This is a genomic window from Brachyspira sp. SAP_772 (assembly GCF_009755885.1).
Taxonomy (GTDB): Bacteria; Spirochaetota; Brachyspiria; order Brachyspirales; family Brachyspiraceae; genus Brachyspira.
The window spans coordinates 749,729-807,399 of record NZ_VYIX01000001.1 but is presented as its reverse complement, the minus strand read 5'-3'; the positions used below and the strand labels follow the sequence as shown (position 1 = coordinate 807,399).

The 57,671-nt window shown below is 26.5% G+C and carries 53 protein-coding genes (1 of these 53 cut by a window edge); 35 read left to right on the top strand and 18 right to left on the bottom strand.

Features of this window, described 5'->3' with window-relative positions; all coding sequences use genetic code 11:
• Both GQX97_RS03495 and GQX97_RS03490 read left to right on the top strand, forming a co-directional pair.
• Window positions 1-531 carry the 3' portion of a TIM-barrel domain-containing protein gene (locus GQX97_RS03495; RefSeq protein ID WP_157150558.1) on the top strand. Its footprint begins 1,458 nt before the window's first position, so only the last 531 of its 1,989 coding nucleotides appear in the window; its start codon lies beyond the left edge, outside the window; it ends in the stop codon at window positions 529-531.
• A 180-nt stretch (window positions 532-711) separates the two neighbouring features.
• On the top strand, window positions 712-1,815 hold the full coding sequence (locus GQX97_RS03490; RefSeq protein WP_157150557.1) for an ABC transporter ATP-binding protein: 1,104 nt from the start codon (window positions 712-714) through the stop codon (window positions 1,813-1,815).
• Between the two features lie 284 nt (window positions 1,816-2,099).
• Here GQX97_RS03490 and GQX97_RS03485 read toward each other — a convergent pair whose 3' ends face one another.
• Both GQX97_RS03485 and GQX97_RS03480 read right to left on the bottom strand, forming a co-directional pair.
• Window positions 2,100-3,869 carry a CASTOR/POLLUX-related putative ion channel gene (locus tag GQX97_RS03485; RefSeq protein ID WP_157150556.1) on the bottom strand — a complete coding sequence of 590 codons (1,770 nt, stop codon included), beginning with the start codon at window positions 3,867-3,869 and terminating at the stop codon, window positions 2,100-2,102.
• A 26-nt stretch (window positions 3,870-3,895) separates the two neighbouring features.
• Window positions 3,896-5,275, bottom strand: coding sequence for an MATE family efflux transporter (locus tag GQX97_RS03480; RefSeq protein ID WP_157150555.1), 1,380 nt, complete (start codon window positions 5,273-5,275; stop codon window positions 3,896-3,898).
• A gap of 160 nt (window positions 5,276-5,435) precedes the next feature.
• Here GQX97_RS03480 and trpB point away from each other — a divergent pair, with 160 nt between their 5' ends.
• The 3 genes from trpB to GQX97_RS03465 all read left to right on the top strand — a co-directional run bounded on the left by trpB (window position 5,436) and on the right by GQX97_RS03465 (window position 8,441).
• Window positions 5,436-6,692, top strand: coding sequence for a tryptophan synthase subunit beta (trpB, locus tag GQX97_RS03475; protein WP_157150554.1), 1,257 nt, complete (start codon window positions 5,436-5,438; stop codon window positions 6,690-6,692).
• A 166-nt stretch (window positions 6,693-6,858) separates the two neighbouring features.
• Complete coding sequence (locus tag GQX97_RS03470; RefSeq protein ID WP_157150553.1) at window positions 6,859-7,704, top strand: hypothetical protein; 846 nt, start codon at window positions 6,859-6,861, stop codon at window positions 7,702-7,704.
• Window positions 7,705-7,706: 2 nt separating this feature from the next.
• Window positions 7,707-8,441, top strand: a complete 735-nt coding sequence (locus tag GQX97_RS03465; protein WP_157150552.1) for a hypothetical protein — start codon at window positions 7,707-7,709, stop codon at window positions 8,439-8,441.
• 4 nt (window positions 8,442-8,445) lie between these two features.
• Here the strand turns inward: GQX97_RS03465 and GQX97_RS03460 are convergent, their stop codons facing one another.
• Window positions 8,446-9,447 (bottom strand): ABC transporter ATP-binding protein, encoded by a 1,002-nt coding sequence (locus tag GQX97_RS03460; protein WP_157150551.1) that lies wholly within the window; start codon window positions 9,445-9,447, stop codon window positions 8,446-8,448.
• A gap of 212 nt (window positions 9,448-9,659) precedes the next feature.
• On the opposite strand from GQX97_RS03460, the gene GQX97_RS03455 reads away from it, so the two are divergent.
• A complete protein-coding gene (locus GQX97_RS03455) occupies window positions 9,660-11,204 on the top strand; it encodes a hypothetical protein (RefSeq protein WP_232473253.1) in 1,545 nt (514 codons plus the stop codon).
• On the opposite strand, the gene GQX97_RS03450 is transcribed toward GQX97_RS03455, so the two are convergent.
• The 5 genes from GQX97_RS03450 to GQX97_RS03430 form a co-directional block, all read right to left on the bottom strand.
• The gene (locus tag GQX97_RS03450; protein ID WP_157150550.1) at window positions 11,197-12,156 is read right to left on the bottom strand and encodes an ABC transporter ATP-binding protein; all 960 of its coding nucleotides are present in this window, start codon (window positions 12,154-12,156) and stop codon (window positions 11,197-11,199) included. The two genes, GQX97_RS03455 and GQX97_RS03450, sit on opposite strands and share 8 nt — an antisense overlap.
• A 67-nt stretch (window positions 12,157-12,223) precedes the next feature.
• Window positions 12,224-14,053 (bottom strand): ankyrin repeat domain-containing protein, encoded by a 1,830-nt coding sequence (locus GQX97_RS03445; protein ID WP_157150549.1) that lies wholly within the window; start codon window positions 14,051-14,053, stop codon window positions 12,224-12,226.
• A gap of 178 nt (window positions 14,054-14,231) precedes the next feature.
• Window positions 14,232-15,266, bottom strand: coding sequence for an NADH:flavin oxidoreductase/NADH oxidase (locus GQX97_RS03440; protein ID WP_157150548.1), 1,035 nt, complete (start codon window positions 15,264-15,266; stop codon window positions 14,232-14,234).
• A 118-nt stretch (window positions 15,267-15,384) separates the two neighbouring features.
• Complete coding sequence (gene rdgB / locus GQX97_RS03435) at window positions 15,385-15,975, bottom strand: RdgB/HAM1 family non-canonical purine NTP pyrophosphatase (RefSeq protein WP_157150547.1); 591 nt, start codon at window positions 15,973-15,975, stop codon at window positions 15,385-15,387.
• Between the two features lie 5 nt (window positions 15,976-15,980).
• Window positions 15,981-17,933 (bottom strand): ABC transporter ATP-binding protein, encoded by a 1,953-nt coding sequence (locus GQX97_RS03430; protein WP_157150546.1) that lies wholly within the window; start codon window positions 17,931-17,933, stop codon window positions 15,981-15,983.
• 169 nt (window positions 17,934-18,102) lie between these two features.
• Here GQX97_RS03430 and GQX97_RS03425 point away from each other — a divergent pair, with 169 nt between their 5' ends.
• From GQX97_RS03425 to GQX97_RS03390, 10 genes are all read left to right on the top strand, one after another.
• On the top strand, window positions 18,103-18,735 hold the full coding sequence (locus tag GQX97_RS03425; protein WP_157150545.1) for an AAA family ATPase: 633 nt from the start codon (window positions 18,103-18,105) through the stop codon (window positions 18,733-18,735).
• 59 nt (window positions 18,736-18,794) lie between these two features.
• A complete protein-coding gene (locus tag GQX97_RS03420) occupies window positions 18,795-19,298 on the top strand; it encodes a DUF2262 domain-containing protein (RefSeq protein ID WP_157150544.1) in 504 nt (167 codons plus the stop codon).
• A 143-nt stretch (window positions 19,299-19,441) separates the two neighbouring features.
• Window positions 19,442-20,962, top strand: a complete 1,521-nt coding sequence (gene lysS, locus GQX97_RS03415) for a lysine--tRNA ligase (protein WP_157150543.1) — start codon at window positions 19,442-19,444, stop codon at window positions 20,960-20,962.
• 137 nt (window positions 20,963-21,099) lie between these two features.
• Window positions 21,100-23,649: a polysaccharide pyruvyl transferase family protein gene (locus tag GQX97_RS03410; protein WP_232473252.1), complete on the top strand. Its 2,550-nt coding sequence runs from the start codon at window positions 21,100-21,102 to the stop codon at window positions 23,647-23,649.
• A gap of 121 nt (window positions 23,650-23,770) precedes the next feature.
• Window positions 23,771-23,935, top strand: a complete 165-nt coding sequence (locus tag GQX97_RS14915) for a hypothetical protein (RefSeq protein WP_232473251.1) — start codon at window positions 23,771-23,773, stop codon at window positions 23,933-23,935.
• 71 nt (window positions 23,936-24,006) lie between these two features.
• On the top strand, window positions 24,007-24,258 hold the full coding sequence (locus tag GQX97_RS14910; RefSeq protein ID WP_232473250.1) for a hypothetical protein: 252 nt from the start codon (window positions 24,007-24,009) through the stop codon (window positions 24,256-24,258).
• Window positions 24,259-24,311: 53 nt separating this feature from the next.
• Complete coding sequence (locus tag GQX97_RS14905) at window positions 24,312-24,539, top strand: hypothetical protein (RefSeq protein ID WP_232473249.1); 228 nt, start codon at window positions 24,312-24,314, stop codon at window positions 24,537-24,539.
• A 97-nt stretch (window positions 24,540-24,636) separates the two neighbouring features.
• Window positions 24,637-25,035 carry a copper homeostasis protein gene (locus GQX97_RS03400; RefSeq protein WP_157150542.1) on the top strand — a complete coding sequence of 133 codons (399 nt, stop codon included), beginning with the start codon at window positions 24,637-24,639 and terminating at the stop codon, window positions 25,033-25,035.
• Between the two features lie 146 nt (window positions 25,036-25,181).
• Complete coding sequence (gene murD / locus GQX97_RS03395) at window positions 25,182-26,585, top strand: UDP-N-acetylmuramoyl-L-alanine--D-glutamate ligase (RefSeq protein WP_157150541.1); 1,404 nt, start codon at window positions 25,182-25,184, stop codon at window positions 26,583-26,585.
• A 64-nt stretch (window positions 26,586-26,649) separates the two neighbouring features.
• Window positions 26,650-28,905: a methyl-accepting chemotaxis protein gene (locus GQX97_RS03390; RefSeq protein WP_157150540.1), complete on the top strand. Its 2,256-nt coding sequence runs from the start codon at window positions 26,650-26,652 to the stop codon at window positions 28,903-28,905.
• Here the strand turns inward: GQX97_RS03390 and GQX97_RS03385 are convergent.
• Window positions 28,902-29,462 carry a DUF4416 family protein gene (locus tag GQX97_RS03385; protein WP_198391194.1) on the bottom strand — a complete coding sequence of 187 codons (561 nt, stop codon included), beginning with the start codon at window positions 29,460-29,462 and terminating at the stop codon, window positions 28,902-28,904. The genes GQX97_RS03390 and GQX97_RS03385 overlap by 4 nt on opposite strands.
• Before the next feature lie 99 nt (window positions 29,463-29,561).
• On the opposite strand from GQX97_RS03385, the gene GQX97_RS03380 reads away from it, so the two are divergent.
• From GQX97_RS03380 to GQX97_RS03350, 7 genes are all read left to right on the top strand, one after another.
• A complete protein-coding gene (locus GQX97_RS03380) occupies window positions 29,562-29,864 on the top strand; it encodes a hypothetical protein (protein WP_157150539.1) in 303 nt (100 codons plus the stop codon).
• Window positions 29,865-30,010: 146 nt separating this feature from the next.
• Window positions 30,011-30,154, top strand: coding sequence for a 50S ribosomal protein L34 (gene rpmH, locus GQX97_RS03375; protein ID WP_014933193.1), 144 nt, complete (start codon window positions 30,011-30,013; stop codon window positions 30,152-30,154).
• Window positions 30,147-30,563: a ribonuclease P protein component gene (rnpA, locus tag GQX97_RS03370; RefSeq protein ID WP_157150538.1), complete on the top strand. Its 417-nt coding sequence runs from the start codon at window positions 30,147-30,149 to the stop codon at window positions 30,561-30,563. The genes rpmH and rnpA overlap by 8 nt, the downstream gene beginning before the upstream one ends.
• Window positions 30,564-30,578: 15 nt before the next feature.
• A complete protein-coding gene (gene yidD, locus GQX97_RS03365) occupies window positions 30,579-30,791 on the top strand; it encodes a membrane protein insertion efficiency factor YidD (protein ID WP_157150537.1) in 213 nt (70 codons plus the stop codon).
• A 26-nt stretch (window positions 30,792-30,817) separates the two neighbouring features.
• Window positions 30,818-32,668 (top strand): membrane protein insertase YidC, encoded by a 1,851-nt coding sequence (gene yidC / locus GQX97_RS03360; protein ID WP_198391193.1) that lies wholly within the window; start codon window positions 30,818-30,820, stop codon window positions 32,666-32,668.
• Window positions 32,669-32,694: 26 nt separating this feature from the next.
• Window positions 32,695-33,399 carry an RNA-binding cell elongation regulator Jag/EloR gene (jag, locus tag GQX97_RS03355; protein ID WP_157150536.1) on the top strand — a complete coding sequence of 235 codons (705 nt, stop codon included), beginning with the start codon at window positions 32,695-32,697 and terminating at the stop codon, window positions 33,397-33,399.
• A gap of 128 nt (window positions 33,400-33,527) precedes the next feature.
• Window positions 33,528-33,974 (top strand): hypothetical protein, encoded by a 447-nt coding sequence (locus GQX97_RS03350; protein WP_157150535.1) that lies wholly within the window; start codon window positions 33,528-33,530, stop codon window positions 33,972-33,974.
• A gap of 2 nt (window positions 33,975-33,976) precedes the next feature.
• Here the strand turns inward: GQX97_RS03350 and GQX97_RS03345 are convergent, their stop codons facing one another.
• On the bottom strand, window positions 33,977-35,824 hold the full coding sequence (locus tag GQX97_RS03345; RefSeq protein ID WP_157150534.1) for a GerMN domain-containing protein: 1,848 nt from the start codon (window positions 35,822-35,824) through the stop codon (window positions 33,977-33,979).
• Window positions 35,825-35,982: 158 nt separating this feature from the next.
• Here GQX97_RS03345 and GQX97_RS03340 point away from each other — a divergent pair, with 158 nt between their 5' ends.
• The 6 genes from GQX97_RS03340 to dnaJ all read left to right on the top strand — a co-directional run bounded on the left by GQX97_RS03340 (window position 35,983) and on the right by dnaJ (window position 40,880).
• A complete protein-coding gene (locus GQX97_RS03340) occupies window positions 35,983-37,581 on the top strand; it encodes a peptide ABC transporter substrate-binding protein (protein ID WP_157150533.1) in 1,599 nt (532 codons plus the stop codon).
• Between the two features lie 135 nt (window positions 37,582-37,716).
• A complete protein-coding gene (locus GQX97_RS03335) occupies window positions 37,717-38,127 on the top strand; it encodes an META domain-containing protein (protein ID WP_157150532.1) in 411 nt (136 codons plus the stop codon).
• The gene (locus GQX97_RS03330; RefSeq protein ID WP_157150531.1) at window positions 38,124-38,540 is read left to right on the top strand and encodes an META domain-containing protein; all 417 of its coding nucleotides are present in this window, start codon (window positions 38,124-38,126) and stop codon (window positions 38,538-38,540) included. The genes GQX97_RS03335 and GQX97_RS03330 overlap by 4 nt, the downstream gene beginning before the upstream one ends.
• Window positions 38,541-38,625: 85 nt before the next feature.
• Window positions 38,626-39,318, top strand: coding sequence for a YoaK family protein (locus GQX97_RS03325; protein ID WP_157150530.1), 693 nt, complete (start codon window positions 38,626-38,628; stop codon window positions 39,316-39,318).
• A gap of 75 nt (window positions 39,319-39,393) precedes the next feature.
• On the top strand, window positions 39,394-39,681 hold the full coding sequence (locus GQX97_RS03320) for a DnaJ domain-containing protein (protein WP_157150529.1): 288 nt from the start codon (window positions 39,394-39,396) through the stop codon (window positions 39,679-39,681).
• Window positions 39,682-39,749: 68 nt separating this feature from the next.
• Entirely contained in the window at window positions 39,750-40,880 is a 1,131-nt protein-coding gene (gene dnaJ, locus GQX97_RS03315) for a molecular chaperone DnaJ (protein WP_157150528.1), read from the top strand.
• Here dnaJ and GQX97_RS03310 read toward each other — a convergent pair.
• Complete coding sequence (locus GQX97_RS03310) at window positions 40,875-41,918, bottom strand: glycosyltransferase (protein ID WP_157150527.1); 1,044 nt, start codon at window positions 41,916-41,918, stop codon at window positions 40,875-40,877. The two genes, dnaJ and GQX97_RS03310, sit on opposite strands and share 6 nt — an antisense overlap.
• Before the next feature lie 79 nt (window positions 41,919-41,997).
• Between GQX97_RS03310 and GQX97_RS03305 the strand changes: the two genes are divergently transcribed.
• Complete coding sequence (locus tag GQX97_RS03305) at window positions 41,998-44,748, top strand: tetratricopeptide repeat protein (protein WP_157150526.1); 2,751 nt, start codon at window positions 41,998-42,000, stop codon at window positions 44,746-44,748.
• A gap of 9 nt (window positions 44,749-44,757) precedes the next feature.
• Here GQX97_RS03305 and GQX97_RS03300 read toward each other — a convergent pair whose 3' ends face one another.
• The 3 genes from GQX97_RS03300 to GQX97_RS03290 all read right to left on the bottom strand — a co-directional run bounded on the left by GQX97_RS03300 (window position 44,758) and on the right by GQX97_RS03290 (window position 46,952).
• Entirely contained in the window at window positions 44,758-45,582 is an 825-nt protein-coding gene (locus tag GQX97_RS03300) for a pyridoxamine kinase (protein ID WP_157150525.1), read from the bottom strand.
• Between the two features lie 35 nt (window positions 45,583-45,617).
• Window positions 45,618-45,845, bottom strand: coding sequence for a hypothetical protein (locus tag GQX97_RS03295; RefSeq protein ID WP_157150524.1), 228 nt, complete (start codon window positions 45,843-45,845; stop codon window positions 45,618-45,620).
• 78 nt (window positions 45,846-45,923) lie between these two features.
• Complete coding sequence (locus tag GQX97_RS03290; RefSeq protein WP_157150523.1) at window positions 45,924-46,952, bottom strand: hypothetical protein; 1,029 nt, start codon at window positions 46,950-46,952, stop codon at window positions 45,924-45,926.
• Between the two features lie 216 nt (window positions 46,953-47,168).
• Here GQX97_RS03290 and GQX97_RS03285 point away from each other — a divergent pair, with 216 nt between their 5' ends.
• The 3 genes from GQX97_RS03285 to fliD all read left to right on the top strand — a co-directional run bounded on the left by GQX97_RS03285 (window position 47,169) and on the right by fliD (window position 50,633).
• Window positions 47,169-47,861, top strand: coding sequence for a RadC family protein (locus tag GQX97_RS03285; RefSeq protein WP_157150522.1), 693 nt, complete (start codon window positions 47,169-47,171; stop codon window positions 47,859-47,861).
• Window positions 47,862-47,864: 3 nt separating this feature from the next.
• Window positions 47,865-48,290 (top strand): helix-turn-helix domain-containing protein, encoded by a 426-nt coding sequence (locus GQX97_RS03280; protein ID WP_157150521.1) that lies wholly within the window; start codon window positions 47,865-47,867, stop codon window positions 48,288-48,290.
• Between the two features lie 135 nt (window positions 48,291-48,425).
• Window positions 48,426-50,633 (top strand): flagellar filament capping protein FliD, encoded by a 2,208-nt coding sequence (gene fliD / locus GQX97_RS03275; RefSeq protein ID WP_157150520.1) that lies wholly within the window; start codon window positions 48,426-48,428, stop codon window positions 50,631-50,633.
• On the opposite strand, the gene GQX97_RS03270 is transcribed toward fliD, so the two are convergent.
• The 4 genes from GQX97_RS03270 to GQX97_RS03255 all read right to left on the bottom strand — a co-directional run bounded on the left by GQX97_RS03270 (window position 50,630) and on the right by GQX97_RS03255 (window position 55,337).
• Entirely contained in the window at window positions 50,630-51,514 is an 885-nt protein-coding gene (locus tag GQX97_RS03270) for a DMT family transporter (protein ID WP_157150519.1), read from the bottom strand. The two genes, fliD and GQX97_RS03270, sit on opposite strands and share 4 nt — an antisense overlap.
• Before the next feature lie 47 nt (window positions 51,515-51,561).
• The gene (locus GQX97_RS03265) at window positions 51,562-53,196 is read right to left on the bottom strand and encodes an ankyrin repeat domain-containing protein (RefSeq protein WP_157150518.1); all 1,635 of its coding nucleotides are present in this window, start codon (window positions 53,194-53,196) and stop codon (window positions 51,562-51,564) included.
• A gap of 75 nt (window positions 53,197-53,271) precedes the next feature.
• Entirely contained in the window at window positions 53,272-54,636 is a 1,365-nt protein-coding gene (gene mgtE, locus GQX97_RS03260) for a magnesium transporter (RefSeq protein WP_157150517.1), read from the bottom strand.
• A 23-nt stretch (window positions 54,637-54,659) separates the two neighbouring features.
• On the bottom strand, window positions 54,660-55,337 hold the full coding sequence (locus GQX97_RS03255) for a hypothetical protein (RefSeq protein ID WP_157150516.1): 678 nt from the start codon (window positions 55,335-55,337) through the stop codon (window positions 54,660-54,662).
• A gap of 158 nt (window positions 55,338-55,495) precedes the next feature.
• On the opposite strand from GQX97_RS03255, the gene GQX97_RS03250 reads away from it, so the two are divergent.
• Together GQX97_RS03250 and GQX97_RS03245 are read left to right on the top strand one after the other, a co-directional pair.
• A complete protein-coding gene (locus tag GQX97_RS03250) occupies window positions 55,496-56,398 on the top strand; it encodes a hypothetical protein (RefSeq protein WP_157150515.1) in 903 nt (300 codons plus the stop codon).
• A gap of 87 nt (window positions 56,399-56,485) precedes the next feature.
• On the top strand, window positions 56,486-57,661 hold the full coding sequence (locus GQX97_RS03245; protein ID WP_157150514.1) for an RtcB family protein: 1,176 nt from the start codon (window positions 56,486-56,488) through the stop codon (window positions 57,659-57,661).
• Window positions 57,662-57,671 lie beyond the last annotated feature (10 nt).

The following is a 57,671-nucleotide window of genomic DNA, read 5'->3' as shown; positions in this document are numbered from 1 at the left end:
GAAAAGTTTAGAGAATTATTTGTCAGATGGTTTCAATTTGGAGCTTTCTGTCCAATATTTAGAAATCATGGTTTTAGATTGTCACAAATAAATACTTCTAATTGTAATAGCGGCGGACCTAATGAATTATGGAGTTATGGTGAAGATAATTACAAAATATTATTAAAATATACCTTAATTAGAGAAAGATTAAAACCATATATAATGAAACTTATGAAAGAAACTCATGAATTTGGAACACCTGTTGTTAGACCTTTATTTTATGAATATTATAAAGACGAGGAAACTTTTTTAATAGAAGATCAATATATGTTTGGAGATTCTATTTTAGTAGCACCTATATATAAAGAAAAAGCAGAAAATAGGGAAGTTTATTTACCTAAAAATTCTAAATGGATATATGTATGGGATAACAAAGAATATGATGGAGGTCAATATATTAAGGTAGAGGCTGATATTAGTAAAATTCCTCTATTTGTTAAGAATACAGATGAAGGAAAAGAATTGCAAAAATTGATAGTACAAGAATAAAATAAATATTATTTTTAATTAATTTATTCTTTTATATAAACATAAAAAATGGTAAATAAAAATTTAATGTGTATAGAGATTATTATTGATATATAGTAATCTCTATATTTACTAAAATGTTAAAATATTATATAAAATAAGTTAAGATTTAATATGTAAAATAACTTTTGGAGATGTATTATGTCTAGTATAAAATTTGAGCATGTAAGAAAAGTATATGACAACAAAGTTGAGGTTGTTAAAGACTTTAGTTTGGATATAGCCGACAAGGAGTTTGTAATTCTTGTCGGGCCTTCAGGCTGCGGTAAATCTACAACTTTACGTATGATAGCAGGTCTTGAGGAAATCACAGATGGTAAGCTATATATTGGAGATAGACTCATAAATGATGTAGCTCCAAAAGATAGAGATATTGCTATGGTATTTCAAAACTATGCTTTATATCCGCATATGTCTGTATTTAAGAATATGGCTTTTGGTTTGGAACTTAGAAAAACTCCAAAAGATGAAATTAAAAAAAGAGTTGAATGGGCAGCAAAAGTACTTGATATAGCTCATTTGCTTGACAGAAAACCTAAAGCATTATCTGGCGGTCAGCGTCAAAGGGTGGCTTTAGGAAGAGCTATGGTAAGAAACCCATCCGTTTTCTTATTAGATGAACCGCTTTCTAACCTTGATGCTAAATTAAGAGTTCAGATGCGTACTGAATTAATTAAACTTCATAAACAATTAGAAACAACATTTGTATACGTTACACATGACCAAGTTGAAGCTATGACTATGGGGACTAAAATCGTTGTTATGAAAGATGGGGACATTATGCAAGTAGATGATGCTAAAACTCTTTATAATCATCCTAAAAATTTATTCGTAGCAGGATTTATTGGTGCCCCTCAAATGAACTTCATCAATGCTAAGCTTGCTAAGAAAAATTCTAAATGGTATGCTAGCTTTGATAAATATGAAATAGAGTTAGATGACCCTAGACTTGCTAAAATTGATGATTCTTATAATGATAAAGAAGTAATATTAGGTATTAGACCAGAAAATATTATTTTAGATACAAACAATTCTGGCAGCAATTCTATAGAAGCTATAATTGATGTAATTGAGATGGTTGGTTCTGAAAGTTATTTATACATGAACTTTGGAGATTCTCATGTAACTATAAGAATTAATACTAGTGATGATTATTCTATAGATCAACATGCATTTATGCATTTCGATTTAAGTAAGCTTCATATATTTGATAAAAATACTGAAAAAAATATTTTAGTGGAGTAAAGAAAAACGCTAAGTATTAATTTATAATATATATTATAGACTGCTTATTTTTTTGTAAATAGTTTTAAATATAGCTATCACTTGTTATAGCAAAAAATATTAATGTTCAAGATGAGGCAGAAAACATTGCATTAATATTAATTTCCATGAAAGGGCATACAAAGTAGTAGCTATACTTTTAATGCAAATGCTGATAAATATATAATAAATAATAATGATACTATATTTTATGCTAAATAAAAAATTTATAAAAATATAATTAAACTTTTAGACTAATGTTTTTATTAAATATTTTGTAATATTACTATAATTTCAGAACCCTCATCTATTTTAATTTCCTCATCAGGATTTAATATTATTTTAGAGCGTTCTTTTATACCTATTGCTATTTTTCTTTTTTCAATAAGTTTTTTATATATATCTATAAATTTATTTTCTTTTTTATCTATATGAAGTTGATTGTAAGGAACCATGACTATATCATTGCCTCCTTTTGTAAGTAAATCTCCAAACACATAAAGTAAATCAGAATCTTTTGAAGCAGTAGCCATCAATGTACCTATTAATTTACCGCTAACTATAAAATCTTTTATATCATCAGAATATATTAAATCTCTATTTTCTATAGAATTAATCAGAGATAATATAGGTATGTCATACTTATAATCTTTAATAATAGCTCTTATAACGAGAAGAATATTCATAGCTTTAGTATCTGTGTCAATATTTTCTGATATTAATATTATTTTTGTTATCTTATTTTTGTTAATTTTTGATATTAGAAAATCTTTTTTTATTTCTTGTTTTTCTATTTCCTCATAATGTAATATAAAAATATTATCTTTTTCTATATATTCAGCTATTTCTTCTATTACTTCTTTTTCTTTATTACTTTCTAATATTAATAGTATTCTATGTTTTATTATACTATGAGCATTGTTTATATGATTTGAAATACTGATTTCTTTTTTTTCATCATCTCTTCTAAATAATACTACTAATTTATCTGAAGTTTTTATTTTTTCAGTTTCTTTTGGTATTAGTAAAGTTTTATCTTCTTGATTGATTATTCCTAATAATATTTTATTATTTTTTAAATATTTACTAGCTGCATTTTTAAAATTTAATGCATTACAATGATGTTTTGACTCTATTTCTATATCTATTCCTTTATAGTCAAATAACTCTTCGTATATATTACTTAAACCTGTATACATGATACTTTGACCTATTAGTTTATATAATATTTCATATTTATAGATTATATGTACATTAAAAAGTTCACTATCATCTATAGACTTTACTATTTCTATATTATCTTTTTTGTTTACAAGCATACATATATTTAAAGTTCTATGCCTTTTTTTGTTGAATATATTTTTATTTTCTTTTTGTAATATTCTTTTTAGGGATAATAAAATTTTTAAAGATTCACTATCATCTTCATTAACTATAGATACACTATTTGCTCTTTCTATATTTAAAAGCTGCAAATTTTCAAATCTGCTAGGATTTCCCTTTCTTATAACAACTTTAGTATTTTTATATTTTTTAAAAAAAGATATTCTTTTTTTAATATAAGAAGCTTCATAATTAGAAAGTACTACAATCTTTTTTGACCTTCCCATTATAAACTCTTCGATTATAGTAAAAACTTCTTCTCCGTATCCTAATACTATAGAGTGATTGCGTTCCATAATAAATGAATTTCCATTACTAAGATTTCTTATTCTCTCCTGTAAAGCATTATTAATCATAGCAATAAGAAGCCCCCAACCACAAACCCCTATAAATGTAACAGCTAAAAAAGTAGCAACTATAGCATTAAAACCATTAGATTCTTCTGCAGCAGAAATATTTCCTGTATCAATAAATTGCATCAAGCTATCCCAAAAACCATCTACTATAGGATACTTAAAAGCTATTTTCATAAATATTGCAACAAACAATAATGTAGTTACAATGATGGATACTAGCACCATTAATTGATATAAAATTCCCTTGCTGAATATTAGATCAATATTATACCTAATATATTTTAGTATTCTTTTCATAAATAAAACTCCATAAAAATTATTATTTAGTTTTTAATCTCTTCTAATTTTTTTATGTTTTTTATTTCTTTTGTTACAAATAAAATAGTAACTATCAAAGCCATACCATCTGCTATTGGACCAGCATACATTACACCGTCTATACCAAATATTTTAGGGAGTGTTATTATAAGAGGAAGCAAGAAAATTATCTGCCTAGTCATAGCTATAAATGCTCCCTTAAATGCTTTACCTATAGAAGTAAAAAATGAACCTGTAACGGGCTGAACTCCATTAACTACCATAAATAGCATATATATTCTCATATATTCTTCAGCAAAAGAAAAATATAATTCACTTCCATCTCCAAACATAGAAACTATTTGTCTTGGAAATAATTGAAATAGTATCGAAGCTGTTATAGCCATCATAGTTGTTATAAACACACTTAACTTATATGTATTTATTACTCTTTTATAATTTTTAGCTCCATAATTAAATCCAATTATAGGCTGCGAACCTTGTCCTGTACCTATTATAAAAGCCATAACAATCATATTAATTTTTATTATTATTCCAGATACAGCAAGAGGAATATTGCCTCCATATATTGATTGATTTCCATAATAGCTTAATACATTATTCATTGTAATTTGTACAGCCATCATGGCTAATTGATTGAATCCTCCAGCTAATCCTAAAGTGAAAATTTTAATGGCGTTTCTAATATTTAATATAAAGTTTTTGCCATTAAGTGTAATATTTTTCATTTTGAATATATACTTAAAAGTTAAAGCAAAAGATATAAACTGCCCAATAATAGTAGCCAAAGCAGCTCCAGATATACCCATTTTGAAATAAAATATAAATATAGGGTCTAATATAGTATTAGCAATAGCTCCGCTTAATACAGACATCATTGAATATCTAGGGCTTCCGTCTGCTCTTATTATATGGCTCATCATGCTTGAAAATATAAAAGGCAAAAAGCCTATAGAAGTTATTGAGCTATATTTTATAGCATAACTTGATACTTCCTCAGTAGAGCCAAACATATACATTATTTTCTCTATAAATACTTTTACTATTATAGTTAATATTATACTTAAAATAAATGCTAAAGATATTGTATTTCCTATAATAGTTGATGCTTTTTCTTTTTCTCCTCTCCCAAGCAGTAAACTATATAAAGATGATCCTCCATGCCCTAAAAATAATGCTATTGATACACATATTGTTGTTAGTGGAAAAGCAACATTTGTAGCAGCATTTCCATTTATGCCAACCCCTTGTCCTATAAACATTTGATCTACTATATTATATAATGCTCCAACTAGCATTGATATTATACTTGGAGTACCAAATTTAAAAAGAAGTTTATGTATTTTTTCATAATATAATGGATTAGAAGTCACTTCGTTATACATATAAAATCCGCATAATTAGATATTTTTATTATATTATATTTTTTTAATAATTTAAATTATTTTAATAATTAATTTTTGTATAAATTTATATAAATACTATTGACAAAAATACTATATATGGTAAAATACTATATATAGTAATTAACAAAAGGGGCTCACAATGATAAACAGTGAAAATGGATTTTTTGGAAAGTTTGGCGGAAGATTTGTAGATGATAAACTTGAAAAAAAATTAGCAGAATTAGAAGAAGCTTTTAATTTTTATATAAAAGACAAAGACTTTTTAAATGAATTAGAAGAACTTAGGAGTGATTTTTTGGGAAGACCTACACCATTAATGTATGCCAAGAACATATCAGAAAGTATAGGCGGGGCAAAGATATATGTAAAGCTTGAAGGTTTTGCCCATACTGGAGCACATAAGATTAATAATTCCATAGGTCAGGCATTATTAGCAAAAAGGATGGGAAAGAAAAAAATAATAGCAGAAACAGGAGCGGGGCAGCATGGTATTGCTACGGCGGCAGCTTGTGCTAAGTTAGGGTTAGAATGTTCTATATACATGGGGGATATAGATGTACGCAGGCAGCAGCCTAATGTGGCATCTATGGAATTATATGGGGCTAATGTTGTATCGGTTAAAAGAGGAGCTAGAGGATTAAAAGATGCAGTTGATGAGGCTTTAGAAGAATGGATAAAAAATTTGGATGACACTCATTATTTGCTTGGAAGTGCTGTTGGACCTAGCCCTTATCCAGATATAGTGAGAACTTTTCAATCTATAATAGGAAGAGAATTAGCTAAGCAAATAGAAGAAAAAAAGTTAAAAGTAAAATCTATGATTGCATGTGTTGGAGGCGGTTCTAATGCTATAGGTTTTTTTGAGCCATTTATAGAAAAAACTGATATAGAATTAATAGCTGTTGAGGCGGGCGGAATAGGTACAAATATTGGTGAGAATGCTGTAAGAATGAATAATAAATATGCTAAAGAACATATTGCTCAAGGATATAAAACTAAGTTTATATTAACAGAAAATGGAGAAATATCTAATACTATGTCTATATCGGCGGGGCTTGATTATCCGGGAATTGGACCTCAATTAGCATATTTAGGAGATATTGGAAGAATTAGATTTTTAAGTGCTACTGATACTGAAGCTGTTAATGCTGTTAAAGAATTTGCTAAGCATGAGGGAGTTATATTTGCTTTAGAGAGTGCACATGCTGGGGCTAAGGCTATAGAATATGCTAAGGAATGCTCTAAAGATGATGTTATAATAGTTAATATGTCTGGAAGGGGAGATAAGGATATTTTTATAACCTCGCCTATATTTAGAGCTGAGAGATGGAAAGAGTTCTTGCAAGATGAGTTAAAGAGATTAGAAAATAATATTGATATACATAATTTTAAATAAACATATATTAAATCCTTTATCTATTTTTATTGATTATTTAAAAGGTATAGTAATTTTTAGTTAATTAAATTGCTATACCTTTTATTAGTTAATATCGTATTTTACATAAACATTTCTATTTTTACTTTTATATTGATATTTTTAATATTAATTATATAATTAAACGATGAATTATTTTTGTAGGATTTTTATATCTATAGTATTTTTTATTACTCTAGTTTCTTGCGGACTTCCAGATATAACTAGTATTACGCAAGAGATGAATCAGCCCTTTATAACAAAAGTTACACCTATGGATAGGAAAATAGTAGTAGAGTTTCAAGCACAAAACAATGAACCTGCTTTCAGCGGATATAATATATATTTTGGAGATAGTGTTAACCCTAGAATATATAGAGTCTATAGTGAGCAAAAGACAATTCCTACGATAGTAACTACAAGAAGCACAAGTTTGCAAACATTTACTTTTACAATAGAGAAAAATATTTATTATACAGGAAGCAACGTTACAGAAATTTCTTTACTTCAAGAAAACGATATAAGAAACGGTATACCTATATATGTATGGGTGAGTTCTTATCAAATAACGCCTCAAAATGAAAGTTATTATTATTATGATAATTATGTTAAGATGGGGACACCTAGACCAGAAATATCAAATCAAACTGTGAGTGTTAATAATAACATATCTCTTGAGGCAGGTAATTTAGCTAAATTAATATTGAATGCTGCGGATGGTAAACTTTATTTTTCCAGTCCTCTAATATCTGGTGAAACATGGTCTATACAGCGTGTGGCAGGTACTTCTCTTTATGATGTTGTAGTGCCTCCAACTGAAGGATATACTACAGAAAGTTTGGAAGTTATTGCTAATAGATTGTATTTAATAAAGATTAGCAGAAGTAGTGGAAATTATTATGGAAAAATATTTGTAAGGAGTGTTAACAGTACTAGCAGTAGTATAGTAGTAGATTATTGCTATCAGATTAGTGCTGATATATTGAGTTATTAGAGATGAAAAAAATATTTTTACTTACCCTGTTTACTATATTTTTTAGCTCTTGTGCTGAAGAGCTCGTTACTGTAATAGATGAGTATAATATCCCTTATGAAATAAAAGCTATACCGGGAGATGGTAAGGTGAGTATATCTTTTTGGTCTGGGATATTAGCATCAGATTTTGCAGGATTTAATTTATATGCAAAAACTTCAGAAGATATGATTCAGCCAGACGATGCTATATTAAATGTAACAGATCAATCACTTCCGACTGTAAAAGGTACAAATCATACCCGCACTAATTTTACTATGGAGATTCCTTATAATTTTATAAATGGTACAAAATATTATGTAACAGTAACAGCATATGGTACGAATGAGCTTATAGAAGATAAGTATATTGAGACTCAAATTGACACAATAGTACCAGTAATACCAAGACCAGAGGGCACAAGCACTATAACAGGAAATAATATGGATGTTACAGGGGTAGGAACTATTGGCACAAAGAATGGCAATATGATTAACGCTTCAACTCCTTGGAAAGTTCAATATTTTGGATATCAGACTGATTTTAATAGTGTAGTGATTGTTACTAATATGAATGGGTTTGATGATAATGCTCCATATTTGGTTAATGGGCTTTATATATTTTATAATGGTGCTGGTTTAGTAAAAGTTTTGATAGGAGATAATGATACTTATCAGTGGGCTTATCAAGGTGATGCAGCTTCTTGGAATGGGGTATAGTTATTTATATACTATCATAAAATATGCAAGCTGATTTATGATTACTGTTTACATCTTTTAATATAGCTTCTGTATTTTGGCATTCTTTTTTTGCATATATGCATCTTGTATGGAATCTGCAACCTGTTGGTATATCTGATGCATTAGGTATTTCTCCTTTTATTGGAAGCTCTTTAATAATGTTTGCTCTTCCTGTAGAAGCATCAGGTACTGCAGAGATTAATGCTTTAGTGTAGGGGTGTTTAGGATTTTCTATTATTTCATTAGCTTCTCCTATCTCTACAATGTTTCCCAAATACATTACTGCTATTTTATCTGCAAAATATTTAGCAGTTGACAAATCATGAGTAATATAAATATAGCTTAATTGTTTTTGTATTTGCACTTCTTTCATCATATAAAGTATTTCAGCTCTTGTAGATAAATCTATCATAGATACGGGTTCATCAGCAACAATTAATTTTGGATTAAGTATTAAAGCACGAGCCGTTGCAATTCTTTGACGCTGCCCGCCCGAAAGCATATGCGGATATCTATCCATAAACTCTTCAGGAGGATTAATCTTTACATCTTCAAGTGCCTTTATCACCATTTCATCATAATCCTTTTCATCACCCTCTATATTATGAATATAAAGTGCTTCTTTCAACACATCTCTTATTTTAAATCTTGGGTTCATTGATGCATAAGGGTCTTGAAATATCATTTGCACATTTTGTCTGTATTTCTTTATTTGTTCTTTGTCAAAATTATTAATATTTTCATTTTCAAATATAATGTTTCCAGAAGTAGGCTCTATTAATTTCATTATTAATTTGCCGATTGTTGTTTTTCCGCTTCCAGATTCTCCTATAATTGCAAGTATTTCTCCTTTTTTTATTTCTAAGCTTACATCATCAACTGCTTTAATTTCTTTTGTTTTTTTTATTAAACTTTCTATTACATTACTATGAGGCTTAAAATATTTTTTTACATTTTCAAGTTTTAATATTACACTACTATTCATTGGAATCTCTTAACAATATTTATTATCTGATATAATAGTAATATATTATAATATAGAAATCAAGTATAGTTTTTTATTCTAACAATATTTTTTATTTTATAGAAAGTTTATATTTTTGTTTTTTTAGCTATAATGAATAGCATTATAATTTTATATATTGATTTATATGTAAATATACAATATAATTTAAACTATTAAATTTAGGATTTTTTATGAAAAAATATAATTATATATATATAATTATCATTTTATTTTCAATAATAGTTGGTATATTTACAAGAGTAGAATTGACAAATATGTATTCACTAAACTCTGATATGATAGAACATTATTATCATATGAGACAATATTATGATAATAAAATTTTTCCAGTAACGGGTGCTTTATTAGAAGGCGGTACATATATAGGTAATACTTATGATAGTTCATCAGATATGTATATTGAAACTGCACGAATACCTGGGGGATATTTTTATTTAGAATATATGTTTTTTTATTTTTTATCTGGAGAAAATCTTGATTTAGCTAGAATTTTATATGGCATAGCAATGACATTATTTTCATGTGTATTTTTAATATGGATTTATAAAAAATTCGGATTAAAAATATTAGCTATAATGACATCTATGATTTTTGTTAATATAACTTTTTTTACCGTAAGTAATAAATTTTATAATCCTCATACAGCATTTCTTTTATCGTTTATACATATTCCAATAATATTAGAATATATAACAGCAAAAAGGTTTAATTATTTTTATGCCATATTAATTTTTCCAATATTAGCTTTGGAAGCAATGGGGCACATGGCTGCTTTTTTTAATTTAATTCCAACTATTATAGTTTATTTATTTATAAGATGGAAGAATACAAAAAAATATATAATTCCACTAGCTATAGGAGTATTTATATCTTTCCTATTATATTTGCCTTATTTAATATCTGATATAAATAATGGTTTTTCTAATTTTATAAATGCAATATCATTTAGAAATAGAGCTAAACCAATTATACAGCCTCCTCAAATATGGTCTATATTATTTTTTCCTACCAATGAACCTAATGCTAATTATAGAAATAGTATATCAGCAATATTTAATCATTGGTTTAATGGTGATATAACTCTTATATTTAGTTTTATTTTTTATATTATATCCATAATAATAGGATTATTTGCTTTTATTTTACTATTAAAAGATTTTTTTCAAAAGAAATTAGAAGATAAAGAAAATTTTATATTTAAGGAAAGTGCATTAATATATTTTCTTTATATTATAATTACAATAATTTTATTTATGCTATTAAAATTGGGGGCAGCAAGAGCTAGATATTTCCTCAATATATATCCTTTAACTTTTATACCTATAATATATTTAGTGAAAAAAATTGAAGGAAAAAAAGTATTCAATATATTTCTAATATTTATATTATTTAATCCATTAGCAGTTTATATAGAAATGAAACATTTGTATAGGAATGAAAATAAAACAGGATGGAATTTTATGATTCCTCATATAAATAAAATAAAAGAAGATGCTAATGGTAATTCTTTTGATATTTCTACCAATAGTTATTATCCTTCATTGCTTTTAAAAATAGATGATAATAATTTTGTAGCTGACAGCAATTCTTCTATAAAATATCATATAATATCCATTTATAATAATAAAGATTTTAATTTAACTAATAATATGGAAATTATATATAGTAATAATGCTTATATAACTTATAAAGAATATAAAAATAATACTAATTAATTAAATGACATGCACATAAATGATTATTATAACCACTTTTTATAATAGGCTCTTCATATCTACACTTATCAATTCTCTCTTTGCATCTATCATAAAACATGCATCCTTTTGGCGGATTAAGCAAATCAGGAGGAGTCCCTTCTATAAACTCTAATTTATCAACTGTTTTTTTAAGTCTAGGAGTAGCCGCTAATAATCTTTTTGTATATGGGTGTTTTGGATTATTATAAATATCTTCACTTTTGGCAAGCTCTGCTATTTTTCCTCCATACATTACACAAACTCTGTCAGATATTTCTGCTTCTAATGCCAAATCATGAGTAATAAATATAAATGATAAATTAAAATCTTTTTTTAGTTTTTTTAATAGGTTTATTATTTGAGCCTGCACTATAACATCCAATGCTGTGGTAGGTTCATCTAATATTATTAATTTAGGTTTTAAAAATAAAGCAGCTGCTATTACAACTCTTTGTTTCATTCCTCCAGAAAGCTCATGCGGATATCTATCCATTACACTATCATGAAGACCAACATATCCTAAATATTCTTTTATGAGTTTGTATGCATCATTTTTATTCATATCAACATGTCTGTTTAATGTTTCAAGCATTTGATAGCCTATAGTATATACAGGAGTGAGAGAGTTCATAGCTCCCTGAAAGACCATAGATATTTTTGACCATCTTATATTTTTTCTTATATATTCTTCTTTAAGCGGTATTATATCTTCATTGTCTAATATAATTTTTCCGCCTTCATATTTTCCGGGAGGGGAGGGCATTCTTAAAAGTGATGCGGCAAGAGATGTTTTTCCGCATCCCGATTCGCCAACAATGCCTAGAGTCTCTCCTTCTTCTATATCAAAACTAATATCATTAATGGCTTTTATATCGCCTTTAGATGTGTGATAATACATCTTGAGATTTTCTACTTTTAATATAATTGACATATATATTATTACCTTAAATATTATGTTAATTATAATATATTATAAAAAATTTACAATCTATATATTTTTATTGTATATTGTCTTGAGCTTGTCTTAATACTTCATATATAGCTAAACTGTTATTATCTCTTGCTATATCCATAGGTAATTTTCCGTTATTGTTTTCTATATTGATATCAGCACCAGCTATAACAAGCTCACTTACTATATCAATATTTCCAGCTCTAACAGCATTATGTAAAGGAGTATCTCCATATTGATTTTGTATGTTTAGCTTTGGTTTTTTATTAAGTAAAAGTTTTACAATGTTTAATTGAGAGTTTTCAGCTGCCATATGTAAAGCAGTGCTTCCATATTTATCTGTAGTATTTAATTCTACATTTCTTGAAAGTAATATTCTCACTATATTTTCAAGCCCAGTTCTTGAAGCTCTCATTAAAGGTGTTAAACTTGATATATCATTTGCTCTATTAATATCAGCACCATTTTCAACTAAAAGCTGAAGCAAGTCTATATTATCAGTATTAATAGCATATTCTATTAAAGAGCTTCCATCTTCCATAGTTGTTTTATTTAAATCTGCTTTATTGGTAATGAAAAACTTTGTTAATTCCATATCATTATTCATTATAGCAATATTTAAAGCACCAAGTCCATTAGCATCTGTTGTGTTGATATCAGCTTTGTTTGCTATTAATAACTCTATCATAGGTATTCTGTTTTTTACAATAGGGCTTTTTATAGCACACATTAAAGCAGTACTATAATCATAACTTTGAATATTAACATTTGCATTATTAGAAATAAGTAACTTAGCTAATTCTATATCTCCATTATTTGCAGCATACATAAGAGAAGTCCATCCATCATTGTCATAAGAATTAACATCAGCACCATTTTCTAAAAGTATTCTTACAGTGTCTATATATGAATTACCAGAAGCTATTATTAAAGCATTCATTCCATTTATATAACTGTTAATATCATTTTTATTAAAGTTAGTTATAATATCTTTCATTATTTTGGCACTATTTGCAGCACCATTTTGAAGAAGAACTAAATCAACAGGCTGTTTGCTTGAACTATTATTAAACTTAGAGCCCGCAGCAGCCATTATAACATTTCCATATTTTTTATTGAAACTATTATTTTCTACTTTTGAACCTTTATCCAAAAAGTATTTAAATAAATCATAATCTAATGATACTATAGAATTATATAATACAGTGCTTCCATCAGCATTTTGATAATTAATATCCGCACCATTATCTACTAAATATTTAACTATACTTCTATCGCTGTTTTCAATGGCATAACTTAAAATTGTAGGCTCTCTTTTTAAATCAAATGAATTATCTAATAATAATTTTATCATACTTTTGTTTGTTTGAGATATTGCATAATACATAGGATAATTTTCTATATCATCTCCAGTATAAGAACCATATACGTTAGCATTGCCTTCTTCTATTAGAAGTTCTGCTATTTTTTTATTATTGTTTTTTATTGCTAAGAGCAGAGGAGTTATTCCTTCATCGCTTGATATTTCTGCATCTGCTTTATTTTCTAATAAGAATTTAACAGCCTTTATATTGTTTGCTTCAACAGCATGATAGAGAGGAGTTTTATTTTCTATATCAGTTTCATTAACATCAGCACCATAATTATTTACAAACTCTTTTACAACGCTATCTCCATACCTTTTATTGTATATAGCTTCATCATATATATGATAATTGTCTACCATTTTATTTAAATTGGCTTTATTTGTTATAAATAAGAATGTACCAACAAGTATTCCTGCACCAATTAATAATATAAAAATAATTGCTAATGCTATAATTAGTACTTTAAATAAATATTTTTTATTTTCATCGTATTGATTATTATTATTCATAAACTTTCCTATTAAAAGACTTGCTAAAAAACTTGCATATAATATAACATATTTTATATAAATTAAAAGAGTAAATTTTTTTTGAAGTAATTGTTTGTTAATCGTGTGTTAAATAAAAAAGCTTTATTACACATATTTTTTATATGCATAATAAAGCCTATATAACAATTATTATTAATTATCTTTTAGCCATTTCATATTGTTTAGGGAATGGTACATCAATGCCTAAAATTCTTGCAGCCTGTAATGCCCAATAAGGGTTTCTCAATAATTCTCTGCCTATGTATATAGCATCAGCAGCGCCATTTCTCACCATCATATTAGCCATTTTAGGGTCATATATAAGACCTCCTCCTATACAAGGCACTGTCATATATTGTTTTAATTCTCTGCAGAAAGGCACTTGATAGCCTTCATAAGGAATAATCTTACCGTCTGCTGTAACTGCTCCAGTACTAACGTTTATAGAATCTATTAATTTAGCTTCTTCTAAAGGTTTTAGCATTTCAGCAAAATCTTTTACAGTGTTTCCGCCTTCTCTCCAGTCATAAGAAGATATTCTTACTTGTATAGGGTAGTCACTTCCTACAGCTTCGCGGCATTTTCTTAATATCTCTTCTAAGAATTTAGCTCTGTTTTTGCCGTATTCGTCTGTTCTTTTATTTGATAATGGTGATAGGAATGTAGAAATCAAATAACCATGAGCAGCATGAAGTTCTATGATGTCAAATCCTGCCTTTTTAGCTCTTACAGCAGCACTAGCAAAAGCATCTACTACTTCATTAATATCTGATTGTGTCATTTCTACAGGTGTTCTAAATTTTTCATTGAATGCTATAGCACTTGGAGCGTATATTTTATCTATTTTTGTAGACTCGCATTTTCTTCCAGCATGATTAATCTGTATACCAATTTTTGCTCCATTAGCATGAACTGCATTTACTAATTTGCTTAAACCGTCAATATATTTATCGTCCCATATAGCCAAATCATTATCAGTAATGTTGCTTACATAAGGTAAAACTCCAGTAGCTTCTACTATTATTAAACCAGTTCCTCCTATAGCCCTTGTAGCATAATGCTGTATGTGCCAATCATTAACATATCCGTCTTCAGCACTATACATACACATTGGAGGCATTACAACTCTGTTTTTTATTTCTATATTACCTATTTGTAAAGGTGTAAAAAGATTACTTTTTTCTGCTTTCATTATAAAAACTCCTTAAAATAATATGCTTAGATAGGGTATATTATAATAAAAAATAAAAAATAATTCAAATGCTTAATATTGTTTTTTTATATATTGAAAGCTTAGAATTTATTATATATTAAAAGTTGTTTATATTATACAATATTTCTTTCATTTTATTCATAGCTATTGCTCTATGGCTCATAGAGTTTTTTTGCTCTAAGGTCATCTCTGCATATGTAACATCATATCCATTAGGCTTAAATATAGGGTCATAACCGAATCCATCAAAACCTTTAGGGCTTTCAATTATCACTCCATCAACTCTCCCCTCTAAAGCTATATAATAATTATTATCTAATACACATACCGCAGAAGTGATAAAATAAGCCGTTCTATCATTTTTATTTTTTAATTTATCTAATATTAACTGCATCTTTTCTTTATAGCCTAAATTTTCTCCGCCGTATCTTGCAGAATATATTCCGGGCTTTCCATTAAGAGCATTTATGCAAATACCCGAATCATCTGCCAAAGAGGGTAGTTTTGTATGATTATATACAGCTCTTGCTTTTATTAGAGAGTTTTCTATAAAGCTATTTCCATCTTCTATTATCTCTCCAATATCTGCAGGCATTGGCAATATCTCTTTTGCAGAGTCTTTGAATATGTTTTGTATTTCAGTTAATTTATGCTTATTAGCTGTAGCTATTACTAATTTATTTATCATAAATATTAATCCCTAAACTGAAGCGAATACAAATACTGATATTTTCCGCCTTTTTTCATAAGCTCTTCATGTGTGCCAGATTCTGTAATCTTACCATTTTCGACAACACAAATGTAAGTAGCATTTTTTATAGTAGATAATCTATGTGCAATTACAAATGTAGTTTGAAGGTTAATAATTTCATTTAATGCTTTTTGAACATACATTTCACTTTCTGTATCTAATGCACTTGTAGCTTCATCAAGTATTAATATAGAAGGTTTTTTTAATACTGCCCTTGCTAAAGCTATACGCTGACGCTGACCGCCTGAAAGCATTACCCCTCTTGGACCTATATGAGTATCGTATCCATTTGGAAGTTTTAATATAAACTCATCAGCATGTGCTATTTTTGCAGCTCTTAATAAATCATCATCAGTTGCATTAGGGTTAGCATAAAGTATATTTTCTCTTACAGTACCATAAAATAAAATATTCTCTTGAGATACCACACCAATTTGATTTCTCACACTTCTTGTATTAAGTTCGTTAATATCTATACCATCAAATCTAATAACACCTTCAGAAGGGGTAAATAATTTAGGTATAAGGCTTATTAAAGTAGTTTTACCGCCGCCGCTATTACCAACAAAAGCAACAACATCTCCTTTTTTTACATTAAAACTAATAGGGCCTAAGTGGAAAGGTTTTTCTTCTCCTCTTTTAGTATATTCAAAATTAACATTTTCAAAAGTTATAGAATGCTCTATTGGTTTCATTTCTTTTTTAGTAGGGTCATCAACTTGTTCAGAAGGTAAATCTATTATTTGAAAAACCCTTTGAGCTATCCCCATGGTTCTTTGAAGATTAATAAATATTCCAGATAAATCCCTTACAGGAGTTGAAATATTAAGCATATAAAGCAAAAATCCCCACAAAAACTCAAAAGGCATCTCACCTTTAAATATTAAAAATCCGCCGTAAGCAAGTATTATAAGCATAGCTACTATCATTACAAGCTCTGTCATAGGTCTATTTAACGAAGTAAGCAAAGCTATTTTTCTCATAAATCCTATTAAATCGGCATATACTTTTCTATATTTTGTTACTTCTTCATCTTCTTTAGAAAATATTTTTATAACCTCTATTCCTCTTATATCTTCTTGTATCAATGAAGTAGTAGCCCCTAATAAATTCTGCTCAGCTGTAACTCTTGTTCTTATTAGTTTTGAAACTTTATCAATACCAAGTCCTATCAGCGGGGCAGCTATAAAACATGCTAAAGTAAGTTTGACATTTAACACTAATAATACTGCTAATGTGAGTATTAAAGTCAAAGGTACTGTTATCATATTTGGTAATGTAGTAGATAGAAAATTCTCTATAGTTCCAGATTCATTAATGACTCTGCTCATTAAATCGCCTTCTTTTTCTTGTTTAAAATATGCTATATCCGTATTCATTAACCCTTTTAACATATCAGCACGAACATCTTTGCCTATTTCTTGTGCTGTAAATTGAAAGAGAAATGTTTTAATATAATCAAAACTAACACGAAATATTACATATATGAAGCCTATTATAATAATAAAAGCAAATTGTGCTATTACTATTGGATTAGTTATGCTATCTGCTGTTAAAAATTGTTCTGCTAATTGTTTTGTACTAATGTTGCTAAATTTAGATGCTAACTCATTTACAAAAGGTATTTTATCAAGTAAATCAACTCTTTTACCGCCTGTAATAGATATTGCTAATTGACCAAAAAAAGGAGGAAGTATATTAATTATTGTATACATTATGCTAATTATAAAAGATGGTATAAAAAGCTTTTTATGTCTCATAGCATATGACCACATTCTTTTATATGGATGTTTTTCTATTTTACCATAATATTTTTTTCTATGTTCTTCTGTAACTGCTCCATAATCAAATGGTTTATTTCCTTTTTTAAAAAATTCTTTTATTTTTTTTATCATTTAAAATCCTAAAAATTATATGCAATCAAGTTTTATATATTTTATATTTAATTATTAATTAATGCAATAAAAAACAATTAATTTGAATAATAGTTAATTATTAGTATGGATTTAAATATTTTTTATATTATAATATTTAACAATATTTTATAAAAGTTAATATAGTTTTATGGATAATTTTATTATAACAATAAGCAGACAATATGGAAGCGGAGGAAGGCTAATTGGAGAGAAATTAGCTAAAATACTGAATGTCAATTTTTATGATAAAGAATTGATTGATATAGTTGTTGATAAAACAGGATTAGCTAGAGGTATTATAGAATTGAAAGATGAATGTTTTATAAATGATAATATATTTTTTACAGCATATAATAAAAGAAAATTTGAAAGCCCTTTTGCAGGAAATAAAACTTATTCTACACTAGATAGAATATTTGAAATACAAAGCAAAGTAATAAGTGATATAGCTAAAAAAGAATCAGCTATTATAATAGGGAGGTGTGCTAGTTTTATATTAAAATATTCTGATAATTCTTTTAATGTATTTATTCACTCTTCTATAGAAAATAGAATAAAAAGAATAAATGAAGAATATGGAGTAAATATAGAAAATGCTGAGAGAGAGTTAAAGAATATGGATTCTTATAGATATAATTATCATAAATATTATACTGGAGAAGAATGGGGGAATATGATAAATTATAATATGACTTTAGATAGCGGTTGTTTTAATTATGATGAGATTTGCGATATTATAATATATGGTATGAATAAAAAATTAAAAAATATAAAAAAATGATGAATTTTATAATTTAATGTATTATACTATTAACAAAACTATTTTAGGATTAGTTAGAGATGTCAAATTCTTTACAAATAAAAGATTTTTCTGAAAGTGATTATTTTTCTTATGAAGCTTCATGCAATTTATGGGAAGATGAGAATATTAGTTTGATTATAGATTTTGGAGAGGAATCGAATAAATCTGATATGTTATTAAAATATGCAGATAAAATTAATGAAATATTGAAATGGATAGAAGAGCATAAAAAAGCTATTTCTGACTTTCTTATTTCAAAACAATGTATTACTTTGGCAGAAGAGTGGGTTTCTACAAATAAACAAATAGATGATAATTCTTATCAAAATGCTATTGGCGAGATAATTAATATTCCAATAAAAGAGGAAGATTTTTATAAGGCTATGTATTTAGATAGCATACTAATTGATTTTGAGGAAGATGAATCTAGACCAGATACTACTATGCATATACTTTTTGAACCTGATTATTTTAAGCATCATTCTTTGATAGTTTATGTTGATGGCGATAAAAATATTGAGTATGGTGATTTAGCGGGATAATTTGTTAATTAATTTTATTATTTTTCTTTTAAATAATCATTTTTTTGTTATAGAGTTTTTTTTTAATATAATATATATTTATTGTATTATTTTCAGTTATTTAAACTGTTAAAATAGAAATATTTGTTAAGAGGGATAATTTAATGTCAGAAAATCAAAATCATTCTGAAAACACACAAAATGAAAAAAATACTAGTGTAGAAAAAGAAAACAGAAAAGAAAAGTTAAACACATTAAGAAGTATGGGAATAAACCCGTTTCCAAATAGTTATGATGTAACTTATAAATCAAAGGATATAGCAGAGAAATTTGAAGAGCTTGAAAAGAATGAAACTGAAGTTGCCGTTGCTGGAAGAATTATGCTTTATAGAGTTATGGGTAAATCTTCATTTTTAACTATAAAAGATTCAGTAGGCACTATTCAAGCTTATATACAAAAAGATAAGCTTGGCGATGAGTTTTATAATACAGTATTCAAAAAACTTATAGATATAGGTGATATTGTTGGAGTAAAAGGAACTGTTTTTAAAACAAAAACAGGAGAGATTACAATATATGCAAGCGAATTAAAGCTTCTTACAAAATCATTAAATCCGCTTCCTGAAAAATTCCACGGACTAACTGACACAGAGCTTCGTTATAGACAAAGATATGTTGATTTAATAATGAATGATGACGTTAAAGAAGCATTTATTAAACGTTCTAAAATGATATCTGCTATAAGAGAAGTAATGATAGAAAATAACTTTCTTGAAGTAGAAACTCCTATGATGCACCCATTAATTGGAGGAGCTAAGGCTAAACCATTTGTTACACATCATAATACTTTAGATATGACACTTTATTTAAGAATAGCACCTGAACTTTATTTAAAAAGGCTTATAGTTGGCGGTTTTGATAAAGTATTTGAGCTTAACAGAAATTTCCGTAATGAAGGAATATCTACAAGACATAATCCAGAGTTTACTATGATGGAAGCTTATATGGCTTATGCTAATTTCCACAAGGTTATGGAATTGGTAGAAGAGGTGTTCTCAAAAGTATGTTTTAAATTAAATGGAAAATATAACTCTCAATATAAAGATTATGAGATTAATTTTAAGCCTCCATTTGCAAGAATACCTATGGTTGATTTAGTTAAAGAGCATTCAGGTCTTGATTTCAATGCTATAGAATCAGACGATGAAGCTATATCAAAAGCAAAATCAATAGGAGTAGAGATAGACACTTCAAAAAGCAAGCCTACTAAATGGGAAGTAATGGTTGCGGTATTTGAAGAGAAAGTTGAAGAAAAACTTATTCAGCCTACATTTGTTATTAATTATCCTAAAGCAGTTTCTCCTCTTTCAAAATCTTATCCTGACAATCCAGACATTACAGAGAGATACGAACTCTTTATTGGCGGAATGGAGATGTCTAATGGATTTAGTGAGCTTAATGACCCAATAGACCAAAAAGAGCGTTTTGAAGAGCAGTTAAAAGCAAAAGCTCGCGGTGAAGATGAAACTATGGATATGGATTTAGATTTTATTAACGCATTAGAATATGGGCTTCCTCCTACAGGCGGTCTTGGCATAGGAATAGATAGAATGGCTATACTTTTCTTAAATGTGCCTAGCATTAGAGATACTATTCTTTTCCCCCAAATGAGAAAGTTAGAATAGTGAAATTTATTTGATATTAATATTATTTTATTATATAATAATAGTGTATGAATATATCAAATAAATTAAATTATTTAGCTTTATACTTTATTAAAGCAAGCAAGCTAATCAAAAAATTATAATAAATGGAGTAATTTGTGAAAAATAATAGTATAGATATTTTAAATAAAATAGAATGTACTGGTTGTTCTGTTTGTGAAAAAGTATGTCCTCATAATGCTATAGAAATGATAGAGACAAAAGAAGGATTTCGTTATCCTCTAATAGATGAAGATAGATGTACAAATTGCGGTTTGTGTGTAAAAAAATGTCATGCTTTGAATGATAATTTTAAAACCAATTTCAAACAAGAAATATATGATGTTAGAGCTAGTGATGATATAAGGATGAAAAGTTCATCAGGCGGTATGTTTACTATATTAGCTAATTATGTATTGGAAAATAATGGTTATGTATGTGGAGCTGCTTTTACTAAAGATTGGCTTGGAGTTGAGCATATTATAATTAATAATGAACAAGATTTAGATAAATTAAGAGGCTCTAAATATATAGAAAGTAGTTTAAGAAATACTTTTTTAGAAATAAAAAAATTACTTAATGAAAAAAAGCAAGTATTATTTAGCGGATGTCCTTGCCAGGTATCTGCTTTATACTCTTATTTAGGAAAAGATTATGATAATTTAATTACAGTTGATTTGCTTTGTAATAGTATAGTACCTCAAAAAGTTTGGAAAAAGTATTTAAAAGAATTATTTACAGATGAAGAAATTAAAAATATAGAGTATGTTAGTTTTAGAGATAAAGAAAAATTTGGTTGGAATGCTGATCATAAGATATATATTAAATGGGATAATAGAGAATATATATCTAGGGGTTGTTATGATATTTATATACAATCATTTTTAAAACATATATCTGTGAAAGAAGAATGTTTACGTTGTAAATATAGAAAATATGAAAGGGTTGGAGATATTAGTATTGGTGATTATTGGGGTGTAAAAGATAATGATAATAAGGGAGTAGGTCTTACATTAATAAATAGCAAAAAAGCTAAATATATATTCGATATTATAAATAGTTCTTTTACCTATAAGAATGTTACTTCTATAAAACCTTCAAATGGAGGAATAAATGGAAAAATCAAAGTATTAGGGAATAGAAAATATTTTTTTGATAATTTTGACAAAGAGAGTTTAAAGGAATTATTCTTAAATTATGACAAATTTGATATATGTTTAGTAGGTTTTTGGTTTGCTAATAACTATGGTGCTATATTAACATATTATGCTTTATATAAATTATTAGAAAATCTTGGTTTTTCAATATTAGTATTAGATACACTAGATAAAGATGCTAACATGTATAATTATTATAGTAAAGGAATTGCTAGAGAATTCGCTGAAAAATATTATGTTAATATATTTGATAATATAAATAAAGAATCTTTACATGAATTGAATAATAAATGTGATATGTTCATAACAGCTTCGGATCAATTATGGAACAATTTTTTATCTAGAGATATGGTATCTGATTATAGTAAATATATATATTTTTTAGAATTTGTGGAAAATAGCAAGAAAAAGATAGCTATTTCTACTTCTGTAGGTGATGATAATCAAAAATTATACTCAGACTATGTATACAATCAAACTGTGAAATATTATTTATCATTATTTGATTATATTTCCATTAGAGAAAAGAAAACAGTTAATTTTTTTAATGAGAATTTAAATATAAAATCAGATTTTGTATTAGATCCTGTATTTTTAATAGATAGAAAAGAATATGATAAGTTGATTTATAATGATGAAAATATATCGGATTATATTTTTTGTTATGTACATAGTAAAGAAAAAGTGAAAGAAGTTGTTAATGAAATAGCTTTAAAAATAAATAAAAAAGTTATATTTTCAAATCATAGAAGTGATGGTTTTATAGAAAAACCTGAAGAGTGGTTATCTTTAATAAAGAATGCTTCATGTATTATAACAGATGGGTTTCATGGGACGTGTTTTTCTATTATATATAATAAACCTTTTTTATGTTTGCGTTATGATTATTATGAAAGCAACCTAAATAGGATAAATTCTATTTTGAATTTATTTGATATAAAAAATAGACTTTTACCTATCTCTAAAGATATAGTAAATGAAACCAATGCCATTAACTATGAACTTTTATTCTATATGGACTATACCGAAATAAATAATATTTTAGAAAAAGAAAAAGATAGATCTTTAGAATGGATAAAAAATGCTTTGTATTCTGATAAAAAAATAAAAGATGATGATTATAAAACTAATATTATAAATATACTTATAAAAGAAAATAATGAGTTAAAAATTAATATTAGTAAATTAAATAAAAATATAATTCCAAAATTAGATAATAGAATAAATCAGATAAGTGATGAATTGATAAGACTTAATAATGAAAAAATGAAATTAATTAATGAAATTAGAGAAAATAGAAATTGGATAAAATTTTTTGGAATTTATAATACAAATAATTATATTTTTGCATATTTGTTTGGAATAAAATTTACTTTTAGAGTTAATGAAAATAGTATTAATAAAATAGCTTGGTGGATACCAGTAAAAAAGTGGCGTGAAAGTTTTAGGTCTAAATTTAAAATAAGACCAGACCAGACCAGACCAGACCAGACCAGACCAGACCAGAAATAATATGTAAAGAGTACATACAGGTTTATAATAATTTAAAAACTAAAAAATTACAACCTATGTTACATTCAAAAAATGTAGCATAGGTTGTTTATTGCATAAATTTATTTGCATAGGAGATATTATGAACATAGATGAAATAATGAATAAAATAGTCTGGTGGATACCTTTTAAAAATTTAAGAAATGCTGTTAGGGAATACTTAATCTATAGTGTTAATTTAAATATCGAATTATTGAAAGAAATGAAAAATAATAATAAAAAATATGAAGATTTAAATAAAAAATAAATAACTTATCTAAAAATTTTGAACTGATATTAAATAACTTAGAAAAATTAAATATTAAATTACCTATTCATATGAGCAATTCTGAGAGAGAATTATTTATAAAACATATAAAAAATAGTAAAAATTATATTGAATTTGGAGCTGATGGTAGTACTTCTATAGTATCAAAAATGACAAATGCCAATATAATATCTATAGAAGGAGATCCTAACTGGCTTGAATATATGAGAAATAATAATACTATTTTTGAAGCAGAACAAGCTTCTAGATTAAAATTTTATTATGTAGATATAGGAAAAGTTGGAGATTGGAGTAGACCATAGATGATTCTGCTAGAGAGTCATATCCTAATTATTCTAAATATGTGTTTACTAAATTGAGTAAAGAAGAAATGAACAATATAGATACTATACTTGTTGATGGTAGATTTAGAGTTGCTTGTGTATTAAATAGCATATTTTATTGTAGAAATGCTGTAATTATAATACATGATTTCTTTAATAGAGAATATTATAATGTACTACTCAATTACTTAGATATTGTAGAAAAAGCAGATACATTAGGAGTATTTAAAATAAAAAAAATATTAATTTTAATTAAGTAGAAAAATTAATAAATGAATATGTTTATGATATTAGGTAAATTTGTAACAAAAAAATATTTATGTTAAAATCTATTCTATTATATAGAAAGGACAAAAAATGAAGAGAATATTTTTACTATTTATAGTATTTATTTTAGCTATTTCTTGCTCTAATAAAACAGAAAAGAATGAAAGTGCTGCTATGCCAAATGAAGCACAATTAACTTCAAAGACTACTTATTTTGAAGGAGATTTTGTTTATTACGCTGATTCTGCCATATTTAGTAACTATGCAGAGATGAAAAATTATCCTGTAGCTATGGAAGGGGAGTATATTAATTTAGAGAGAGAATATACTGCTTTTAATTTTGCTGAGCCTACTAAAGTTAATCTTAAAGTAGAAGGTTATTTGGAAAATAGGGCAGGTATGGAAGAAGGCACTACCAACAAATATTTAATAGTTACAAAGATTATAGGATTTGATACTAATAAAACTACTCCTTTATTTACTGAATAATTTTATTGTTAATTTTGTTGTTAATGTAGAAGAATTAAAGCTAACTTATATGTAATTACATAAGTTAGCTTTTTTTATATGTATAAAACACATTTAAATTTATTACTCTTTTTGGTATAATATAAAGAAAAAAAATTGGAATAAAAATGCTTAATAAAGAATATATAAACTATTTAGAAAAACAAAATATATTAATACTAGGTGCTACATTAAGAAGCGGAGTTAGTATTGCCAATGTTTTGTATGATATAAATTGCAATAATAATATTAATATTAAATATGCTCTAAGTGATAGTAAAACAAAAGAAGAATTAAAAACAAGTATAGAAGCATTAAAAGATAAAAATATAAAATTACACTTTGGAAAGCAAGATATAAATGTTTTAGAAGATATTACATTGATAATAATGTCTCCCGGAGTGCCTCAAAGCATAGATATAGTGAAAGAGGCTAAAAAAAGAAGTATAAAAGTTATAGGGGAGATAGAGTTTGCTTATAATTTAATTCCAGATAGAAATTATATATCAGTAACAGGTACAGATGGCAAAACTACTACAGTTAATTTAATTTATAGTATTATAAGTTCCTATAAAAAGGCTAGATTATTAGGCAATGTTGGAAATACTTTTTCTAAAGAAGTTGAAAGTATAGAAAAAGATGAAGATATAGTATTAGAACTTTCTAGTTTTCAGTTAGAAACAGTTTATAATTTTCATTCTCATATTTCTGTTATACTAAATATAGCTGAAGACCATTTAGATAGGTATGATGATATAGAAGATTATTTTAATACCAAAAAAAATATTACTAAAAATCAAAATGGCGATGACTTTTTAATATTGAATTATGACAATTATTATACTAATATATATTATAATGAACTTATAAAAACAAAAGATTTAGCTTTTAATGTATTAACTTTTTCTACTAAATGTAAAGAAGCTAATTTATATTATAACAGTGAAGATGAATGTTTGTATTATAACAATGAAAAATTATTTTCTATAGCAAAAAGACAACTTCTTGGAATGCATAACATAGAAAATATTTTAGCTTCTGTTTTGGTGTGTTTAAAAGATAATATACCAGTAGAATATATAGATAAAGCTGTTAATAATTTTAAAAGCATAGAGCATAGATTAGAGTTTGTAAGAGAAATTGACGGAGTAAGATATATAAATGATTCTAAGGCAACATCAATGAGTGCTGTTATGAGTGCTTTGAAAGCGTTTGATAAAGACATCATACTCATTATGGGTGGAAGAAATAAGGGTATAGATTTTAAACCTTTAAAGTCGATTATAGAAGAGAGAGTAAAAAAACTTATTCTCACAGGTGAAGCATCTGACGATTTAAACAACATGATAGAGGTTTCTAATAAAATTATTGTGAGAGATTTCACAGAAGCGTTTAATTATGCTAAAGAAATAGCTGTAAAAGGAGATACTGTTTTGCTTTCACCGGGATGTGCAAGTTTTGATAGTTTTAAAAATTATGAAGAGAGAGGAAAATATTTTAAAAGTTTAGTTAATGAATTGAATACTTTTTAATAATTTTTATTAAATTTAAATAAAATAAATTAAAAAAACTAATTTTTTAGAGGTAATAGTATAGATGAATGTTCATAAATTAATATTTAAGATACCTTTTATAGTTACAGTTTCAGTTATAATTGCTACAATATCTAGTATAATTATGGTTTCTCTTTTGGCATCAAAGGCGATGGATGTTATAGTGAGAAATGGGCTTGAGTCGAATGTTTTGTCTTATAATAAGCTTGTTGATTTATGGTTTGAAGATAATAATAATTCTATGGTGAATTTCTCTAAAAATAATGATGTTATTAATTTTCTTCAAAATACAAATGATACTGTTTTAAGATTAAATGCTGAAGATGCATTAAAATCTTTTGCAGATAGTAAAAATTCTTTTTTGAACTTTATCATTATAGATACAGCAGGAAACGCTATTTTAGATTCTTCAGGAGGAAACTTATTAGGAGTATCAATTAATAAAGCAAATGAAGATTGGAAAATGTTTGAAGCTTCTGGATATAATACAGGAGGTGAAGATAGTATAGAAAAATCTCTAATGACAGGGCTTCCAACTTATAGATTATGGCATGGTATAAAAGATAATAATGGTAATTTAATAGGGGTTTTAGTAGGTAATGTAAATTGGGCAGATTTTGTTGATAGATTTATTATCAATTTTAGTATAGGTAATTCTGGTCAAATTGTTATTATAGATAAAAATAAAAAGATATTAGCTCATAAAGATAAAAATAAAATATTGACAACAGATAATTATCCGCCATATGAAACAGTGATAAAAGATAAAAATGGTATCATTACTTATAAAGATGCCAAAGAAGTATATTATATGTCATTTCATAATATAAAAAATACAAATTGGTATATTATAGTTTCTATGGCTAAAAGTGAGTTATATGCTCCTTCAAGAAATATGGTTTTGTATGCCATAATAACTGCTATTGTTGTTATAGGTGTTTTGGTTTCTTTTGCTATTTTATTTACTAAGAGACTTATTTCTTATGTTAATGAAGCATTGAGGGTGGCTAGTATCATATCTGACGGAGATTTAACTTTTAATATAGCTGATAAATATTTAAACAGAAAAGATGAAATGGGCTATTTAATAAGAAGTTTTGACAATATAAGAAATTCTATGAAGAGCATAATTGAAACAGCAAATTCTAATATAGACTTAACTAAAAAAACAGCCTATTCGCTTTCTTATGCCAACAAAGATTTATATAACAGAACAAATGAACAAATAGATTCTTTAAGTAAAACAGCAGAAGCTACAGAGGAGATATCAAGCACTATAGAAAAATCTGTGGAAAATGCTAATTTAATTAATAAGATGATGATAGAGTCAAGGGATGCTATAGAGAAAGCAGGAAGTATCATAGCAGAAACTGCAAAAAATACAGAAGAAGCCTTTGAATATAGTAATAAAATTAGCGGTTTAGTAAAGTTTATAGAAGACATTGCTTTTCAAACTAATATACTTGCCTTAAATGCTTCTGTAGAGGCAGCACGTGCTGGTGAACAAGGAAGAGGGTTTGCAGTTGTAGCTTCTGAAGTTAGAAATTTGGCGCAGACTACACAAAGCTCTGTTAATAATATAACTTCTTTTATTAACGGCAGTAATGAAAAAGTAAAAAATGCTACCAATTCTGCTAATACATCTAGAGAATTATTTGCTGATATAGAAAATAAAATAAATGAAACAACAAAAGTAATAGAAGATATGGTTAATACAACAAATGAACAGATGGCTGGCATTAATAATATCAATAGTGCTGTTATGAATATGGATTCTAAGACTCAAGAAAATACTAGTTTAGTATATTCTATGCAGGAATCTTCTCAGGAACTTGAAAAACAAATGGAAGAATTATTTAATGCTATGAGCTTTTTTAAGGTTGGTCCTCGTAGATTAGAGTGGACTAGTCAATATTATACACATAATAAAATAATAGATGAACAGCATAAACAGATTATAGATTATGCTAATAAAGTGCATCATGCTCTATACAATAATGATAAAAATGAAGTTGATGAAGCATTTAAAGGTGCTATAGATTATACTAAATATCACTTCTCTGAAGAGCAGAAAATACAAATGCAAAATAAAGAGAATTATCCAAAAATAAAAGAACATTTTGAGGAACATAAAAAGTTTATTAAAGCTATTAATGAAGAATATGAAGCATTTAAAACTAGTTCTAATTGGCGAAATATTGCTGAAGATTTCTCTAGACTTCTAGCAAAGCTCTTAATAGAACATATTGGTGTTTGGGATAAAGAGTTTGTAAAAACTGCTGATATAAAAGATTATTAATTATTCCAGTTTGAACCAAATGGGGAGCTTTCTATTAATTTATTATAGAATAGCTCTCTTATTTGTTTTAAAAAGAGCTTTGTTTCATTGCTTGAATAGTCTGCGTAAGTCCAAGGTAGTTCAGTATATCCTTTTTTCTTTTTGTATATTAGAGTTAAATCAGCAAATACTCCGTCTTTTAAATATATTCTATGAGTGAAGTTTTTATTTGTTACTAGCACAAAGTTTTCTAAAGTAAGTATTGCAGGGTCTATATTTATTTTTCTGTTATTATTACTGTCTAAATATTTTTTTTCTATTTCATCAGTTATTTTTTTTACTTCTACTATATAATCTCGCTCTATCATATTTTCAAATACTATAAATCTTTTTTTTAAATCTTCTCCCATTTCATCAGCATAATAATGAGAATGAGAAAATAAATACTCTTCTCCAATTATTTTAGTGTTTCCAAAATTGTTTATTAGTTCGTTCAAAGTATTATTATATATTTCAGATTCACTATACATTAATGCAATAACAAGCACTGCTTTTGATTGTTTAATAGATTTACTCATTGTAGTATAATATATTAATTTAATTTTATGTTCAATAGCTATATGGACATAATTTTAATAATAATATATTATTAGATTATAAATAAGGTATTTTGGTTTATGAATAATAATTTTTTTAAGGCTGTGTCTATTATTTCTTTATTATTTATTATGCTTTTTGCTAAGAAGCAGGTTATAACAGGTGAGATTAGAGTAGTAGGTACTTATCTTTTTCCAAATGTAGTTATATCAGAAAACAATATAGATTATTATTTTGATAAAGATTTTTTTGAAGAGTATTCTAAATATCAGGGTAAAATCATTAGTATAGAAGCTAAAGTTAAAAAAGAAACACTATGGCTTGCCGATAGAAGTAAATCTTTTGACAGATATACAATAAAATGGGTTAAAAAAATTGAATAAGAATATGCGTTTTCTGTTTTTTATTATATTATGATAAATGTTTTATGCTTGACAAAAAAATAATTATAAAGTATATTTAAGCATCATAATTTAAATTGCTATTAACTTAATAAATTAAGATAAATATAATCTTTGAAGGAGAAAAAATGAAACGTACTTATCAGCCAAGTAAGTTGCGTCGTGCTAGGAAATTTGGTTTTTTTAAACGTATGGCAACAAAGCACGGTAGAGATGTATTAAAACGTAGAAGAAGAAAGGGTAGATATCGTTTAACTTCTGCCGATGAGTGATGTTAATCAATCATTAAATGGTAATACTAATCTGATTAATGATCGGGAAAAAAATAAGAGAGTATCATTTAGATTATATCGTAAAGAAAAACTTAAAAATAAAAAAGATATAATTTGTTTTTTTAATAAAAATGATAATTCTAATTTGCTAAAGTATAGTAATTATTTTTTTACTATGCTTGTAAAGCAAAATAATCGTTCTTATTCTAGATTTGTTGTAACAATAAAAAGAAATAAAGCTAATGCTGTAAAAAGAAATAGGGTGAAAAGAATTGTTAGAGAAATCTATAGAACAGAAAAAACTAATATACCTTTAGGGTATGACTATTTTATCATTATTAATAGATACATTTCCCGTTCATTTTTGGATTATAAAAAAGAGTTAATGAAGTTGTTTAATAGGATTTAGTGGATTTGGTTTTTTATGCTTAAGAAAATATTATTGTTTTTAATTTTTATATATCAAAAAGCAATATCACCATATCTTAAGCCTTCTTGTAGGTATATTCCTTCTTGTTCTGAATATGCTAAAGAGGCTGTTATTAAATATGGTGCTTTTAAAGGCAGTTTTCTCGCTATAGCAAGAGTACTTAGGTGTAATCCCCTTGCTAAAAAAATATATGATCCTGTTCCATAATTATTTTTAAGGAGCTTTTTTGTTTTATGAGTAATAACAAGAGAATGATTTTAGCCGTTGCACTTTCTGGAGTAATCTTGTTTGCATATATGTTCTATCAGGCTAAAACAATTAAACCCGTAGCAAATGAAAATATACAAACTAACAATACAAATCAAAATAATAATATTGAAAATCAAAACGTATTATTAAATACTTCAGAAATACAAAAAGTTGATTATATAACTAATGATAGTTTAACTAATGATACTACTGAAACATTAGAAAATGATTATGTTATAGCTACATTTAAAAATGGTTCTTTGTTTTCATATAAACTTAAAAATTATTATAAACAAGATTCTGAGATAACAAATGAAATTGTTGATATGGTAGAGCAGGTTTATGAAGGTATATATCCTTTTACTCTAACTTTTCAAAACCTATCAAACTCTATAGCTTTACCTAATATTTTTAATTATTATTCTGTGAAAGAAAATAATACTATTACATATGTGGCAGATGCTTCTTTAGAGGGAAATCCTATAAGAATAAAAAAGACTTTTGCTTTTGGTGAAGACCCTTATCAATTAACTAATACAGTAACTATAGAAAATCTTGGAGAAAAAGATCTATCTATGTATTATTCTTATTTTTTGGGTACTGGTATTGGGCCTTATAGGACTGAGAAAAATGCTGTGAGAGAAGATGCTACAAAGGCACAGTATTTAATAAAGGGTAATGGTAAGTCAAAAGTTCTTCTTACTGGGGATATAGTTAAAGAAAATATATTCTCAAAATTGTTCGGTTTTGGTAATGGTGCTAAAACTAATAATGTTAGATACAATATTTATGAAGGTCAGGATAAATGGGTGGCTTTAAATAATAGATATTTTGCTATTATTTCTAGCCCCGCACAGTCTAATGCTAAGTTTGAAACTATGACTTTTTCTAGGCCTGTTACTAATGAATATAGAAATGATTTCCATGTTGCTAATTTAATATCTGAGCATAATATAAAATCTGGTTCTTCAGTTGTAGACACTTATTCTGTTTATATAGGACCAAAGGTAAGAAGAATATTCTCTAAGTATTATCTTGAAGAGTCTTATGAATCAATATTCCAAGAATCTTTCTTAGGGCTTAATTTAAGACCTTTAACTTATATATTAGATGTTATTTTGAATGTTTTATATGGTTTTACTAAGAGTTATGCTTGGGCGATAATATTATTTACTTTACTATTTAAAATTGTTACTTATCCGCTTAACCATGCTTCATATAAATCCATGAGAAAGATGCAGCTGGCTAATCCTAAAATAGAACGTATTAGAGAGCAGTATAAAGATAATCCTGAAAAATTAAATGCTGAAATAATGAATATTTATAAGAAAGAGAAAATTAATCCTTTGGGCGGATGTTTACCTATGCTTTTACCTTTCCCGCTTCTTATAGCATTTTTCTATTTGATGCAGTCTATGGTAGAGCTTAGAAATACTCCTTTCTTGTGGATTACAGATTTATCTTCTCCAGATAGGTTATTTGTATTTCCAGCATCTATACCTATTTTGGGCGGTTTTAATTTCAATTTATTCCCTATACTTATGGCTGTTACAAGTTATGTTAGTATGAAGATACAGCCTTCTTCTTCTGCAGGTGCTTCTGGACAGGCTGCTATGCAGATGAAGATGATGACTACTATATTCCCGCTTATGATGCTTTTTATGTTCTACAATTTTGCAAGCGGTTTGGCTTTATATTGGACAGCACAGAATATTTTTGGGGTAATTCAGCAATTTATAACTTCAAAACTTTTAAATAAAAATGATTCTAATAATGAAACGGTTGTTGAAGAAAAATATACTAAAAAAAGAAATGCAAAAAAGAAAAGAAAATAGATTTATTCTTTTTTAAGGAGGAAATTATGTTAGTAAAAGAGTTTAGTGGCAAATCTGAGAGAGACGCTATTAATAATGCCCTTACAGAACTTAATCTTACAGAGGATCAAGTTAGAGTAGAGGTGATAGACAAAGGTAAAAGGAGTATTCTTGGAATAGGAGAAGATTCGCCCACTATTATAAGAGTTTTTTATGAAGAATTGGCTAATGATTTGAATGAGTTTCAAGAAATTATGGCCACTGTTTTAAAATATATGGGTATTAATGCTGAAGTAACTGTAAAAGAAGAAACTGAAAAAAGAATATATATAGATATTTCTACAGAAGATTCTGGAGTTTTAATTGGTAAAAAAGGAAATACTTTAGAGGCTTTACAGTTCATAATATCATTAATAGCTTCTAAAAAATTTGGCGATGATAATGAGAGACATATTATATTAGATGTTGATGGATATAGAGACAGACGTGAAGAGACTTTAAAGCATATGGCTCGTCAAGCTGCACAGCAAGCTAAAAGAACTAGAAGAACTGTTTCACTTGAGCCTATGTCTCCTTATGAAAGAAGAATAATACACTTAGAATTACAAAATGACCAAGATGTAGAAACTAAAAGTGATGGTGAACCGCCATATAGAAGTGTTAGAGTTTATTCTAAAAAGAAAGGCGGATACAATAATAAAAGATATAATGATAAGGGCGGATATAATAAATCCTATTACAGAAATAGATAACTAATTAAAAAATAATTTATACAAAAATTGAGGCTGCATAAATAAAATGCGGCCTTTTTTATTTTTATTGTAAAATATTAAAAATAGTTATATTATATTATTAAATAATTTATTGGAGGGAAGATAAAATGATAAAAAAATCATTGTACTTTATTTTTGTTGTTTTATTTATTAGCTGTTCCAATAAAGATAAAACTGGTAATGATGCATTTAGTGTTGATTATTCAAAAGGTTTAGAGCAGTTTAATAAAAGTAGTTATGTTTCAGTTGATAGTTTTGATGCTTCAAGTGTAGATACAAACTTAAAAAATGCATATTTATGGGTAGCTATAAAATATAACAAATTATCATCTTCTATTAACAGCAATAATACAAATGAACCTGATTATTTATTATATTTAGATGTTGAAGGAAAAGGATTAGATTACACTTTTTCTGTACCTAAAGCAAATCAAAAATTTGTAGAGGGTTCTTTAACTTTTTCTGAAGATGCTTCGTCTCTTACAATTAAGTTTACAAAAAATATATTATATCCAACTCTTATAGGTAAAAGTTTTGTATGTAATAAAAAGTAATATTATTCGAATCTTGTAAATGGCATATTTTCTATAGCTCCTTCTGCACCTATAGTTTCATTCAAATTACCATCTATTAAGAATATAACATTATCTATACCTTCAAATTGTGTTGCTGTGTATACTAATTGATATATTTGAAGCATAGTGCCTTCATTTCCAAGTGGATTAAATTCAAAACTTTCATTAAAATTCAAATAAACAGTATTACCTTCTACAAATATGTCTAATAACTCTGTATCTTTAGGGATGCAGCTTATTATATTATTTTTGTTTTCATTATCAGTAGCACCCTCTAATAGAGTTTTTATTGTTTCTTCTATTGAGTTGTTATTTTCTATGTTTCTCTTTCTAAATATTAATGTAATAGAGCCTGTATTTTCATCATATTCTACTAAATACACTCCTTCATTGTTTGTGTTTTTTAAGCTTCTCTCATTAGAATAATCTCTTTTTACACTATTATTTGCTTTTGAAGTTTTATATTTTGCTATATCTTTTTGTGCTTTTTGTATAATTTCTTTTTTTTCTATATTTTCTTTTGTGTTTATTATTTTGTTTTCTTCTCTTACTACATTATTATTTATTTGTCTTTCAGTATTGTTAATTATTCTTTCATTGTTCTTAATTACTCTTTCAGTATTATTAGGGTTAACTAAGTCGTTTATCACTCTATTATAATCATTGTTGTTTTTTATTATGCTATTATTATTTGGCATTGTGCTTGTTTGAGAGTTTGCTATTAAATCTCTTTTTGATGTTGTTTCTTCTATAGTGTTATTTCTTGTTTCACTTATATTATTATTATTATTATTATTATTATTATTATTAACTAGACTATCTACCAATCTTTCATAATCTTCTTGAGTATTATTTTTTACAGGTGGTTTCTTAACTGAATCATTTCCTGAAGTTATTACTCTTTCTCTGGAATTATAATTATTCTCTTCTTTTTTGTCTCCTCTAAAATAATAATTATAATTATTTGTATTATATTTTTCTTTAGGTTCATTATTATTTCTCATATAGCTTGGAGGGGTTGAGCTATATGTAGTAGTTGCTGGTCTCATTGTTTTTATATCTCTTGAGGTGTTTTCTTTTGGTTTTAATATATCATAAAATATACTTGAAGAAATGTTGCTATTATTTGCTATAGCAGTATTTTTATTTTCCTGAGATGTTTTATTATTTATTGAATTAGTTACTTTTTCTAGATAGTTATTTTTTTTTTCTACTTGGGTTATATTTTCTAAATTATTATTTTTTGCATTATCATTATCTAGATTTTTATTTTGCTGTATCATCTCTTGTATATAATTATATGAATCATTAACTATATTGTTTTGATTTTGTTCTTCTGCATTTGCTATATTATCTTTTTGTTCTTCTATATAGTTTGGGTTATTATCTTGATTATTATTATTAAAAAATACAGATAATGAATCTCTTGTAATTGTAGAGTTGTTTTGTGTAGTATTTGTATTTACAGAAGTCTCGAGCATAGAGTTTGTTTCATAAGCCATAATTGATAAAGTTTCATTTGTATTAGATTTTATAAAGAAATTAAAGAGCGGTACATTATCCAAGAAACTTATTTTGTTTTCATTCTCACTTCCTGTTGTTTCTAATGTGAGAGCTTCTCTGTGATTAATGCTAAAAAAATCTTTTACAGCAATATCTACCATAGGGGAATATTTTTTTATAACAGTAAACAGTATAGATACAAGTAATATAAATAAAACCGATATAATTATAGGTTTTTTAAAATTAAACTCTTTATCTTCACTTCTTGTTCTTCTTGTATATGATATACCTTTAGATTTAGCTTTTAATTGCTCATATCTTGGCACTTTGCAACTCCATTTTTTATTGTATCGTTATAATTATCGAAAAAATAGAAAATTCTGTTAGAATTTTATTATATATATAAGTAAATATATTATTAATTAATTGCATTATATTTCTAAATATAGTATTATTACTTAACCATATATAGAAGGGGAGAATTATGTTAAAAAGAATATTACTATTTTTTTGTATTTCTGTTTTAATTTTTTCATGTACAAATAATGTAAGTCGTTCTTCAAAAGAATTGTTTATTAATGCTGGGGAAGAGCCAAAGACAATAGACCCTACATTATCTGGAAATGATTTTGTTTATCCAAGACATGTATTTGAAACTTTGATAATTAAAGATAAGAATGGAAATTTGCAAGGCGGAGCTTGTGAGAGTTGGGATATTTCAGATGATGGACTTACATATACTTTTCATTTGAGAGAGAATGGTAAGTGGTCTGACGGATTAAATGTAACAGCAAATGATTTTGTTTATGCTTTACAAAGAGCTGCTAATCCTGCTAGTGCTGCTGAATATACTTCATTTGTAGAATATATAAAAAATGCTATAAAAATACTTTCTAGCGAACTTCCAGTAGAAGAACTTGGAGTAAAAGCAATAGATGATTATACTTTAGAAATAACTTTAGAGGCTCCTACAGGTTATTTTTTAGATATACTTACTTATCCTATATTTGCTCCTGTTAGAAAAGACATAATAGAAAAGTACGGAGATAAATGGTCATTAAGCCCAGAAAGCTATATTGGTAATGGTGCCTTTATTATGACAGAAAGAAACCCTGATGAAAAGATAGTTGTAATTAAAAATACTAACTATTGGAATAAAGATAATATTGTTCCAGAAAAAATTACTTTTGTGATGATGAAAGATGCTACTTTAGCACTTGCTGGTATAAAAGATGGTTCATTAGACTTTTCTGTTAATATTATAGAGCAAGATTTAGCAAAACTTAAAGAAGAGGGTATAATTAATATAGCTCCATATTTTTCTACAGTTGCTTTTGGTATAAATGCTACTAATGAAGTTTTAAAGGATGTAAGAATAAGAAAGGCATTATCTTTGGCAATAGATAGAAATTATATAGTAGAAAATGTTGTTCCTACTGCAAAATCACCTACTAGTGCTTGGGTTCCTGTGGGGGCTTATGATGTTAGCGGAGATTTTAGAGAAAATGGCGGAGAATATATTGATTTATCTAAAGATGCTTATTCTAATAATGTTGAGATGGCTAAAAAATTATTGGCTGAAGCAGGATATCCTAATGGTGAGAATTTTCCTGTATTAGAATATAAAACTACTTCAGATTTGGTTTATATGCAGGTAGCTGAGGCTGTGCAGCAGATGTGGAAAGAGAATTTGGGTATTGATTTGAAAATAACTGCTTTAGAATGGGCTGCTTATCAGCAAATGAGAAGTGACAAAGATTATCAGCTTATAAGAACTTTATGGATTGGTGATTATAGTGACCCTATGACTTTCTTAGAAAATTATTTAAGCTATAGAAGTCAAAACTCTACAGGATATAGTAATGCTATGTTTGACCAATATATAGAAACTGCTAGATCTACTGCTAATCAAAATATAAGAATGGAGGCTATGCATAAAGCTGAAAAATTATTAGTAGCAGAAGATAATTTGCTTATCCCAATATACAATCCATCAAATCCAACTTTGGTAAGCAAAAGATTAAAAGATTATGTATTAACTCCATTACAAGAATATCAATTTCACTATGCTTATTTAGAATAAATTGTTAAATTATATTTTACAGTCCCTTATCTTTTTTGGATAAGGGATTTTATTTTAAAAATATTGTGTATCATAAAAAATAAATACACTAATACCGATAATTGCATTAATTTAATAATAATTATTTGGATGTTTATGAAAAAGTTCTTTATTTTTATATTGTTATTAATATGTTCATGTTCTACTACAGAGCAAAACAAAATCACAGAAAATAATACAACAGATAAAAAAGATATATTAGATGGCAGAAAGTTTAAATTAGTTAGTATATATCCAGAGATGGGTATTACAATTGAATTTAATGATAATAAAATAAATGGTTTTTCAGCAGTTAATAGATATTCATCTTTATATGAGATAGATGGAGATATTTTTAATGTATATAATTTAATAACAACATTAATGTCTGGAAGTAAAGATAAAATGAAAGCAGAAGATGAATACTTAAGGCTTTTAAAAGATGCTACTTCATATAAGGTTGAAGGAAAAAAATTAACTTTATACACATTACTTTCTAGTAATTATTTGGTTTTTGAAGAGATATGAAAAAAAATAATTTAAAAAAGATATTTATAATATTTATATTTTTTATAATATTTTCTTGTTCCTCCACTAAGAAATCATTATCAGTGTCATCTAGCACACTTACAGGTAAAACTTATAAGCTTATGAATATGTTTGAAGATAATGGTATTACAATATCTTTTTATAATACAGAGTTTTACGGTTATGGCGGAGCTAATACATATTTTGGAGAATATGAACTTAGAAGAGGTAATATTTTATTTATAAAAAACATAGAAGTTACAAAAATATCAGAAGAAGAAGAGGCTATAACTGAAGAAAAAGATTATTTAAAATATTTAACAGCCGCTTCATCTATAGAGTTTAATGGTGAAGAGTTAGTTATAAACACTTTAGATAATGATCTTAAGCTTATTTTTAAAAGACTTTATTAGATATATAATTTCTTTCTTATATATTTCTAAAAATCCTATTTTATGTTATAATATTTGCAATTAATTTTATGGGAATATTTTTTATATGAGAAGTAATCTCATCTCTTTCATTAAAAGAAAGAATGAATCAATACATACAACACAAACTATTTATATTGCGTCAATATTTAGTATTATAGGGGGATTTGTTGATTCATATACTTATATTACAAGAGATGGTGTATTTGCCTATGCTCAGACAGGAAACATTATATTTCTTGCTATGAGTATTGCTGAAAGAAATTTCTTTGAGGCTATACATTATTTAATATCTATTTTTGTATTTATAATAGGTATTTGGTTTGCATTATATATAAAAAAAATATTAAATAAAAAAAAATTAATGGAATTAGAATATTTAGTAATACTAATAAATGCCATTATACTTTTTGTAGTTGGTCTTTTACCTAGAGATATATTTGACAGTTTAGTTATCAGTTTTATAGCTTTTATGTCTGGTATTTTGATGATAACTTTTAATAGGGTTGAGGGACTTGCTTATGTTACTAATATGTGTACTGGAAATTTGAGATCTGCTTCAGAAAATTTTTTTAAATTCTTGTTTAATAAAGATAAAACAGGTTTAAAAAATGGTCTTATATATTTAAGTATTTTATTATGTTTTATGTTTGGAGCATTTTTGGGTAGTTTATTTACTAACATTTTAGGTACTAAAAGTATATGGATAGCTAGCGGATTATTGCTTATAGTTGAGAGTTTAATGTTTTTTGATAATTAATTTTTGTTTAATTTTTTGTGTATTTTTTTGTATTGATGAAAATTGTTTTTATATATATAATTTAAGGATATTTTTATGGATTATTATAAAATACTTAATGTTAATATATTTGCAAGTGAAGAGAAAATAAAAAAGTCTTATAGGGAGTTAGCAAAATTATATCACCCTGATAGAAATGCTGGAGATGATACTAGTGCTAATAAGTTTAAAGAGATTACTGAGGCTTATGATGTTTTATCTGACAAAAAAAAGAGAATGGAATATAATATTAAGTATTTAGCTAACAATAAATATGTTATTACAGGCCTAGCAGCTTTAGGTTTAGGCGTTAGTATAATAGTTGGAAGTAAGAGAAGAAAATAATTTTTTATTTTTGATTTTATATATAAGCTTTTATTTTTTATGTATTTTATTAATGAGGATATGTTAAAATGGCAAACAAAAGAGATTATTACGAAGTATTGGGAGTAAATAAAACAGCTAGTGCTGATGAAATTAAAAAGGCATATAGAAAATTAGCTATGCAATATCACCCTGATAGAAATCCGGGAAATAAAGAAGCAGAAGAGAAGTTTAAAGAAGCTACAGAAGCTTATGAAATATTATCTGATGAGAAGAAACGTGCACAATATGATCAATTTGGTTTTCAAGGTGTTCATAGTGATTTTGCTGATGCTTATGGAAGAGGCGGATTTGACTTTTCACAAATGTTTGGAGGTTCTGGCGGTTTTGGGGATTTGGATGATATATTTAGTTCTTTTTTTGGAGGCGGATTTTCTTCTAGAGGTTCAAGAAGTCAAAGAAGAGGTAATGATTTAAGACATGATATTACACTTTCTCTTGAAGATGCTGTATTTGGAAAAAAGATGGAGATTAAATTAGATAAAAAAGATATTTGTGATGCTTGTCATGGAAGTGGAGCTGAACCCGGTACAAAAACTCAAACTTGTCCTTCTTGTAATGGTACAGGCGAAGTAAGAATGGCTCAGGGATTTTTTAGTGTGAGAAGAACTTGCAGCAGATGTAATGGTACTGGCTCTATTGTTACTACACCTTGTAAAAAATGTCATGGAACTGGTACTATTAAAAAGCCTAAAACTATATCTGTTAATATACCTAAGGGAATTGATGATAATACTCAATTAAGAATAGCTGGTGAAGGTGAGGCTATAGCTGGAGGTGTAAATGGAGATTTATATCTTTATATACATGTTGCACCGCATCAATATTTTGTTAGAGAGGGTATTGATTTAATTACTGAAGTGGGTATTAATATAGTGCAAGCTACTTTAGGTGATGATATATTTATAGAAACATTAGATAAGAAAAAAGTAAAAATAAAAATTCCTGCTGGCACTAATAGCGGACAGATTTTTAAGTTAAAAGGAAATGGTGCTAATCATATTAATAGGTCATCTCGAGGAGATTTATTTGTTATAGTAAATATTGATGTTAATAATAAATTATCTTCTGAAGAGAAAAGATTATTTAATGAACTTAAAAAAGTTATTCCAAATAATGAAGAGCCAAAATTGAGAAAACCTAGCAGAAATAATTTATAATTTTTTTGATATTATTTCTAATAATTGATTTGCACTATCTTCAATACTTGGAATATTTTCTATTGAAGATGAAAGGCTATTATATAACTCTTTATCTTCTATGAGTGTAATTAATTTATTACATAAAGATATTGGATTTTGAGAGTTATATATTAGAGCATTTTTATTATCTATGCTAATCTCAGCGGATGGGCTTTTAGAATCTATTATTGGTATTTGTTTATTATTCCAAGAGGATATTAATTCTATATAGAAAGGGTCGTCTATATTATGTATTAAAATTGTATAGGCGTTTGATATTATCTTTTCTATATTAGAATTATAATCCACTAACTCTACATAGTCTTTTATATTTAATTTATTTATATTATCTTCTAAGTATTTGTTGTATCCTACTATTATTAATTTGTATATCTCTTTATTATTTTTTATTGAATTATTTATATATTCACAGTAGGCAGCAGTGCATTTATATATGCTGTTTTCTGCATTAAAGAAAGTGAGTATATAATTCTCTTTATTGTTATTATTATTAAAAATATATGGTGAGTAATATGGGCGTATAATTTCTATTGCTTTATTATTATAAATATATTCCAACATGTTTTTTGTTTTTTCATTGGCACATAACACTATATCTATATTTGAAATACTTTTATAATCTTCTTTTAATTTTCTTTTATTATTATTTTTATATATATTTTTTTGAAAGTTTATTGAATACCATATTATTAAAGGTGAAGTTATTCTCATCTTATTAAACATATTTTTTATTTTGTATGCTATTATATTCATCGGATAGTCTATAGCTATTATTGCGTTGGCATTTTTTGATTGATTTGCTATTTCTTTTATATTTGTAAACTTTAATGACAGATGTTTTTTTGTAATGTATCCATGAAAAGTTTTTGGAAATTTATTTGAATATAATGTTACTTTTACCCCTTTTTTATATAATAACTCTATTAAATTCAATATAAATATATTTGTTTTATTTTTTATTGTGATATTTGATGTTAATATTATTATTTCTTTCATATAAATTTATTTTTATATCTTTATTAAAAAATAATACCATTATTTCCGATATTTATAGCAGTATTTGTAAGGAAATATTATGAAATTAATAAAGATACTGCTTGCTATTTTTATGCTATATATTTCGGCATATTCCAAAGATATTTTACAATATTCTCAAAAAACTGTATCTGATAGAAATTTGGATATTAATTTAGAGAATGTTAATATTATTACAAATGATTTTTTAAATAATGCAAATGAAGAAATAAAAATAGATATTACAAATAAATTAAATGAAGCTAAACTATTAATAAAAGAGTCAAAATATAATGAAGCTATTAATATTTGTAATTTATTAGAAGAAAGTTATAAAGATTATTATGATATTTATTATACGAGAGGGCTTGCTTATTACAGGCATGGAGATTTATATTATGCTTCTTTAGATTTTAGTAAGATTATAAATTGGTATATTAATGATAGGGAAGTACATACTAATATAACTGATTTCTTTTATAAGATTAATGAATACGAATATGCTTTAATAGCTTATATATCTGCATATAAAATATATAATGATAATTATTGGTTATATTTGGCTGGAGATATTGCTTTAAGAAATTTTGATATAAAGAGTGCTGAGAAATATTATAGTTTATGTATAAAAAATGGCAGTGAATGCGGATACGAAGGTTTTGGAGATATTAGTATTTTTAAAAAACAGTATGATGATGCCATAAACAATTATAATGTAGCCCTTATAGAAAATGTTTCTAATAATAATAATTTAATTAGAATAAACTCTAAAATATCAAATGCTACAGTTCAGAAAGAGCTTTATATTTGGGATAGTTATATAATATCTAATGATTATACTAATGCATTTATTAAATTAGATTCTCTTTCCAATTATACAAAAGATTTTCCTGAAATAGAACTTGCTTTGGCTAAAACTTATTTTAAAACTCAAAATTATACTGAAGCTAAAAGCATGATAAATAGTTTTATAAGAAATAATAAAGATTTTGATGAAGCTTATGCTATACTTGCTCAAATATTTTTGTATGAAGGTAAAGAAAGAGAGGCTATAAATATATTAGAAGAGGGGCTAAAATATTCTTATAATAAGCCTAGATTATATGAAACACTTGCTAATATGCTTTATAATTATGGGTACTTATATTATCCAAATGAAATAATTTCTCAAATTGTAGGTATATATGATATATCTGATGAAAATAAAATAGAATACACTAAATATTTGATATTTAAAAGAGACTATAAAAAAGCAAGAGATATATTAGTTAGTATTAATGCTTATAGAAATACGGTTGCTAGATTGATGAAATCTCTTGAAAATAATCTTATTCTTGATAGGGCTGATTATTTATATAATAAGGGGCTATATGTTAATGTTGTTAATTTAATTATGAATAGCAGATTTGAAGGTTATGAAGAGCAAAAAAGATTATGGTATATTGCAAATAGCTATTCTAAATTAGGCTCTACAGATGAAGCAATTAAACTTTTAAAAACAGCTTTTGATAATAATACTATCAGTATTGATAATGTTTTATTATTAAGAGAATTACTAGGTATAAGAGTAAAATCAAACGATATTTCTGATTATCAAAAAGAGATATACCTCACAGATATAAAATCTACTTTATTTTGGGAAGATGATTTAAAATATAATACTTCTCTTATTACGGATAAAGTATTTGAATATTTAAGAAATGATAGATATGAAGAAGCTATAAATTATATAGATGGACTTAAAAATATTGATACTAAAGATCCTTATATAAAAAAGATAAACTCTATAATATATGGTTATTATGCTTCATATTTATATAATCAAAAAGATTATGAAAAATCAAAAAATATTGCTAATTTAGCTACAAGAATTAATAGAGATAATTATGATGCTATAGCTATAAAAAATAAGATATATATTGATTCTTATTTAGCTTCTATGGGCAATTATAATAATGTTAATGGATATGTTAAGTTTTCTGAAGTTAGAAGGGAGGTTTTAAGAATAGCACCTGCTTATATGAATAATGTTATAGCTTTAGCAGAATCATTGGCATATGAATATGATAATAGTGCTTATGATATGACTTATAATATTTTTAAGTATGTTAATGTTGAAGGAGCAAAAGACGCTATATTAGGAAGAATTTATAGTAAAAGCAGATTATATGGATATTCTATTAATGCTTTTGACAGGGCTTCTAAATATATGGAAGTGGATTTGCTTTGGAAGGTGGATAGTATTGTTAATGTTTCATCTTATCCTTTATCTTTATTTAATTTAAATAATGAATATGAATCTGATAGAGATTATTATGCATTATCAAAATTAAATGTTAAACTTGGAAATAATGATGCTGCTATGAGATATGCTAATAGAGCTGTTTTAATTAATGGTGATAATCTTGACTATTTGTATCAGATATCTTATGTAAATGAAATAACAGGCAATATTAATGAAGCACTAGAAGGGTATGAGAATATAATTAGCATTAATAAAAATCAGGCAGCTGCAAATTATAGAGCTTCTATTGTAGCATTAAATAATTTTAGAGATTATAACAAGGCACAGAAATATGCTCTAAATTATATTTCACTTCTTCCTGATGATGCAAGCGGATATGCTTTACTTGCTAGAATATATAAATTGAGAGCTGAAAGTTATATAGACAGAAACACAAATACTCTTCTAAAACAATCTTTGCAATTATATAAAACAGCATTGAATAAATCTGTTTGGGGCAAAGATATGAATGATAAAAAATACATAGAAAGAGAAATAGAAGATATATTAAATAAACTATTAAAATAAATTTGTTTATTAATATAAATCTTTTAACAGATTAAGTCTTTTTTCTATGGATATGCCATATATTCTATTATCATTTTCTTTTACAGATAGCTCTATTGCTGTGTAAATAAATTTAGTAGCTTTTTTTAATGCATCTTCTATAGAATAGTCATTTAATATATATCCTAATAATGCAGAAGCAAAGGCATCACCTGTACCCGGCATTGCTATATTTATTTTATCAAAATAACTTGTTGTAATATTATTATTTTTTTTATTGTATGCTAGAGAACCGAACTTGTTATCTTTTTCTACACTTGTTACAATCACATTTTCTGAAGTTATATTTGATAATTCTTTAGCCATTTCTATTACATTTTCTTCTGTATATTTTTTGCTTGGGTCTTTATCCAAAAGCAAACATAATTCTGTGATATTAGGTGTTATTATTGTAGCATATTTTAGTATTCTTTTAATGGATTTTATATGTTTTTCTGTCATAGAAGAATATAATTTGCCATTATCTCCTAATATTGGATCTAATAATACAGTTTTTATTTTGAAATATTCTATTATATCTATAACTATATCTACTTGTTCATCGGATGCAAGCCAACCTATATATAAAGCGTCAAATTGTGCCTCTTTCTTTTTTAATTCATTTACTATTTGTTTCAATTGTTCTGTTAAATTGAAGGCACAAAAAGATTCAAAAGCAGTGTGATTAGATAATAATACAGTTATTAGGGGAGAGACTTTTATACCAAAAGCAGAAAGAACAGGAATATTAACTGTTAGAGAAGCTTTACCATAAGAACATATATCATTTATAAGAAGTACATTACAATCTTTCATTATTTTTGCTTTTTAATTAATTTAATTTTATGATTTTATTCTTTAAATATGATTAAGCTATCTACATCAGATAATACTTTAAAACCAGATACTTGAGCATAATATGCAAACTCTTTTAAAGTTAAATTATATCTGTCATCTATTTCTTCTTTAGTTATTTTAAATTTTTTACTTCCGCGCATAAATGCAGAGTATTCAAAACTATCTTTCCCAAATTTTCTCTCCACTTCAATAAGAAAAGGATTTTTGCTCATTTTTTTCATTAAATATTTCTCCAAAAATAACTTATTAAAATAATATCATAATAATATAAAATTTTCAATTATAATTTAATTAAAAAATTAGCTTTGTTTATATAGTATAACAGTTCCGCCATTATCTGGTTTTGTATATGTTACTTTATCATTATTAAATACGAATTTATATTCTTTTGTAGGATACCTAGAAGAGTATTGATAAAGTATCAAAGTGTTTCCGCTCATCACAGGAGTAAAAGTATCATATCTGCCAAGAGTGCTTAATTTTATTTCATTTGATGTAACAGTTAAAGTTATATCAGTAGTTCCGTCTTTTCCTGTATAGGTACCATTATATGGGCTAAATAAATCATATCTTTTTAAAGCTTCATATTGTAATTGGTCATTTATCCAAGAATTACCAAAAATTAATTTATCATCATAAAAATGTAATTCTTGTTTTATTTTAGTTTCCCCTGTTTTAGTGTATGTAATAGTGAGTACTTTATCTTTTATTGATGCAGTTGAATATGTGATATTTAAATTATCATCTATATATATTTGTCCATTTGCATCTATAAGTATATAATATTTTTTTGTATCATCATAATCATAATAATAATAATTTCCGCTGTATTGTTTTAATTCTTCAATGGCTTCTCCTATTTTATATGAATATCCAGTTGCTATAGAATAACTATCTTTATGAAATATTGCATTTGCAAATAAATATATATTTTGATTTGTAGCAAAATTAAAAGTAAACATTTCATCATTTTTATCATAACCAGTTCCTGTAGTTTTTCCAGGTATATATATTTGCAATTTTGTACCAAACAATGTTCTAGTGCCAGTTACTTCTGTGTTATATCCTGTATATATTTTATCATTTTCTATTATATATCTTAAATCAAGGCTTTCATCTTCATATTTTGAATAATATATGCCTTCATGTTTATTTAAAAAATCTGAGATTTGAGCAGAGTCAGTTATAGCTTTTTCTTTTTCTATTACACTTCCGCCGCCAAAAAGAAGTATAAAATATTCTATATCAAATGGAGATGTTGAATCTGATGTACAAGACATTAAAAATAAATTAATAGCATATAGTATAATAATTAGTCTCTTTGTCATAGTTTACTCCAAAACTCTATATAAAAAAATGATATAGCTATTATACAAAAAGTCAATATTTTATCTAATTGTTGTTTCAAAAAAAAATAAATAAATATATTTTTTAAGTGGAAATTATGAATTAAATATTGTTTTAATTTATTTGATTTTGGCTTATTTTAAAAAAATATTTGTTTAACTATAGGTAATACTTCATTTTAATAAGGATATAATAATATGTTTATTGACGATAATTTTATTTTAAATCCAAATTATGAAAACCTTAGTTTAAAAAAAGAAAAAGAAATAGTATCGTATTTACTTTCTAATGGAATATCTTTAAATAATGCAAATATTATAACAGATAAACTTTATTATAAGTTTCATAATTTGTATAATATAGTAAACTCTGATGAAAAAGAACTTCTAAAAATTAAAGGCATCACTTCAAAAAAGGTTTTTATATTAAAAAATATACCAATGCTTTTGGAATGTTTTTTAATTAATAGTTTAAAGAGTGATAGTTTAGACCTTAAGAAAAAAGACTTGATAAATTATCTTGTTATAAAGTTTGGACGGCTTAAGTTTGAAGCTTTTTCTATAATATGTTTGGATATTAATAAACGGTTAATTTCAATAGAACAAATATTTAGGGGAACTATAGACTCTGCTACTATTTATCCTAGGGATTTAGTTGAGAAGGCATTATCTTTAGGCTCTAGTTATGTTTTATTATCACACAATCACCCCTCTGGTATAGCAAAACCTTCAAAGGCTGACATTGAAATAACAGAGATAATATATAAAGCATTTTTTATGGTTAATATTAAAGTTTTAGACCATATTATAATAGCAGGTAATCTTCATTATAGTTTTAGGGAAAATGGAATATTAGATAAATATAAAGATAGCATAAATGTAGGAGTTTGATAAATGGATAAACACAATTTAAAAAGACATTTTTACAAGAGTATGATATCAGATTGCAAAGATGAAAATAAAAATATTGACAATGATAATAATGAACTATCTTTTTTATATGATATAGGAAGCAGAATACGAATTATAAGAAAATCTCAAAATAGAACTATATCGTATATTGCTGATATGGCAAAAATATCTCCAAAATATTTACAAGGGGTTGAAGTTGGAAAGAGAAATATATCTATTACTAATTTGAATAAGATTGCTAAAGTATTGAATATACCTATATCTTTACTTCTTTGTAATGAGGATATTTCAGATGCAGAAAAAAATAAGAAATTACTAGCCATTGCTATGAAATTAAAAGATTATTCAGTTGAAGAGTTGGAAAATATAGATAATATTATAAATGATATAAAAAAGATTGAAGAATAGTTTTTCAAATATTATGCTAACTATATTTAACATTATACCGAAATATTTTATATATTTAAATAAGAAAATATATATTTTACATATTATATGTATTTAAGTTTTTAATATATATAAGAAATTAGAGGAATTTTATATATGGCTACTAGTGATGCTTTTCTTCAAGACGTTTATAAAAATGCAGTAGATGCTGAAGTTAATAAGAGAAGTCTTACTCTTTCAAACCTTGCTGATAATGCTAGAAATTATCAGAGAGAAATATCTGCTTATGAAGATTTAAAAAACAGATTAAATATATTAACAACTACTTCAAAAGAGTTGTATGGTTTTCGCTCTCCATTTAAAAATTATGTTGGTACAGGTGAGGGTGTTCCAGATTATTTTACTGTATCTGCTAATAGGCTTGCAAGCACAACCACTTATGATATAGCAATTAAAGAGTTAGCAAATAGCCAGAAATTCTCTTCAAAAGCATATAATATGAATGATACTCTTCCTGCAGGTACTATAAAATTAAAAGTAGCAGATGATGAATATACTATAGATTTTGCAGGCGGAAGCTTAGTTAATTTGCAAAAGACTTTGGAAAAAGCATTCGGTAAAAAAATAAAAACAACAATCACTCAAAAGTCAAGAAATCTACAAGTCCTCACTATAGACTTAGTTAAAACAGGTTCTCAAAATATAGTGGAAGTTGTAAGCGATGATGCTGGCATATTAAAAGAGCTTAATATGTTTACAAGAAGACCTTATAGATATTTAGGGCATATATTTAATGAAAGTTTAATAAATAAATGGAAAGATGAATCTGATAATTTAACTACAAATTATATGATAAAGAATGATTTTATTGTATTAAAGGGAGTAAATAAATTATCAATGCCTTTGCATAGAGAGGCTGAAGCTAATGAGAATATTACCATTTCAATTACAGCGAGAGCATCTGACACTTTAGATGATGTTGAAGAAGAAGCTCCTATAATGCCTCCTACAGTTGATTTATCTATACCAGATACGGGGCTTACTTTCAATAAAATAGATAGTGTAATATATAAAGATGTTGAGCTTTATGGAGAAGGATTATCACCTGCGGACAGTTCTAGAACATTTGAGGATATAAAAAAGTATAAAGAGGCACTTGAAGCAGAGAGAGCAGCTAAAAAAGATGTTGAAGCTGAAGCACCAGAAGCAATCGACGCTACAGGATTTAATTCTGAGATAATAGGAGTTAAATATATTAATAAGGCAGGAGATGAGGTTGAAAAATTCTTTGCTTTGCCTACTATTAGTTCTAGCTGGCAGAGATTAAACATACCTATAGGAAGTCAATTTGAAGAGGGGGATGTTATTACTCAGGTAGTTCTTATAAACAAAAATGAAGGATATAATATTTTTTATAAAGATTTATTAGTTGAAGATATGGGCAGAGAAGAAGATGCTCCAAATTATTTAATATCTGAGGCTACAGATGCTAGGGCTTCTGTTGATGGTATAGACGTAATTAGTGAAAGCAATGAGTTTAAAGATGTTGTAGATGGACTTAATATCACAGCCTTAAAACCTACACCGGAGGCGTTTGCTACTACAATAGAAGTAAACAAAGAAGGGGTAGTGGATGCCATAGTTAATTTTGTAAGTGCTTATAATGATGTTATAGATTTACTTAATGATACCACTCATACACCTTTAAATAATGATGTAATGGAAAGTTTAGAGACTATGAGCAGAACTGATATGATAGATTTAGCAAATACATTGGGCGTTGTTTTTGACCCTGAGCTTACTGACACGGCTTTAAGAAAGAAATTATATTATATCGGTGTATTTAGCGGCAATACTTTAGTTAATAATATATCACAAAGAATTAAGTCTATTATAGCAGCTCCTTATGAAACAGAGTATGGTGAAGAGTTAGCTTTATTAGATCAAATTGGTATTAACAGAGGAAATGCTGGCGAGGATTGGTCTGTAGTAAAAAAAGGTTATTTACAAATAGATGAAGAGAAGTTTATGAATAAAATAGAAACTCAGATGGACGGTATAGAAGAGTTATTTGCTAATGATACTTCTGGAGATGATATACCAGACACTGGAGTTGCTTATACTATGAATGACTTTGTAACACCTTATTCACAGACTAGGGGAATAGTTGAAAATAGTATTGCTATGACAAAAAGCCGTCTTGATGATAATAAAAAGCGTATGGATGCAGAAAAAGATAGAATAGAGGAATATAGACAGCAGAGATTAGCTTCCTACTATAGAATGCAATCAGAATTGCAGCAGGCTGAACGCGAGAGAAAAAGACTTGAATCTATGCAAAACCAAAATAATAACGGCAATTAACTTTTTTTAATATTGCTTCCTATTTCGCATATAAAGATTGCTGATATTATTAAAAGTCCGCCTAAAATTGTTTTGAAATTAATAGCGTCTTGCATAAATATAATTCCGCATAAAGCTCCTAAAAAAGACTCCAAACTTAATATTATACCAGTTTTATGAGGGGATACATATTTTTGTGAAACAGTTTGAAGTAAATAAGCCATTGCAGTAGCTCCTAATGCTAAATATAAAAATGAATATATAGTTTCATTTGATAGAGCTGAAAAATTAAATGGTGTTCTTGTGATAATACCTAATATTAATGATATGCTTCCAGCAACCAATAATTGTAAGGAAGCCATTTTTATACCATTTACTTTTGATATTATAGTATCTATTAATACTAAATGTACAGCAAAAGCTACTGCACATAATATTGCAAATAAATCTCCAGCTTTTATATTTTTGATTCCATCTACTGATGTAAGTAAATATAAACCTATTAATGTTATAAATGCCGCAATAAATGCTGCTGCATGAGGTTTCTTTTTATATACTATCCAAGTTAAGAAAGGCACTAATATAACATAGGCCCCTGTAAAGAATGCTATTTTTGATGCACTTATAAATTGAGCACTAATAGTCTGAAGCCAAAAACCAAAAAATAAAGTTATACCAACAGGTAAACTTAATAAAATATCTCTTTTGGTTGTAGTTTTTGTAATTTTGAAAAATATTAAAAATAGAAATACTCCGCCTATAAAATTTCTAAACCCAACGAGATAAAATGGAGCTACTTCATTTACAACAACTTTTACAGCAACAAAGCTATATCCCCATATCAATGCAGTTAAAAAAAGTCCAATACTTCCCAATTTTTCTTTATTATTTTTATCTATCATAAAAGTCCTAATATATTATTTTTTATTTGTGATTAAAAAATATTTATTTATAATTTACTTTGAATAAAATCTATTATTTTTTTGTTTCCTTTATCTCTTGCTAGATTATACTCATTTTGAAAATTATAATTTGGATAATTTATTTTATAAAAGTTTATAATTAATTCACATATCTCAAAGTTATTTTTTATTATAGCAATTTCTAAGGCACTATAATTATCAGCATTTTTTTCTTTAATACAAATACCTTTAGAAAGCAAATAATCAACTATTTCTATTTTTTCATTATCTGCTGCTATCATTAATGCTGTTTCATTATTGTTACTTTTCTCTATTAATATGTCTGGATATATTTTTAATACATATTCAATAATGTCAGTATATCCCTTTGCACAAGCAAACATAAAAGGGTTCCAGCCATTTTTATCTTTTTCTTTTATGTCCATTCCTTTTTGTATTAAATATTTAACAGATTTTAAATTGTCGTATATTACAGACCACATTAAAAGGCTAATATTTTCTTTTTTGTTTTTTAGAGTTAAACCATTATGAAGCAAAAGCTCAATAATTGTTATATTTCCACTCATAGCGGCATGTGCAAGGGCATTTCTTCCCAAATTATCTATCAATTTAACATTAGCATTATTATCTAAAAGTTTTTTTACTATCTCAATATCTCCAACACTTGCAGCATGCATTAATGGAGTTATATCATCATCATCAGGCATATTAATATCAACATTATATTTAATTAAAAGCTCAATAATATCTTTATTAGAAGTTTCTATAGCATATATTAAAGCCGATTTACCCTCATCAGATATTCCATTGGGTGATATTTTATTCATAAGTAAATATTCAACTACATCTTTATGCCCGCCAGAAGAGGCTAGAGCTATAGCTTTAGGAGCATCTTTTTTTGATGTGTCAAAAAAATACCTAACAATATCTAAATGCCCATTATGTGCTGCCGATATAAAAGCACTAGAGAATATATTTTCTTTTCTATCATCTTTTAATTTTGAATGTATATAATGAACAAGTGATAAATTCCCACTAATAGAAGCTATTGTAAGAGCGTATCTTGGTATTTCTAATTGCTGCTTGTTTAATATATATTCTACTATTTCTATATTTCCGCTAGATATTGCATAATGAAGTACATTCTCTTCATATATGTCACTGTCATCAAGTTTAGCACCATTATCAGCTAAAAATTTTACAGCCTCATAATTTGATAATTGGCAAGAATACATAATAGGAGTAATATTAACATCTGTTTTAGCATTAATATCTGCTTTATTTTCAACTAATAGTTTTATTATATCAGTATGATTAGAAGAAGCAGCATAATGCAAAGCTGTTGTATTGTTAACATCTTTTTTATTAACATCAGCATTGCTTTCTATAAGAAGTTTTGCTACATCATAATGACCATTAGCAGCTGCACTCATTAGTGGTGTTATAAATAATTTATCAGCCTTATTTATATCGGCACCTGCTTTTATAAGCATTTCTGCTATTTTTGTATATCCAAATTTAGCAGCATGCATTAGAGGAGTTAATCCTAATACATTTTCTAAATTAATATTTATATCTTTATTTTTTAATAAAATTTCTAAAGCAAGAATATTATTATTAGCTGAAGCTTCATGTAATTCTATTTCTATTTCTCTCATCATAAATGAATATACCTTATTATTATTTCATTTTATATTATATAATATATTATAAAAACATCAAATTACAATATTTTTTTATTTAGCTAACATATAAAAAATTATAGTAGCTATAGAGCAATATATGCCCGCACCAGCAATATCACATATAGAAGTTAATACTGGAGCACCGCTTATAGCAGGGTCTAATTTGCATTTTGTTAATATAAAAGGCAAAGTTAAACCAATAATGCTTCCAATAAAAACTATACTAAACATAGATATGCTAACTATTATTGCTATTTCAAAACCTCCCCTTATAACACCTAGTATACTAGCACCAAATGCCATACTTAATCCTAATATTGAAGAGACTAATACTTCTTTAGAGAGTAAATATACCCAGTCCTTTAATACAACATCTCCTATTGCAAGAGAGCGTATAACCAAAGTTGCGGATTGACTTCCAGCATTACCGCCGCTTCCTATGAGTAACGGTAAAAATGCAACTAATACTATATGCTTTTGTAATGTGTTTTGAAATATGCTTATAACACCGCCTGAAAATAAATTCACAAATACCAAAGCTAAAAGCCATAATATTCTTTTTTTGTACATTGTAAATATAGGAGTGATTTTTAAATTATCATCAAATTGATTGTCATCAGAAGTGATACCAGCCATTTTGTGGAAATCTTCTGTATATTCTTCCTCTGCAATATCTAATATATCATCTACAGTTACAATTCCTACCATAGAATGTTTATTATCTATAACAGCTAATGAATGGAGGTTATATTTTTTTATAATTTCTATTGCATTTTCTTTATCTTCATATGCCAATATATATGGACAATTATTAACTATATCTTGTATAAGTACTTTTTGTCCGCTGAAAAATAATTGTCTCAAAGTAATAGAGCCTATTAAAGTTCTTTTGTTATCTAGTACATATATTGTAGTATAAGTTTCTGCATCTTCTATATTGCTTCTAACATATTCAAATGCCTCTTCAACAGTCCAGTCAGGCTTTATGCTTATATATTCAGGCGTCATCATACGTCCAATGCTGCCTTCTGGATATGATAAGAGTAAAGAAGCAATTTCTCTCTCTTCGCTTCCAAGTAGTTTTAATATATTTTTAGACATATCTTCATCTATAGATTCTAAGAATGAAGTTCTGTCATCTGGACTAATATTCTCAAGTAATTCCTTTTTTTTCTCATCAGTCATACTTTCTATAATATGCTGCTGATCTATAGAAACTAACTCTGGAAAAACTTTTATAGAATATTCTTTTGGAAGAGTTTTAAATATATTAATTTTATCTTCATTTTTTTTTATAGAAGTAATTAAATCTGCAGTTTCTGCTTCCTGCCATAGGGATAATATTTCACTAATATCCTCCCATTGATTTTGTTCTATTAGGTCTTCTATTTCAGGTAATAATAATTCTTTTAGCATATTTTTTATTTTTCCAATTATTATTAATAATAATCACTAGAACCTACTAAATAAGCACCTACTTGAAAACCAAAATCAAATGAAGATATATTGTATCTTGAATAGTTTGGCATTTTTTGGTTTATGTTAAAGTCATAATTAAAATATAATCCAGCTGATAATGCTGAGAAACTATTTAAATAATACCTAAAGTCTATTGTGAATTTTATATATGGTATATAAGCATTATGAAAGTTTTCTTTAATTTTATCATAGTTGTAAGTAATTTTATTATCAGCATATTGAATGTTTGCTTGAAGAGGCAACTTTACACCAGATCCTATTCCTAAAGATAAGAATAAAATTGACACCCTTACCATAGCACCAAGATTTAAAGTATCAAAATTATATGAAACCATACTTCCGCTATTAGCAGTATCTCTAAAGTTGTAAGAACTTCTATAATATCCAATATCAGCAAGTACATCCAAACCAATTAGTCCAGAGAAATCATAAAAATATCCGGGCTGAAGTAATACTCCAAAATCAAAAGCCCCGGAAGATTTTAATGAATCAATTTTTTTTCCGTCTGAAGTTCTTATATCAGTAAAAGCAAAACTTCCAGTAAGAGGTACAAATAAAGCAGCACCGCCTCCATGTCTTGCAAATGCTGTTGAAGTTATTATAGATATTGCTAAGAATAACACGAATAATTTTTTCATAAAACACTCTCTCTAAATAGCGATGTATATATTAATATATAATAAAACTATATAATGTCAAATTAATTATTTTTTATTATTAAAAAACTTGTTAAAAATTTTTTATTATATTAAAATAGCTTAAAATAAATTAATATTAATTTTTGCTTAGTTTTATCATGAAAAGAATATATATCATTACAATACTTTTTTTAAATTTTTATTTTTTATTATATTCGCAAAATGGAGTATCTAACGATTATAGTTTTACTAATCCTTTTCGTATTTATGATGTTGATAAATATTATGTTGGATGGCAGGATCCGAGGGCTTTTATAGGAAGATTGCTTTTTGCTAAGAATTTTGATGTTCATAAAACTTTAACGGCAATAGACAATACTGCTAATTGGGATTTTAAATCTGTTTCTATTTATATAGAGGGAAGACTTGCTACTGAGATAATGTTTTATAGAAACAAATATTTTTCTGTAGGTATGGGAGCAGGAATGGAAATTTCTATACTAGGCAGGAATACAGGTCTTTTTGACGTTTATGATTTTTTTGGGCAGTTTGCTTTATTTACAGATTTGTGGCTTCAAAATATTGCAGGTATCAATATGAAAATAAGATTTATTCCTGTATATCATCAATCTACACATTTAGTTGATGGATTTAAGGGAGATTATAAGATTAGAAGCGGAAGCAGCTATGAGTTTGCTTCTCTTGCGGCATATTATTATATAAAAGGTTTTACTGTATATTTGGGAGCAGAATTATCTTATAATGCTCTAGGAAACAGCCCTCAGCTTTTTAGAGTGCATACTGGTTTGGATTATAGATTACCTATTTATAAAGATATTATTAATTTTATAGCTGGTATTAATGGAGGGGCTATACTTGATAAGAAAGATAATTTAGGACTTATAAAAGAGCCTTGGCATGGATATGTTAATGTTGGGGTAGGTGTAGAGTTTTATAGATTTACAGTTGCTTTAAAATATGGATTTGGCAGACCTAGAGGAGCTTCTAGTTATTTTGGATATGAAAATAAAATAGGGATGGAGATAAGTTTACTTTTCTAATAAAAAAATTATTCTATAAAAAATACTTTTGTTTTTGAAGTATAGTTTTTGTATATATGATATAAAAATAATATAGGATTATATTTGATGATAGAACTAAAAGGAAAATATAATAAAGATTGCAAAATTTTCACTTATAATATTGACGAAGAATCTTATTCTGTATTGTATAAAATATTGAATGAAAAAGCCAGTGAAAATGTAAAGATAAGAATTATGCCTGATACTCATTTGGGCAAAGGAATAGTTGTTGGTTTTACAATGCCTCTTACTGACAGAGTAAACCCTTTTCATATAGGTGTTGATATAGGCTGTGGAATGCTTACTTCAAAATTAAGTGATGAAATAAAAGATATATCATTAGAAAAAATTGATAAAACTATAAAACAAAATATTCCAATGGGACAAAGCACTCATAAAAAAAGTTTTAATACTCTTTTTAATTTTAAAGAACTCAATGAACTCATAAGGAATTTTATAATTAATTATAATAAAAAATTTAATACAAATTATAAGGCTTTTGAAATAGATAATGAATATATAGAAAATCTATGCAAAAAAGTAGATATAGATTTAGAAAAATTCTATAACTCCATAGGCACTCTTGGAGGGGGAAATCATTTTATAGAAATAGGTAAATCCTCAAATAATGATTATTATATAACTATACATTCGGGCTCTAGGAATTTCGGTAATCAAGTTTGCCGATATCATGCTAAAATAGCTAAAAATAATGAAGAGTATTATTTACAAGATAAAGAAATGTTTGATTATTTAATTGATATGGTAATAGCACAATATTATGCAAAAATAAATAGAGAAACAATGCTTCAAATTATAAAAGATTTATTAAATATAAAGATAGAAGATGCTTTTTCATCGGTACATAATTTTATAGATTTTGAAGATTTTATCATAAGAAAAGGTGCTATAAGAAGTTATAAAAATGAAAAGATGATAATACCTTTTAACATGAGAGACGGTATATTGATATGCGAAGGAAAGAGTAATGAAGATTGGAATTATTCAGCACCTCATGGGGCGGGCAGAGTTTTATCAAGAATGCAGGCAAAAAAGCAATTAGATATGAATGAGTTTATAGAATCTATGAAAGGAATTTATTCAAGCAGTGTATGCAAAAATACTTTAGATGAATCTCCACAAGCTTATAAAGATCCTAAGCAAATAGAAGAATTAATATATCCTACAGTAAAAATTATAGATAGATTAAAGCCTATTCTTAATATAAAATCAACTTCTTAATTATTTAAAA

What these genes read in the sequence shown, in the direction of transcription:
- lysS (WP_157150543.1), top strand. Translation starts at nt 19,442, where the DNA reads ATGTCAGAAAATCAAAATCATTCTGAAAACACACAAAATGAAAAAAAT.
- GQX97_RS03310 (WP_157150527.1), bottom strand. Translation starts at nt 41,918, where the DNA reads ATGAAAGAAATAATAATATTAACATCAAATATCACAATAAAAAATAAA.
- GQX97_RS03285 (WP_157150522.1), top strand. Translation starts at nt 47,169, where the DNA reads ATGTTTATTGACGATAATTTTATTTTAAATCCAAATTATGAAAACCTT.
- GQX97_RS03245 (WP_157150514.1), top strand. Translation starts at nt 56,486, where the DNA reads ATGATAGAACTAAAAGGAAAATATAATAAAGATTGCAAAATTTTCACT.
- GQX97_RS03300 (WP_157150525.1), bottom strand. Translation starts at nt 45,582, where the DNA reads ATGAAAGATTGTAATGTACTTCTTATAAATGATATATGTTCTTATGGT.
- yidD (WP_157150537.1), top strand. Translation starts at nt 30,579, where the DNA reads ATGCTTAAGAAAATATTATTGTTTTTAATTTTTATATATCAAAAAGCA.
- GQX97_RS03445 (WP_157150549.1), bottom strand. Translation starts at nt 14,053, where the DNA reads ATGAATAATAATAATCAATACGATGAAAATAAAAAATATTTATTTAAA.
- murD (WP_157150541.1), top strand. Translation starts at nt 25,182, where the DNA reads ATGCTTAATAAAGAATATATAAACTATTTAGAAAAACAAAATATATTA.
- GQX97_RS03390 (WP_157150540.1), top strand. Translation starts at nt 26,650, where the DNA reads ATGAATGTTCATAAATTAATATTTAAGATACCTTTTATAGTTACAGTT.
- GQX97_RS03330 (WP_157150531.1), top strand. Translation starts at nt 38,124, where the DNA reads ATGAAAAAAAATAATTTAAAAAAGATATTTATAATATTTATATTTTTT.
- GQX97_RS03325 (WP_157150530.1), top strand. Translation starts at nt 38,626, where the DNA reads ATGAGAAGTAATCTCATCTCTTTCATTAAAAGAAAGAATGAATCAATA.
- GQX97_RS03470 (WP_157150553.1), top strand. Translation starts at nt 6,859, where the DNA reads ATGAATTATTTTTGTAGGATTTTTATATCTATAGTATTTTTTATTACT.
- GQX97_RS03450 (WP_157150550.1), bottom strand. Translation starts at nt 12,156, where the DNA reads ATGTCAATTATATTAAAAGTAGAAAATCTCAAGATGTATTATCACACA.
- GQX97_RS03335 (WP_157150532.1), top strand. Translation starts at nt 37,717, where the DNA reads ATGAAAAAGTTCTTTATTTTTATATTGTTATTAATATGTTCATGTTCT.
- GQX97_RS03460 (WP_157150551.1), bottom strand. Translation starts at nt 9,447, where the DNA reads ATGAATAGTAGTGTAATATTAAAACTTGAAAATGTAAAAAAATATTTT.
- GQX97_RS03480 (WP_157150555.1), bottom strand. Translation starts at nt 5,275, where the DNA reads ATGTATAACGAAGTGACTTCTAATCCATTATATTATGAAAAAATACAT.
- GQX97_RS03420 (WP_157150544.1), top strand. Translation starts at nt 18,795, where the DNA reads ATGTCAAATTCTTTACAAATAAAAGATTTTTCTGAAAGTGATTATTTT.
- mgtE (WP_157150517.1), bottom strand. Translation starts at nt 54,636, where the DNA reads ATGCTAAAAGAATTATTATTACCTGAAATAGAAGACCTAATAGAACAA.
- jag (WP_157150536.1), top strand. Translation starts at nt 32,695, where the DNA reads ATGTTAGTAAAAGAGTTTAGTGGCAAATCTGAGAGAGACGCTATTAAT.
- yidC (WP_198391193.1), top strand. Translation starts at nt 30,818, where the DNA reads ATGAGTAATAACAAGAGAATGATTTTAGCCGTTGCACTTTCTGGAGTA.
- GQX97_RS03350 (WP_157150535.1), top strand. Translation starts at nt 33,528, where the DNA reads ATGATAAAAAAATCATTGTACTTTATTTTTGTTGTTTTATTTATTAGC.
- GQX97_RS03270 (WP_157150519.1), bottom strand. Translation starts at nt 51,514, where the DNA reads ATGATAGATAAAAATAATAAAGAAAAATTGGGAAGTATTGGACTTTTT.
- GQX97_RS03380 (WP_157150539.1), top strand. Translation starts at nt 29,562, where the DNA reads ATGAATAATAATTTTTTTAAGGCTGTGTCTATTATTTCTTTATTATTT.
- GQX97_RS03290 (WP_157150523.1), bottom strand. Translation starts at nt 46,952, where the DNA reads ATGACAAAGAGACTAATTATTATACTATATGCTATTAATTTATTTTTA.
- GQX97_RS03400 (WP_157150542.1), top strand. Translation starts at nt 24,637, where the DNA reads ATGAAGAGAATATTTTTACTATTTATAGTATTTATTTTAGCTATTTCT.
- GQX97_RS03385 (WP_198391194.1), bottom strand. Translation starts at nt 29,462, where the DNA reads ATGAGTAAATCTATTAAACAATCAAAAGCAGTGCTTGTTATTGCATTA.
- rdgB (WP_157150547.1), bottom strand. Translation starts at nt 15,975, where the DNA reads ATGATAAATAAATTAGTAATAGCTACAGCTAATAAGCATAAATTAACT.
- GQX97_RS03320 (WP_157150529.1), top strand. Translation starts at nt 39,394, where the DNA reads ATGGATTATTATAAAATACTTAATGTTAATATATTTGCAAGTGAAGAG.
- GQX97_RS03280 (WP_157150521.1), top strand. Translation starts at nt 47,865, where the DNA reads ATGGATAAACACAATTTAAAAAGACATTTTTACAAGAGTATGATATCA.
- GQX97_RS03255 (WP_157150516.1), bottom strand. Translation starts at nt 55,337, where the DNA reads ATGAAAAAATTATTCGTGTTATTCTTAGCAATATCTATAATAACTTCA.
- rnpA (WP_157150538.1), top strand. Translation starts at nt 30,147, where the DNA reads ATGAGTGATGTTAATCAATCATTAAATGGTAATACTAATCTGATTAAT.
- dnaJ (WP_157150528.1), top strand. Translation starts at nt 39,750, where the DNA reads ATGGCAAACAAAAGAGATTATTACGAAGTATTGGGAGTAAATAAAACA.
- GQX97_RS14910 (WP_232473250.1), top strand. Translation starts at nt 24,007, where the DNA reads ATGAGCAATTCTGAGAGAGAATTATTTATAAAACATATAAAAAATAGT.
- GQX97_RS03455 (WP_232473253.1), top strand. Translation starts at nt 9,660, where the DNA reads ATGAAAAAATATAATTATATATATATAATTATCATTTTATTTTCAATA.
- GQX97_RS03250 (WP_157150515.1), top strand. Translation starts at nt 55,496, where the DNA reads ATGAAAAGAATATATATCATTACAATACTTTTTTTAAATTTTTATTTT.
- GQX97_RS03440 (WP_157150548.1), bottom strand. Translation starts at nt 15,266, where the DNA reads ATGAAAGCAGAAAAAAGTAATCTTTTTACACCTTTACAAATAGGTAAT.
- GQX97_RS03485 (WP_157150556.1), bottom strand. Translation starts at nt 3,869, where the DNA reads ATGAAAAGAATACTAAAATATATTAGGTATAATATTGATCTAATATTC.
- GQX97_RS14915 (WP_232473251.1), top strand. Translation starts at nt 23,771, where the DNA reads ATGAACATAGATGAAATAATGAATAAAATAGTCTGGTGGATACCTTTT.
- GQX97_RS03430 (WP_157150546.1), bottom strand. Translation starts at nt 17,933, where the DNA reads ATGATAAAAAAAATAAAAGAATTTTTTAAAAAAGGAAATAAACCATTT.
- trpB (WP_157150554.1), top strand. Translation starts at nt 5,436, where the DNA reads ATGATAAACAGTGAAAATGGATTTTTTGGAAAGTTTGGCGGAAGATTT.
- GQX97_RS03295 (WP_157150524.1), bottom strand. Translation starts at nt 45,845, where the DNA reads ATGAAAAAAATGAGCAAAAATCCTTTTCTTATTGAAGTGGAGAGAAAA.
- GQX97_RS03340 (WP_157150533.1), top strand. Translation starts at nt 35,983, where the DNA reads ATGTTAAAAAGAATATTACTATTTTTTTGTATTTCTGTTTTAATTTTT.
- GQX97_RS03465 (WP_157150552.1), top strand. Translation starts at nt 7,707, where the DNA reads ATGAAAAAAATATTTTTACTTACCCTGTTTACTATATTTTTTAGCTCT.
- rpmH (WP_014933193.1), top strand. Translation starts at nt 30,011, where the DNA reads ATGAAACGTACTTATCAGCCAAGTAAGTTGCGTCGTGCTAGGAAATTT.
- fliD (WP_157150520.1), top strand. Translation starts at nt 48,426, where the DNA reads ATGGCTACTAGTGATGCTTTTCTTCAAGACGTTTATAAAAATGCAGTA.
- GQX97_RS03490 (WP_157150557.1), top strand. Translation starts at nt 712, where the DNA reads ATGTCTAGTATAAAATTTGAGCATGTAAGAAAAGTATATGACAACAAA.
- GQX97_RS03425 (WP_157150545.1), top strand. Translation starts at nt 18,103, where the DNA reads ATGGATAATTTTATTATAACAATAAGCAGACAATATGGAAGCGGAGGA.
- GQX97_RS03265 (WP_157150518.1), bottom strand. Translation starts at nt 53,196, where the DNA reads ATGATGAGAGAAATAGAAATAGAATTACATGAAGCTTCAGCTAATAAT.
- GQX97_RS03305 (WP_157150526.1), top strand. Translation starts at nt 41,998, where the DNA reads ATGAAATTAATAAAGATACTGCTTGCTATTTTTATGCTATATATTTCG.